This window comes from Chenggangzhangella methanolivorans (assembly GCF_042648545.1).
GTDB lineage: Bacteria > Pseudomonadota > Alphaproteobacteria > Rhizobiales > Methylopilaceae > Methylopila > Methylopila methanolivorans.
Genome location: NZ_JBHRXS010000006.1, coordinates 1,434,628 through 1,490,506, shown reverse-complemented (window position 1 = coordinate 1,490,506; position 55,879 = coordinate 1,434,628). Strand labels below are relative to the sequence as shown.

Genomic DNA, 55,879 nt, shown 5'->3' with positions numbered 1-55,879 from the left:
CCGCTCTATGCGATGCGCGAGTCGCTGCTCCATCTCGGCCACGCGCCGAGCGTGGAGGAGGTGATCGGCATCACCTCGCTGCTGATCTGGGCGCTGATCCTCATCGTGACCTTCAAATACGTGCTGATCCTGCTGAAGGCCGACAACCACGGCGAGGGCGGCACGCTCTCGCTCATGGCGCTCGCCCAGGAGGCGCTGGGCCGCCGCAGCCTGCCGCTGGTCGCGCTCGGCGTGGTGGGGGCGGCGCTCTTCTACGGCGACTCGATCATCACGCCGGCGGTGTCGGTGCTCTCGGCGACCGAAGGCCTCAAGGTCGCGAGCCCCGCCTTCGAGCATTACGTGCTGCCCCTGACGATCGCGATCATCGTCGGCCTCTACGCGATGCAGTCCTTCGGCACGGCCAAGGTCGCAACCTTCTTCGGTCCGGTCACGGTCATCTGGTTCCTGACGCTCGGCGCGCTCGGTCTGGTTCACATCTTCGACGCTCCGGTCGCGCTGTCGGCGCTCAATCCCTGGCATGCGCTCTGGTTCCTGATCGAGCACAAGTTCCTCGGCTTCGTGGTGCTCGGCGCGACCTTCCTCGCCGTCACCGGCGCCGAGGCGCTCTACGCCGACATGGGCCATTTCGGCCGCGGCCCGATCCGCACCGCGTGGCTCGGCCTCGTGCTGCCGGCGCTCGTGCTCAACTATCTCGGCCAGGCGGGCCTTGCGATCTCGAACCCTGCGGCGATCAAGGACCTGTTCTTCCTGATGGCTCCCGAATGGGGCCGGCTGGCGCTCGTGCTGTTCGCCTGCCTCGCCACCGTCATCGCCAGCCAGGCGGTGATTTCGGGGGCCTATTCGCTGACACGGCAGGCGATGCAGCTCGGCCTGCTGCCCCATCTCGAGGTGCAGCACACCTCCGAGACCCAGCACGGCCAGATCTACATGCCCAAGGTCAACTGGCTGATGCTCGCCGGCGTGCTGCTGCTGGTCATGACGTTCAAGACCTCGAGCAACCTCGCGGCCGCCTACGGCATCGCGGTCATGGGCACCATGATCGTCTCGACGCTCATGGCGACGCTCGTCATCGCCAAGCACTGGAAGTTCGGCTGGCCGCTCGCGATCGCGATGATGTCGCCGGTGCTGGTGGTGGACTTCACCTTCCTCGGCGCCAACCTGCTGAAGCTGCCGGACGGCGGCTACATCCCGCTGCTGTTCGGCGCCTGCATCGTCGTGCTGATGTGGACCTGGATCCGCGGCGTGAACTTCGTCGAGAGCCGCATCCAGCGCGAGGCGATCCCGCTCAAGGAGTTCGCCAAGTCGATGTCGACGAGCTCGGCGACCCGCGTGAAGGGCACGGCGATGTATCTCACCTCCTCGCCCGAGATCACGCCGCCGGCGCTGCTGCACAATCTCAAGCACAACAAGGTGCTGCACGAGCGCAACGTCATCCTGAGCGTCCACACCACCAACCAGCCGACGATCGACGACCGCGAGCGCATCCAGCTCAACCGCGTCTCGGAGGATTTCGCGACGCTCGAGGTGCGCTACGGCTTCATGGAGGATCCGAACCTTCCCCGCGCGCTCGCGCAGGCGAAGGAGCGGGGGCTGCCCTTCGACATGATGAAGACGTCGTTCTTCGTCGGGCGGCGCTCCTACCGGGCGTCGGCGAGCGTCGGCATGCCGCTCTGGCAGGACCACCTGTTCATCGGCCTCGTGCGCCAGTCCTTCGACGTGACCGAGTATTTCCGCATCCCCGCGGGCCGCGTGGTCGAGCTCGGCAACCAGATGGTGGTGTGAGGACAATGCCGGACAGTCCGCACGCCGGGCCGCTCATCACCGAGGCCTACCGCCAGGCCAACGCCGAGCTGCATGAGCGGACGCCGAACTACGGCGCCTACAGCGCGCGCTGGGCCGACGAGGTCCAGCGGCTGGTGGAGGAGTTCTCCGCGGCCGACGTGCTCGACTACGGCTGCGGCAAGGGCAAGCTCGCGGCGTCGCTGCCCGAAATCGCCTTCGTCGAATACGATCCCGCGGTGCCCGGCAAGGACGCGCCGCCGCCGGCCTGCGACCTCGTCGTCTGCACCGACGTTCTCGAGCACATCGAGCCGGAGCTTCTCGACAACGTCCTGGCGGACATCGCGCGGCTCGCCCGCAAGGCCGCGTTTCTCAACATCTCGACGCGCGCCGCCGGAAAGACGCTGCCGGACGGACGCAACGCCCATCTCATCGTCGAGCCGCCGGACTGGTGGCGGGCGCGGCTCGGGGCGCATTTCGAGATCAAGGCGTGGCGCGTCGAGCCGGAGCGGTCCTGGGTGAACTGCGTCGTCGTGGCGGCGCGCTGAAGGGCGCCTGGCTCACGCCTCGGGCTCAGGCTTAGGCTCGTCCGTCTGCGGCAGGCCGATCCGGTAGATGCCCTTGAAGTCCTCCGGGTCGACCGGCTTGCCCTTGCGGTAGATCGAGACGCTTCCGCGCCGCGCGAGCCGCACGGCCGCGGCTTTCACGCCGGGAAGCCGGGCCTGCCAGTCGTCTTCGCCGCGCTGCCCTGCGGCCGCCTTTGCGGCCTCGGTCGGGCAGATGGTCTTGCCTTCGCCCCGCTCCTTGGCGAGCCGCAGCACGAGGTCCTCGATGGTCTCGCTCATGCGGCGGCTTCCGCGGGGGCGGGGGTCTGCCCGAGCCATGCGGCGAGGTCGGCGCGGGCGCGGTCGGTCAGCATCCGCTTCTTGGCCTGCGCCTTCATCGCGCCGCGCACGCGCGCGCCGTCGGGCGCGCGGATCGGCCCGTCGACCGGCGGAAACAGGCCGAAATTGACGTTCATCGGCTGGTAGCTCTTCGGGCCTTCGCCCTCGACGGTCAGATGGCCGCCCGTGATGTGGTTCAGCACCGCGCCGAGCGCCGTGGTGGCGGGCGGCGGGGCCATGCGCGCGCCGAGCCGCTCGGCGGCCGCGAACCGCCCCGCCAGCAGCCCGACGGCCGCGCTCTCCACATAGCCCTCGCAGCCGGTGATCTGGCCGGCGAAACGCAGCCGCGGCTGCGCCTTCAGCCGAAGCGCGCCGTCGAGCAGCTTGGGGCCGTTCAGATAGGTGTTGCGATGGAGGCCTCCGAGGCGGGCGAACTCGGCCGTCGCCAGTCCCGGGATGGTGCGGAACAGGCGGACCTGCTCGGCGTGGCGAAGCTTGGTCTGGAAGCCCACCATGTTGAACAGCGTGCCGAGCGCGTTGTCCTGCCGGAGCTGGACGACCGCATAGGGCTTCACGTCCGGCTGGTGCGCGTTGGTGAGGCCCATGGGCTTCATCGGCCCGTAGCGCAGCGTCTCGGGCCCGCGCTCGGCCATCACCTCGACGGGCAGGCAGCCGTCGAAATAGGGGGTGTTGGCCTCCCACTGCTTGAACGAGACCTTATCGCCCGCCACGAGGCCCGCCACGAAGGCCTCGTACTGCTCGCGCGTCATCGGGCAGTTGACGTAATCCGCGCCCGTGCCGCCCGGCCCGACCTTGTCGTAGCGCGACTGCCTCCAGGCAATTCCAAAATCGATCGAGTCGGCATGGACGATCGGCGCGATCGCGTCGAAGAAAGCGAGCTCGCCTTCGCCCGTAAGCTCCTGCACGGCGGTCGCGAGAGCCGGCGAGGTGAGGGGGCCGGTGGCGACGATCACGCTGTCCCAATCCGCGGGCGGCAGCCCCGCGACCTCGCCGCGCTCGATCGCGACGAGCGGGTGGGCTTCGAGCGCCGCGGTGACCGCCTGCGAAAAGGCCTCGCGGTCGACCGCGAGCGCGCCGCCGGCCGGCACCTGATTCCGGTCGGCCGAACCCATGATCAGCGAGCCCAGGCTCCGCATCTCCTGATGCAGCAGGCCGACCGCGTTCTGCTCAGCGTCGTCGGAGCGGAAGGAGTTCGAGCACACGAGCTCGGCGAGGCCGTCGCTCTGGTGCGCGTCGGTGCCGCGGTCGGGGCGCATCTCGTGGAGGACGACGGGAACGCCGGCTTCGGCGATCTGCCATGCGGCTTCCGAGCCGGCGAGGCCGCCGCCGACGATATGGATGGGATCAGGGCGCGCTGTCATGGGCGCATAGGTAACGGCGCGCGCCGTCGCCGCAACAAAAAAGCCCCGGCGTGGCCGGGGCTTTTCGTTTGGTCCGAGGCGTGCGCCTCTCAGAAGTACCGCGAGCGCGACGCGAAGGCGGCGCGGTCAGGGTTCCAGGCGCGGACGCGCCGGACGAGGTAGATCACCAGTTTGACGACGGGCAGCATGACGGAAGGTCCAATGACTTCAGGAGGATCAGGGCGCGGCCGTCCCGAGGCCGCGCAACTGAAGTCAGGCTACGCCTAAAGTTGTAGATCGACCATCGGGTCGGCCGCCATGCTGCATTGCACACATCGCATGCCGGGGCGCCAAGCCGCTGCCGCCAGAAACAAAAAAGCCCCGGCGGGGCCGGGGCTTTTCAGATCAGCCGGAGGCCGCGCGTCACGCGGCGGCCTGGATCGCCGCGCGGCGGGCGACGGCGTCGATTTCGAGCCAGGTCACGCCGATGTCGGCGCGCGAGCGAACGTCGAGGTCAGCGAGAGCGTTGTAGGTTTCGCGGTAAACCTTCCACGCGCGGTAGCGCTTGAGGAGGAAAGCCCAGAACAACATTTTCTTGCGTCCAGTTCAGCCGGCGGCTTTTTGGCCGGCGCCCCATGCGCCGGAGGTTTCGGAGCCGCCGTGTTTCGATAGAGGCAATATAGGCGCGCCGACCGGATTCCGGTCGGGCTGTTTCGGGAGTGCTGCTTTGCGCGGCAGGCATGGCGGAGGTAACCGCCACTTCATATTTAGACCGCCGTCTGCGTTCTCTGAAAAAAGAACGGAAATGGCCGCCCGGCGGCCTGATTTATCTGCCTATCAAATAGGCGTGCCGCGCTTTCAGGCTGCGCAGACCTATTCCGCGGCGTCTTTCATCGGGGCCTTGAGCGGGCGGCGCTCCAGCACTTCCTGAAGGAAATGGCCGGTGTGGCTGCCCTTCGCGGCGGCCACCTGCTCGGGCGTTCCGGCGGCGACGATCCGGCCGCCGCCGTCGCCGCCCTCGGGGCCGAGATCCACGATCCAGTCCGCGGTCTTGATCACCTCGAGGTTGTGCTCGATCACCGCGACCGTGTTGCCCTGGTCGACGAGCTCGTGCAGCACCTCGAGCAGTTTCGCCACGTCATGGAAGTGCAGGCCCGTGGTGGGCTCGTCGAGAATGTAGAGCGTGCGTCCGGTGGCGCGCTTCGACAGCTCCTTCGACAGCTTCACGCGCTGCGCCTCGCCGCCCGACAGCGTGGTGGCCTGCTGGCCGACCTTGACGTATCCGAGCCCGACGCGCGCCAGCGTCTCCATCTTCTCGCGGATCGACGGCACCGCCTTGAAGAACGTCACCGCCTCCTCGACCGTCATGTCGAGCACGTCGGCGATCGACTTGCCGCGATAGAGCACCTCGAGCGTCTCGCGGTCGTAGCGCTTGCCCTTGCAGACGTCGCAGGTGACGTAGACGTCGGGCAGGAAGTGCATCTCGATCTTGATGACGCCGTCGCCCTGGCAGGCCTCGCAGCGGCCGCCCTTCACGTTGAACGAGAAGCGCCCCGGCATGTAGCCGCGCGCCTTGGCCTCGGGCAGGCCGGCGAACCACTCCCGAATCGGCGTGAAGGCGCCGATATAGGTCGCCGGGTTCGAGCGGGGCGTCCGTCCGATCGGCGACTGGTCGATGTCGATGACCTTGTCGAGATGCTCGAAGCCCTCGATGCGCTCGTGGACGCCGGGGTTTTCGTTGGCGCCGTTGAGCTTTCGGGCCGCGGCCTTGAACAGCGTGTCGATCAGCAGCGTGGACTTGCCGCCGCCCGAGACGCCGGTGACGCAGGTGAACACGCCGAGCGGGATCTCGGCGGTCACGTCCTTGAGGTTGTTGGACTTCGCGCCGATGACCTTGAGGGTCTTCTTGGCGTTCGGCTTCCGACGGGTGGCGCGCGGCTGCACCATCATCTCGCCGGTGAGATACTTGCCCGTCAGGCTGTCAGGGTTCGCCATGACCTCCGCGGGCGTGCCGTGCGCCACGATCTCGCCGCCATGGACGCCGGCCGCGGGGCCGACGTCGACCACATAGTCGGCGAGTCGGATCGCGTCCTCGTCATGCTCGACGACGATGACCGTGTTGCCGAGGTCGCGCAGGCGCTCGAGCGTCGTCAGCAGGCGGGCGTTGTCGCGCTGGTGCAGGCCGATCGACGGCTCGTCGAGCACATAGAGCACGCCCGTGAGGCCCGATCCGATCTGGGACGCGAGCCGGATGCGCTGGCTCTCGCCGCCCGAAAGCGAGCCGGAGCCGCGCGAGAGCGTGAGATAGTCGAGCCCGACGTCGACGAGGAACTTCAGGCGATCGCGGATCTCCTTGAGGATCCGGAACGCGATTTCGTTCTGCTTGGCCGTGAGGCGGTTGGGCAGGTCCTCGAACCAGCCATGCGCGGCCTTCACCGAGAGCGCCGAGGCGCGGCCGATGTGGCTGTCCGCCACCCGCACCGCCAACGCCTCGGGCTTCAGGCGAAAGCCCTCGCAGGCCAGGCACGCGACGTCCGACATGTAGCGGCCGATCTCCTCGCGCGCCCACTCGCTGTCGGTCTCCTTCCAGCGGCGCTCGAGGTTCACCACCACGCCCTCGAAGGTCTTGACCGTCTCGTAGGAGCGCAGGCCGTCGTCATAGACGAAGCGGACCTTGTCGTCGCCCGAGCCATAGAGAATGACGTTCTTCGCCTTCTCCGGAAGGTCCGCCCAGGGCTTCGTCAGCGAGAAGCCGTAGTGCTTGGCGAGCGCTTCGAGGGTCTGGAGATAATAGGGCGAGGTCGAGCGCGCCCAGGGCGCGATGGCGCCCTTGCGCAGCGTCAGCCCGCCGTCGGGAACCACGAGATTGGCGTCGACGCTCATCTCGGTGCCGAGGCCGTCGCAGGCCGGGCAGGCGCCGAAGGGATTGTTGAACGAGAACAGGCGCGGCTCGATCTCGGGAATCGTGAAGCCGGACACCGGGCAGGCGAATTTCTGGCTGAACGTCATCCGCCGCGGCTGGCCGTGCTCGTCCACGCCATCGGCGAACTCCGCGATCGCGATGCCGTCGGCGAGACCGAGCGCCTGCTCGAGGCTGTCGGCGAGGCGGCTGTTGATGTCGCCGCGGATGACCACGCGGTCCACCACCACGTCGATGTCGTGCTTCAGCTTCTTGTCGAGCGCGGGCGCGTCGGCGATCTCGTAGAAGGTCCCGTCGACCTTCAGGCGCTGAAAGCCTTTCTTCTGGAACTCGGCGATCTCCTTGCGGTACTCGCCCTTGCGGCCGCGCACCACGGGCGCGAGCAGATAGAGCCGCGAGCCCTCGGGCAGCGCCTTGAGGCGATCGACCATCTGGCTGACGGTCTGGCTTTCGATCGGCAGGCCGGTTGCCGGCGAATACGGGATGCCGACGCGCGCCCAGAGCAGGCGCATGTAGTCGTGGATCTCGGTGACGGTGCCGACCGTCGAGCGCGGGTTCTTGGACGTCGTCTTCTGCTCGATCGAGATGGCGGGCGACAGGCCGTCGATCTGGTCGACGTCCGGCTTCTGCATCATCTCGAGGAACTGGCGGGCGTAGGCCGAGAGGCTCTCGACATAGCGGCGCTGGCCTTCGGCGTAGATCGTGTCGAAGGCGAGCGAGGATTTTCCCGAGCCCGACAGGCCGGTGAACACGACGAGCCGGTCACGCGGGATGTCGAGGTCGACGTTCTTGAGATTGTGCTCGCGCGCGCCGCGGATCGAGATCATGCGCTGGTCGCGCGGGGCCGCAGGCGCGCGCCCGGCGGCCTTGTCGAAGGCGGCTTCGAGCGCGGCGGCCGACGACTTGCCGGCGCTTGCGCGCTTGGGCGGCGTCTTCGTCTCGCTTGGCGCAGCCTTGCTCTTGTTGGGAGGCGAGGGCGCGTCGGTCTTCGGCGCCGTTTTCTTTGCGCTCGAAGGCGAAGGCGCGCCGCTCTTCGGCGCGCGTGGCCCTGGGGTCCGCGATGCGGTCTTGCTCATGGTTCAGTCTTTCCCACCGGCGGTCGGGTGGCCGTTCGGCGTCAGGTCGTGCGGCGCCGCGCTCCGGTCAAGGCGCGCCCGTCGAAACGCCGAGGTCAAGCCGCGTATCGCCGCACGCGTGTCGAGTCGGAACGTAACAGGAACGATCGGCTGGGTCGAGCTGTTCAGAAGAACTGATGGCATCTGGCATACAAATGCGGCTGCCTTAATACAAAGTCGAATGCGACCAAGCTACGCCTTCCGCCGCACTGTGCGGTCGAGTCATTTCCGCCTATCGTGCGGCTTCAAGTTCAAGGCGCTTAAGCCGCATTCGTCGGCGAGGGACGCCGGCGCGGGTTGAGAGGCCCGCGTTCAGCCGGCGGCGACCGGCGGGACAACCATCAGGGAGATCGTCCATGTCCATGAGCGACGTTCAGGCGCAGGCCGCCGAAAGCCGCTTCTTCCAGGCCGGGGTCGCCGAGAGCGATCCGGAGCTCTACGACGCCATCAAGTCCGAGCTCGGCCGCCAGCGCGACGAGATCGAGCTGATCGCTTCGGAGAACATCGTCTCGCGCGCCGTGCTCGAGGCGCAGGGCTCGGTGCTGACCAACAAGTACGCGGAAGGCTATCCGGGCCGCCGCTACTATGGCGGCTGCCAGTTCGTCGACGTCGCCGAACAGCTCGCGATCGACCGCGCCAAGAAGCTCTTCAACTGCGAGTTCGCCAACGTGCAGCCCCATTCAGGCGCGCAGGCCAACACCGCGGTGTTCCTCGCGCTCATGCAGCCGGGCGACACCTTCCTCGGCCTCGACCTTGCGGCCGGCGGCCACCTCACCCACGGCGCCAAGGCGGCGCTCTCGGGCAAGTGGTTCAACGCGGTCAACTACAACGTCCGCAAGGAAGACCAGCGGATCGACATGGAGGAGGTCGAGCGCCTCGCCAAGGAGCACAAGCCGAAGGTGATCATCACCGGCGGCTCGGCCTATCCGCGCCAGATCGACTTCGCGGCGTTCCGCAAGATCGCCGACGAGGTGGGCGCGTTCTTCATGGTCGACATGGCGCATTTCGCGGGCCTCGTCGCCGGCGGCGCGCATCCGAACCCGCTCGACCACGCGCATGTCGCCACCACGACGACGCACAAGACGCTGCGCGGCCCGCGCGGCGGCATGATCCTCACCAATGACGAGGCGCTCGCCAAGAAGTTCAACTCGGCGGTGTTCCCCGGCATCCAGGGCGGCCCGCTGATGCACGTCATCGCGGCGAAGGCGGTCGCCTTCGGCGAGGCGCTGCGCCCGGACTACAAGGTCTACATCAAGAACGTGATCGCCAACGCCAAGGCGCTCGCCGAGAACCTCAAGGGCCACGGCTTCGACATCGTCTCGGGCGGCACCGACACGCATTTGATGCTTGTCGACCTGCGCCCGAAGAAGCTGACCGGCAAGGTCTCGGAGATCGCGCTCGGCCGCGCCCACATCACCTGCAACAAGAACGGCATCCCGTTCGACCCCGAGAAGCCGATGGTGACCTCGGGCATCCGCCTCGGGACGCCGGCCGGCACCACCCGCGGCTTCGGCGTGAGCGAGTTCCAGCAGGTCGGCGACATGATCGCCCAGGTGCTGGACGTGCTCTCGCAGAAGGGCGCGGACGAGGATTCGGAAGTCGAGGCGAAGGTCCGCAAGGAAGTCTCCGAGCTCGTCTCGCGCTTCCCGCTCTACGCGGACTGATCTCTCCCAAGGCTTCGGCCTATCGACGGCGGCGGCCCGTCTTCTCCGGAAGGCGGGCCGCTTCCTGTTCGGGCGGCGAGCGTCGGGCTCGTCATGCCCGGCGAAGCCGGGTATCCACGACTTGGGTCGTCGCAGGTCGTCCCGAAAAAGTCGTGGATGCCCGAGACAAGCTCGGGCAGGACGGCGGCGAACGTCGCCTTGGAGCTCCCCTCGCATGAAGTGTCCGCACTGCGGCGCGCCTGACAGCCAGGTCAAGGACTCCCGGCCCGCCGAGGATGGGGCCGTGATCCGCCGCCGCCGCGTCTGCGGGGCCTGCGGCCAGCGCTTCACGACCTTCGAGCGCATCCAGCTGCGCGAGCTGAACGTGGTGAAACGCTCCGGCCGCCGCGTTCCGTTCGACCGCGACAAGCTGCACCGTTCGATCGCGGTCGCGCTGCGCAAGCGCCCCGTGGAGCCCGAGCGGATCGAGACGCTGGTCTCGGACATCGTCCGGCAGCTCGAGAGCACAGGCGAGCCCGACGTGCCGGCCGAGACCCTCGGGCTGCTGGTGATGGAGGGGCTGAAAAGCCTCGACGACGTCGCCTATGTGCGCTTCGCTTCGGTCTACCGCAATTTCCGGGAAGCCAAGGACTTTGAGCAGCTTCTCGGCGAAATCTCATCCAGTGGATCAGGCGGCCGTTGACGTTCTGCGAAAGCTTCTCGTTAGAAGGGTGGCTTGGGACAGCGGCCACGATTGCTGGGCTGTTTCGTACCAGCTGTTTCTCCTGTATCTGGCAAACCGTCAGCTTTGGCCTCGGGCCAGCAAAACAGTGATCTCTGACAGGCGATCAACCCGTCAGTGAGAGTAAGTGTCTAGTTCGATCAATGGTTTAACGGCTCAAGACGCGAGCTTCATGAAGCTGGCGCTCGGCCTCGCGCGCCGCGGCCTTGGCCGCACCGCCCCCAACCCCGCCGTGGGCGCGGTGCTCGTCGCGCCAGACGGAACGATCATCGGCCGCGGCTGGACCCAGCCCGGCGGCCGTCCGCACGCCGAGACGGTCGCGTTGGCGCAGGCGGGCGACGCGGCCCGGGGCTCAACGCTCTACGTCACGCTCGAGCCCTGCAGCCATTTCGGCAAGACGCCCCCCTGCGCCGACGCGGTGATCGCCGCCGGCGTCACGCGGGTGATCGCGGCGACCGGCGATCCGGATGAGCGCGTGGCCGGAAGGGGCTTCGCGCGGCTGCGCGACGCCGGGATCTCCGTCGAGACCGGCGTGATGGAGGCGGAGGCGCGGCGGCTGAACGCCGGCCATGTCGCGCGCGTCACGCTCGGACGCCCGCTCGTGACGCTCAAACTCGCGCAGTCCGAGGACGGCAAGGTGGCGCTGCCCGGCGGAAAACCGGTCGCGATCACCGGCGAAGCCTCCCGCGCCCGCGTCCACCTGATGCGGGCGGAGAGCGACGCCATCCTCGTCGGGATCGGCACGGTTCTGGCGGACGATCCGGAGCTGACCTGCCGGCTGCCGGGCATGGAAGATCGTTCGCCGATCCGGATCGTGCTGGACGCAGGGCTGCGGACGCCGCTCGGCGCGAAACTCGTCCGGGGCGCGCGTGAGGTCTCGACATGGGTCTTCGCCGCCGTGGACGCGCCTGCGGACCAAGAGCGCGCGCTCCGCGACGCCGGCGTCGAGGTGTTGCGCGTCGAGCGCGGGGAGGGCGGCCTGCGGCTCGATCAGGCGCTTCAGCTTCTCGGGGCGCGCGGGATCACGCGGCTGATGGTCGAGGGCGGGCCGATGGCGGCCAAGGCGCTGCTTGCAGCCGGCCTCGTCGACGAGGCCGTGATGCTGATCGCGCCCAGGATGCTGGGGGCGGACGCCGTGGATGGCCTCCCGCTGGCGGCGCTCGTTCGCGCGGGTCTGCCCGAAGTCTCGCAGGAGCGGGTTGGCGACGACGTCTGGAGAACGTATCTGCGGGGCTGACAGGAACTGCGTGCTTCGAGACGCGCCTTCGGCGCTCCTCAGCATGAGGACCGTTGCGGGCGTGAGGAGCTATCCGGCGAAAGACATATCGCCTTCTCCGCCACCCTTCACGCACCTCATGCTGAGGAGCCGGCCGGCGGCTGGCGTCTCGAAGCACGCACTTCGCTTCCGCAAGGCTCAGCCATGTTCACCGGCATCGTCAGCGACATCGGAAAAATTCTCGAGCGGCGGGAGGAGGGCGAACTCGTCCGCTTCCGCGTCGCGAGCCGCTACGACCCGGCCGGGATCGCGCTCGGGGCCTCGATCGCTCATGACGGCGTCTGCCTCACGGTGACGGCCGTGGAGTCGCATGGGGACGGCGCGGCCTTCTCGGTCGACGCCGGCCCGGAGACGCTCAAGCTCACCACCGCCGGAACATGGCGCGAGGGAACGCGGCTCAACCTCGAGCGCGCCCTAAAGATGGGCGACGAGCTCGGCGGTCATCTCGTGCTCGGCCATGTGGACGGGCTGGGCGAGATCGTCGCGCGAGACGAGGGGCCGGATACGGTGCGCTTCGAGCTCGACGCGCCGCCGGCGCTCGCCAAGTTTATCGCCGCCAAGGGTTCCGTCGCGCTCGACGGAACCTCGCTCACCGTCAACACGGTCGAGGGCCTGCGCTTCTCCGTCCACCTCATTCCGCACACGCTGAAGGAGACCGCCTGGGGCGACCGGAGGGTCGGCGACCGCGTCAATCTCGAAGTCGACATGATGGCCCGCTACGCCGCGCGCCTTGCCGAGGCGGGCGCGCTCGGCTAGCAAGCGCCTCGTCCAATTTCGAAGGTCTCTAAATCCTATGGCCGAACCGCAACGGCGCAAAGGCGCCGTCGAGCCCATGCGCGCCCACATCCTCGTCGTCGAGGCGCGCTTCTATGACGAGATCGCCGACGAGCTGCTCAAGGGCGCCGTCGGCCATCTCGAAGCCGCCGGGACGACGTTCGACGTCGTGACCGTGCCGGGCGCTCTCGAGCTGCCGACCGGGATCGCGATCCTGCTCGAGACTGCGGCCGCGCGGGGAACGCCGTATGACGCGGCCGTCGCGCTCGGCTGCGTCATCCGCGGCGAGACCACACATTACGAGATCGTCTCCGAGCAGAGCGCCCGCGGCCTGATGGATCTGTCCGTCGCGCTGCGGCTGCCGCTCGGCAACGGCGTTCTCACCGTCGAGAACGAGGCCCAGGCGCTCGCCCGGGCCCGCGTCGCCGAGATGGACAAGGGCGGCGGGGCCGCCGAGGCCGCGCTGTCGCTGCTGCGGCTCAAGCGCCGCGTGGAGGCCTGAGATGGCGAAGGGCGAAACCCGTTCGGCGGCCCGGCTCGCGGCCGTCCAGGCGCTCTACCAGATGGACGTCGCAGGAGCCGGCCTTCCCGACACGCTCGCGCAGTTCGAGTCGCACTGGCTCGGAAAGGTGGTGGACGGCGACGAGTACAAGCCGGCCGACGCCGCGTTCTTCCGCGATCTCGTCGGCGGCGTGTTGAAGGAACAGCGCGCGCTCGATCCGCTGGTCGACCGCACGCTCGAGGGCGGCTGGCCGCTGAAGCGCGTCGAAGCGGTGATGCGAGCGATCTTCCGCGCCGGCGCCTATGAGCTCGGCAAGCGCCGCGACGTGCCCGCCAAGGTCGTGATCGTCGAATATGTCGACATCGCCCACGCCTTCTTCGAGCGGGAAGAGGCCGGCATGGTCAACGCCGTGCTCGATGCGATCGCACGCGACGTGCGGAAGGACGATTTCGCCAAAGGCGTGTAGTTTCGCTCTTTTTGCGTGCATTCGCTTGGATAACGCTTCCTTAGCGTGTCGCTGGCATCCTTGGCGCCACGCCCGATAGAGTCGGGCGGGCACGAAGGCTCCATCGCGGGCCGCTAGGATTCCCCATGTTCAAACTCAGCTCCTCCGACGCCCGAGCGAAACTCGCGGCGATCGAGCGCTCGCAAGCCGTGATCGAATTCTCGCCGGACGGCGTCATCCTCGGGGCGAATCCGAACTTTCTGGCCGTCGTCGGCTATCAACTCGACGAGGTGGTGGGTCGCCGCCACGCGCTCTTCGTCGATCCCGCCGAGCAGGCGAGCCCGGCCTATCGCGAGTTCTGGGAGAACCTGCGCGCCGGGTCGCTCCACGCCGGCGAGTTCCGGCGCGTGGCCAAGGGCGGGCGCGAGATCTGGCTGCAGGCGTCCTACAACCCGATCGTCGACCGCAGGGGCGTGGTGACGAAGGTCATGAAGGTCGCGGCCGACGTCACGGCGCAGAAGCGCCACACCGTCGATTGCGAGAACCAGATCGCGGCCTTCCACCGGTCGCAGGCCGTGGTCGAGTTCGACGTCGACGGCGTCATCCGCTCGGCGAACGAAAACTTCCTGCGCGCCATGGGCTACCGGCTCGAGGAGATCGTCGGACGGCACCACAGCATGTTCGTCGACGAGGCTTATCGCGCGAGCGGCGACTACGCCCAGTTCTGGGACAAGCTCCGTCGCGGCGAGTATGAGGCCGGCGAGTTCCGCCGCTTCGCGCGCGGCGGGCGCGAGATCTTCATCCAGGCGTCCTACAATCCCGTGCTCGGCGCCGACGGCAAGCCGCTCAAGATCGTCAAGCTCGTGAGCGACGACGTCACGGCCCAGGCGAAGGCCCGCGACCGGCGGGAGCAGGGCCAGGTCACGATCAGCGGCCAGCTCGACTCGATCCTGAGCGCCGTGACCCAGACGACCGAGCAGGCCGGCAGCGCAGCCCAGGAGGTCGGCGGCGTGACCGACAGCGTGCAGTCTGTCGCGGCGGCTTCCGAAGAGCTCGCGGTGTCGGTGTCGGAGATCAGCTCCAAGGTCTCGAACGCCTCCGTGATCTCCACAGAAGCCGTCAGCCAGGCGCGCGAGACCAACGCGATCGTCGCGGGCCTCTCGACCGCGGCGGACCGCATCGGCGAGGTCGTCCTCCTCATCCGCGGCATCGCCGAGCAGACGAACCTCCTGGCGCTGAACGCCACCATCGAGGCCGCGCGGGCGGGCGACGCCGGCCGAGGCTTCGCGATCGTCGCCTCCGAGGTGAAGAACCTCGCCGAGCAGACCGCCAAGGCCACCGAGCAGATCAGCTCCCAGATTTCGGAAAGCCAGAGCATGGCGGCGCAGGCGGTCTCGGCCATCGAAAACATCGCCGAGACGATCAAGCGCATCAACGAGATCTCGATCGCGATCGCGTCTGCGGTCGAGCAGCAGTCCGGCGTCACCCGGGAGATCTCGGTGAGCATGCAGTTCGCGTCGCAGGGCGTGTTCGCGATCAGCGGCCGCATGAAGGAGATCGCGGCCGCGACCCAGCAGGTCGACTCCGCCACCCGCGAAGTCCGTGAGGCGTCGCGCGCGCTGCTGTAGGCTGCGCCGGGCTCAGGCGGTCTCAGTGCGGCCGGCCGCCTCCGCGAGCAGCTCCAGCGCGACGAGCACCGACAAGCGGCGGATCTCGGCCCGCCCGAGGTCGCCGAACCGGCGCTCGCGCGTGATCGTCGGCTGGCCGCGCCGGACGGCGGCGAAATGCACGAGGCCGACGGGTTTGGCCGGGGTGCCGCCGCCCGGGCCCGCGACGCCGGTGATCGCGACAGCCACGCCGGCCTTGGCGGCGGCGAGCGCGCCTTCCGCCATAGCGCGCGCCACGTCCTCGCTCACCGCGCCGCAGCGCTCGATCAGATCCGCGGGCACGCCGAGCAACTCGGTCTTCGCCGCGTTGGAGTAGGTCACGAAGCCGCGGTCCATCGCGTCCGAGGAGCCCGGCACCTCGGTGAGCGCGCCCGACACCAGCCCGCCGGTGCAGGACTCGGCGGTCGCGATCGTGAGCCCGGCGCCGCGCGCCAGCCGAAGCGCCTCCTCGGCGAGGTCGTAGGCGGATCTCGTCATCGCAGAAGATCCCGGAACGGCAGGCGGATGGTGGCGGAGGCCAGCGCCGCCAGTCCCTCGCGGCGGCCGGCGAAGCCGAGCCTTTCGGTCGTCGTCGCCTTCACGCCGACCCTGCCGACGGCCACGCCCGCGATCTCGGCGAGCCTGACGCGCATGGCCTCGCGATGCGGGCCGACCTTCGGCGCTTCGCCGATGATGGTGACGTCGAGATGCGCGACCACGCCGCCCGCCGCCCGCACGCGCGCGACCGCGTCTTCGAGGAAGAGGGCGGAGTCTTGCCCCTTCCAGCGCTGGTCGGAGGGCGGGAAATGCGCGCCGATGTCGCCGTCGCCGAGCGCGCCGAGGATCGCGTCGGTGACGGCGTGGAGCGCGACGTCGGCGTCGGAATGGCCCGACAGGCCGAAGTCGTGCGGCACCTTCACGCCGCAGAGCGTGACATGGTCGCCGTCGGCGAAGGCGTGGACGTCGAAGCCCGAGCCGGTTCGCACGTCGCCGAGCGCGAGATGGTCGAGCCCGGCGCGCCGCAGCGCCTCCTCGTCGAACTGGTCCGGTGTGGTGAGCTTCACGTTGCGGGCCTCGCCCTCGAACAGCGCGACGCGCCCACCCGCCCAGGAAATCAGCGCCCCGTCGTCGGTGAAGTCGTCGCGGTTCTCGCGCGCCGCCCTCTCATGCGCGGAGACGAGATCGGCGTAGCGGAACGATTGCGGGGTCTGAAGCGCCGCGAGCTTCGAACGATCGAGCGTCGCGCCGCGGGCGCCGTCGGCCTCGACGGCGCAGATCGTGTCGGTGACCGGGCGGCCGGGGACCGCCGCGCCATGCTCGGCCGCAGCCGCGATCGCGCGGGTGATTAGGTCAGGCCCTGCGAAGGGGCGGGCGGCGTCGTGGACCAGGACGATATCGGGCGCCTCGCCGCCAAGCGCGGCGAGCCCCGCCCGCACCGAGGCCTGCCTGCTCGCTCCGCCAATGGCGGGTTCGGCGAGCTTCGGATGGCCGGCGAAAGCCGCCATGGCGTGGCCATAGGCGTCGCGTTGATCCGCGCCGATGACGATCTTCAGTCGCGAGACGCCCGGATGATCGATGAAAGCCGAGGCGGCGGTCGCGAGAATCGGGCGTCCGCCAAGCGCGAAGAACTGTTTGGGCGCGCCGAAACCGGCGCGCGTTCCAGAGCCCGCCGCGCAGATGAGGGCGGCCGTCCGCAGCGGCGCGTCGTGACGGGGCGTGCTCATGCGACGCAGGGCGGGAGAGGGGACATGGGCGGCTTCTCGGGTTCCGTCGGCAGGCCTGCGGTTTTATCGGAGCCGGTCCGCGCTGTCCCGGCGAGATTGAATCTTGTGCAGCGGTCCGGATTGGCTAAGATGTGTGCACAAGGTCAGACGACTAAATTATGAGCAGCCCCTCTGGTCCCATTCCCGTTCGTCCGTCCCTGCGCGTCGGGGATGTCGAATTGCGCAATCCGGTCGCGCTCGCGCCGATGTCCGGCGTGACCGACGTTGTGTTCCGCCGCATTGCGGCGCGGCTCGGCGCGGGCGTCGTCGTGTCCGAGATGGTCGCGTCTGGCGAACTCGCGCGCGCCGATTCGGAAGCGCGGCTGCGCGCCGAGGGCGGCGGGCTCGACCTTCATGTGGTGCAGCTCGCGGGCCGAAATCCCGCGTGGATGGCCGAAGCCGCGAAGGTCGCGGTCGGCTCGGGCGCCGCGATCGTCGACATCAACATGGGCTGCCCGGCCAAGAAGGTGGTGGGCGGCCATGGCGGCTCGGCGCTCCTGAAGGAGCTCGACCTCGCGGTCCGGCTGATCGACGCCACGGTCGCGGCGGTGGAGGTTCCGGTGACGGTCAAGATGCGGCTCGGCTGGGACGAGACCTCGATCGTCGCGCCGGAGCTCGCGGTCCGGGCCGAGGCCGCGGGCGCGAAGATGCTCACGGTGCACGGCCGCACCCGCGCCCAGTTCTATGAGGGGCGCGCCGACTGGAGCGCGATCGCCGCGGTGACATCCGCGGTCCAGATCCCCGTGATCGCGAACGGCGACCTCACGACCTTCGAGGACGCGCCGGCCATGCTGACGGCCTCCGGCGCGGCCGGCGTCATGATCGGCCGCGGCGCGCAGGGGCGGCCGTGGTTCCCGGGCCAGGTCGCGGAGTTTCTCGCGACCGGACTCGCGCCCGATGCGCCGTCGGTCGACGACCAGCGCGCGCTCGCGCTCGAACATTACGACGGCCTTCTCGGCCTCTACGGCCGCGACGTCGGCGTGCGGCACGCGCGAAAGCATCTCGGCTGGACGCTCGACGCCGTCGCGGCGAGCGTCGGAACGCCGATCCCGCCCGCCGCGAAAGCCGCGGCCATGACCGCGCCCACCCCCGAGGCCGCCCTTGCGGCCTTCGACCGCGCGCTCGACGAACTTCAGTGGAGGGCCGCCGCGTGAGCGCCGCCGCGACGGAACACAAGCCCCGCACCGGCGCGGGCGCCCCCGAGGCCGTGCTGAACGCGCTGCCGCACCCTGTTCTGTGCGTTGGGGCCGATGGTCGGATCGTGGACGTGAACGTGTCGGCCGAAGCCTTTTTCGAGGTCTCAGCCAACGTCCTGCGGCGTCACGACATCCGTGAATTCGTTCCCTTCGGATCGCCGCTCGTGGCGCTGATCGAGCAGGCGCGCGAGCGCAACGCGCCGGTCAACGAATATCGCGTCGACCTCGGCACGCCGAGGAACGGCGGCGAGCGCATCGTCGACATTCATGTCGCGCCCTTGTCCGAAAAGCCCGGCGTCCATGTGGTGGTGCTGCAGGAGCGCACCATCGCGGACAAGATGGACCGCCAGCTCACCCACCGCGGCGCCGCCCGATCGGTGACGGCGCTCGCCGCGATGCTGGCGCACGAGATCAAGAACCCGCTTTCCGGCATCCGCGGCGCCGCGCAGCTTCTAGAGCAGTCGGCGAGCGACGAGGACCGCGCGCTCACCCGCCTCATCTGCGACGAGGCCGACCGCATCGTGAAGTTGGTCGACCGGATGGAGGTGTTCTCCGACGAGCGCCCGATCGAGCGCGAGGCGGTCAACATCCATTCGGTGCTCGAGCACGTGAAGCGGCTCGCCATGACGGGTTTCGGCCGCAACGTCCGGATCGTCGAGGAGTACGACCCCTCGCTGCCGCCGGTGCTCGCCAACCGCGACCAGCTCATCCAGGTGTTCCTGAACCTCGTGAAGAACGCCGCCGAGTCGATCGGCGACGCCGAGGACGGGGAGATCCATCTCTCGACCGCCTTCAAGCCGGGCGTGCGCCTCTCCGTGCCGGGCTCCTCGGCCAAGGTCAGCCTGCCGCTGCAGTTCATCGTGCGCGACAACGGCCCCGGCGTGCCGGAAGACCTCGTGCCCCACCTGTTCGATCCGTTCGTGACCACCAAGCCCACGGGCTCGGGCCTTGGTCTCGCGCTCGTCGCGAAGATCATCGGCAATCACGGCGGCATCGTCGAATGCGAATCCCAGCCGCGGCGGACGCTCTTCCGCGTGCTCATGCCGATGTACGTGGCCGGCGACGGCCGCGCCCAAAGGAGCTGACGTCGATGCCGCAAGGCTCCATCCTGGTCGCGGACGACGACGCCGCGATCCGCACCGTGCTCAACCAGGCGCTCTCCCGCGCGGGCTACGAGGTCCGCTCGACCGGCAACGCCGCGACGCTGTGGCGCTGGGTCTCCCAGGGCGACGGCGACCTCGTGATCACCGACGTGGTGATGCCGGACGAGAACGCCTTCGACATGCTGCCCCGGATCAAGAAGGCGCGGCCGGAGCTGCCGGTCGTCGTCATGAGCGCGCAGAACACCTTCATGACGGCGATCCGCGCCTCGGAGAAAGGCGCCTACGAATATCTGCCGAAGCCCTTCGACCTGAAGGAGCTGATCGCGATCGTGGGGCGCGCGCTCACCGAGCCCAAGGGCAAGGCGCGCCGCAACGACGAGGTGGAGACCGACGAGATCCCGCTCGTCGGACGCTCGCCTGCGATGCAGGACATCTACCGCGTGCTCGCCCGTCTCATGCAGACGGACCTCACGGTGATGATCTCGGGCGAGAGCGGCACCGGCAAGGAGCTGGTCGCGCGCGCGCTCCACGACTACGGCAAGCGCCGGTCCGGGCCCTTCGTCGCGATCAACATGGCGGCGATCCCGCGCGACCTCATTGAGGCCGAGCTGTTCGGCCACGAGAAGGGCGCGTTCACGGGCGCGCAGGCGCGGTCGTCGGGCCGGTTCGAGCAGGCCGAGGGCGGCACGCTGTTCCTCGACGAGATCGGCGACATGCCGATGGAGGCGCAGACGCGGCTTCTGCGCGTGCTCCAGCAGGGCGAATACACCACCGTCGGCGGCCGCACCGCCATCAAGACGGACGTGCGCATCGTCGCGGCGACCAACAAGGATCTGCGTCTCGCGATCCAGCAGGGCCTGTTCCGCGAAGACCTGTTCTTCCGCCTGAACGTCGTGCCGATCCGCTTGCCCCCGCTGCGCGAGCGCTCCGAGGACGTGCCCGATCTCGTGCGCCACTTCTTCACGCTCGCCGAGCGCGAGGGCCTGCCGCCCAAGCAGATCGACGTCGCGGCGCTCGACCGTCTGAAGCGCTACCGCTGGCCGGGCAACATCCGCGAGCTCGAGAACCTCATCCGGCGCCTGGCCGCGCTCTATCCGCAGGAGATGATCGGAGCCTCGATCATCGACGCGGAGCTGTCGCAGCCCGAGACCACCAGCCTCGGCGAGGACGCCGCTGTCTCGGAGACGCTCGGCGGTTCGATGGAGCGGCACCTCACCGCTTATTTCTCGGAGTTCGGCGACGGCCTCCCGCCGCCCGGCCTCTACCACCGCATCCTGCGGGAGGTGGAGTATCCGCTGATCTCGGCGGCGCTCGCGGCGACGCGCGGCAACCAGATCAAGGCCGCGGAGCTGCTCGGCGTGAACCGCAACACGCTGCGCAAGAAGATCCGCGACCTCGACGTCCAGGTGCTGCGCCTGACGCGGTGAGGGCGCGGCGCGCCTTCGCCGAACAGCGCGGTCAGGATCGCCGCGCCGGCGTCGTCACCGCGACGCCGTGCCTCGACAGCCATTCTCCGATATCGGCGGCGGAGGCGGCGTCGGTTACGACCGTCTTCACCTCCGAAGCGTCGCATACGGCGACCGGAGCCCGACGGCCGAACTTCGAGCTGTCGCCGGCGACGATCGTCTGCTCGCAGCTTTCGATCATCGACCGGGCGATCCGCGCCTCGTCGAGGTCGAAGTCGGTGAAGCCGGCGCGGGCGTCGACGCCGCCGATCGACAGGATCGCGACGTCGGCGCGGAACCTGCGGATGAAGCTTTCGGCGTCGGCTCCGACCGCGGCGCCGAGCTCGGCGCGCATCTCTCCGCCCGCGAGATAGACGCGGGCCTCGCCGCGCTCGAGCAGATGGCGGCCGATCTCCAGCGAATTGGTGATGACGGTGAGCCCCCGCCGGAGCTCGAGCGCCTGCGCCACATAGGCCGTGGTCGAGCCGGCGTCGATCATCACGGTCTGGCCGTCCTCGACCAGCCCGGCGACCACGGCCGCGAGCGCCTTCTTGGCGGCGGCGTTCACCCGCATGCGGCTTCGGAACGGCGGTTCGACCGCGGCGCCGGCGAGTTCGACCGCGCCATGGCTTCGCGTCAGCAGCCCATGCTCGACCAGCGCCTTGATGTTGCGCCGGATGGTTTCGTCCGAGACGCCGAGCCGGTCCGCGAGATCCACGACGCGCGTGACGTCCTCGTCGCGGACGAGGTCGAAGATCGCGCGCTGTCTCGGGCTTTGTCTCATTCGCAGGCTCGGCGGGATTATTCCGTGGGCATTTTGTGGGAAGGCTGGGGTCAACTCAACGTCATTCCCACATCAAACGTGGACATCAGCAAAACTGGCGCCCAAACTGCATTGGAGCCGTGCGGCGGGAGCGACCTGCGAACCTCTGAGGAGAGACGGGCATGCTGCATCAGTTGACGCGCGCAATGACGGCGGGGCTCGTCGCGCTCGCCATGGCCGGGACGACAGGCGCCGCCACGGCCGCGCCGGAGTCCAAGGACCCGATCAAGGTCACCCTGCACGACTGGACCGGCCAGCTGATCACCGCCCGCATCATGGGCGAGACGCTGAAGAAGGCCGGTTACAACGTCGACTACGTCCAGGCCGACTATCTCGCGCAGTTCGCCGGCATGCGGACCGGCGACCTTCACGTCGCCATGGAGGTCTGGGCCACCACCGCCAAGGAGGCGATGGACGAGGCGATCGCGGCCGGCGGCGTCGAGAATGTCGGCGAGACCGGCATGCAGGCGATCGAGGACTGGTGGTTCCCGGAATACATGAAGGAGAAGTGCCCGGGCCTGCCGGACTGGAAGGCGCTGAAGGAATGCGCCGAGGTGTTTTCCACCCCGGAGACCGCGCCGAAGGGCCGGTATCTCGGCGGCCCAGTGACCTGGGGCGGCTATGACGAAGAGCGCGTCGCGGCGCTCGACCTGCCGTTCGAGGTGGTGCACGCGGGCACGGACGCGGCGATGTTCGCCGAGCTGCAGTCGGCCTACGATCGTAAGGCCCCGATCCTGCTCTGGATCTATGCGCCGCACTGGGCGCCGATCAAGTTCAAGGGCGAGTGGATCAAGTTCCCGCCCTACGAGAAGGCTTGCTACGAGGATCCGGCCTGGGGCGTGAACAAGGACGCCAAGTACGACTGCGCCAAGCCCCGCGGGCCGATCTACAAGGCCGTCTGGCAGGGCATGAAGGACAAGTGGCCGGGGGCCTACAAGGCCGTGAAGGCCTACACGTTCGACAACAAGGAGATCGGCGAGCTCGCCGCCAAGGTCGATCTTGAGGGCCAGAAGGTCGAGGCGGTGGTCGACGACTGGATGGCCAAGAACGAGGACCGCTGGAAGAAGTGGATCCAGTGACCGATCGGCGTTGATGCTTTTCTCGCGCCGCCCGTTCCGCTGTCATGCCCGCGCCTTTGCGCGGGCATCCACGACTTCGTCGCAGCGCTCTGCGATCTTAGAAATTCGTGGACGCCCGGCCGCCGCCGGGCATGACGGCGGTAGGTTTCGATCTCGCGGCATGTGAGCCGATCCGATGCCTGACTCCATCCTCGCCGCGCGCGGCGTCGCAAAACTCTTCGGCGCGCGGCCCGAGCGCTTCGTGACCGACGGCAGGCTTTCCGCCGACGCCGCGGCTCTCTCGGCGGCCGGGATCGTCCCGGCCGTCATCGACGTCGACCTCGACATCGCCCGCGGCGAGACCTTCGTGATCATGGGCCTGTCGGGCTCCGGCAAGTCGACGCTGGTGCGGTGCCTGTCGGGCCTCACGCCCACGACCGCGGGCGAGATCCTGTTCGAGGGGCGGGATCTCGCGAAGATGCCCGAGCACGAGCTCATCCGCATCCGCCGCCACCAGATGGGCATGGTGTTCCAGAACTTCGCGCTGCTGCCGCACCTCACCGTGCTCGGCAACGTGGCGTTCCCGCTCGACGTGCAGGGGCGGCCGCGCGCCGAACGCGAGGCGCGTGCGCTCGAGATGATCAAGCTGGTGGGTCTCGGGGGCCGCGAGGACCGGTTCCCGCGCGAGCTTTCGGGCGGCCAGCAGCAGCGCGTCGGCATCGCGCGCTCGCTCGCGGTCGGGCCGGACCTCTGGTTCCTGGACGAGCCGTTTTCCGCGCTCGACCCGCTGATCCGCCGCGAGATGCAGGACGAGGTGCTGCGGCTTCAGGGTCTTCTGAAGAAGACCATCGTGTTCATCACCCACGACTTCGACGAGGCGGTCCGGATCGCCGACCGCATCGCGATCATGAAGGACGGCCGCGTGGCGCAGATCGGCTCGGCCGAGGAGCTCGTGCTGAACCCCGCCACCGACTACGTCCGCGCCTTCACCCGCGACGCCCCGCGCGCCAAGATCCTGACCGCCCGCTCGGTGATGGCCCCGGTCGCGGGCGCGAGCGACTTCGCCGGCCGGATCGACGCCGGAAGCCGCATCGCGAGCTTCGCCCATGACGTCGAGAGCTCCGAAAAGCCGTTCGCCGTGGTCGAGCGCGGCGAGGTCATCGGGGTGGTGGACCGGCTCGCGATGATCGACGTGCTGGTCGGCCGAGAGCGGAAGGTCGCGGCGTGAGGGCGAGGGCAGGGCAGGGCGCGCTCTTCCCCCCTCCCCCTTGCGGGGAGGGGTCGGGGGTGGGGGTGGTTCCGAATAGAAAGAAACCCTCGACGCCGCTCGACGCCGAACGATCGCGCCCTGTCCTGAGCCACCCCCACCCTTACCCTCCCCGCAAGGGGGAGGGGGGACGGCGACGTTGCGGGCGTTCCGCAAGAGCTCTGTCTAAAACCTCGGCGCTGACGTCCCTCACCCTTACCCTCTCCCGCAAACGGGAGAGGGTATCTGGAGGCGTCGCGCCATGACCGACGCGGCCCTGTCCGCCCCGGCCGTCCGACGCTCCTTTCCGCTTGGCCGGCTGCTCTGGCCGGCGCTCCTCGTCGTCACCATCGTGCTGGTCAACCTGCCGAACGGCGCGCTGCCGGCGTGGATGACCAAATATCCGGCCGCCTGGCAGATCCCGACGGCGGCGTGGATCTCGACCTTCATGCGCTGGCTGATGGAGGTGGCGAGCTTCGGGCTGTTCACCGTGCGCGACCTGTTCCGCGCGGTCGCCTGGGTTTTGGACCTGCCGCTCGCCGCCGCCAAGGCCGTCTTGGCCGAGGGGATCGGCTGGGGCCGGGGCGCCGACGCGGTGACGATCGCGCCCGCGATCCCGTGGTTCTCGGCGCTGATCGCGGGCGTCGCCGCCGCCTACAAGGTCGGCGGCGCGCGGCTCGCGGCGCTGATCGGCGCCGGGCTGCTTTACCTCGCGGTGTTCGGCCAGTGGGCCGGGGCCATGGTGACGCTGTCCTCGGTGCTGGTGTCGAGCGCGCTCGGCGCCGTCGGCGGGCTTCTGATCGGTCTCGCCTGCGTGCGCTGGAGATGGGCGGAGAGGGCGGTCTCGCCGATGCTCGACCTCGCCCAGACCATGCCGGTCTTCGCCTATCTGCTGCCGATGCTGATCCTGTTCGGCTTCGGGCCGGTGTCGGCGATGATCGCCACGATCGTCTACGCCATGCCGCCGATGGTGCGCGTCACGATCATTGCGATCCGGGCCGTGCCGGACGAGATCCGCGAGCTCGGCGCGATGACCGGCTGCACGCGCCGGCAGCTCACCTGGAAGATGCTGGTTCCCTCCGCGCTGCCGGCCCTCATGGTCGGGGTCAACCAGGTCATCATGCTCTCGCTCAACGTCGTGATCATCGCCTCGATGATCGGCGCGGGCGGGCTCGGCTTCGACGTGCTGTCGGCGCTGCGCGCGCTCAAGATCGGCGAAGGCCTCGAGGCCGGGCTCGCCATCACGGTGCTCGCCATCCTGCTCGACCGCTTCGCCCAGGCGCTCGCAGTCAAGACCGGCCGTCCGCCGGAGCGCGACGAGCAGACGGCGCGCCGCAAGCGCTCAGCCCTGCAGGCCGCCTTCATGCTCGCGGGCGCGCTCTGGATCCTGGCCGCGATCGTCCCCGACATCGCGCGCTATCCGGACGCTCTCAAGCTGTCCACCGCGCCGTACTGGAGCGATCTCGTCCGCTGGATCAACGTCACGTTCAACGCGACGCTCGACGCCATCCGGACCTTCGCGTTCCTCAACCTGCTGGCGCCGGCGAAACGCTTCGCGCTCGCGCTGCCCTGGGCCTGGGTCGTCGCGCTGGTCGTCATCGCGGGGCTTCGGCTCGGCGGCTGGCGGCTCGGCCTGGGGCTCGGCGCGCTCGCGCTCGCGATCGCCACGACCGGCCTCTGGCAGGTGGCGATGCTGACCGTCTATCTCTGCGGCGTCGCCGTGGTGGTCGCGTGCCTCATCGGCGTGCCGGTCGGCGTCGCGGCGGCGACGAGGCCGAGGCTGTGGCGCGCGGTCGAGACCGTGATCGACCTGCTGCAGACGCTGCCGTCCTTCGTCTATCTCATCCCGATCGTCATGCTGTTCCGCGTCGGCGACTTCACGGCGCTGATCGCGATCGTGCTCTACGCGGTGGCTCCTGCGATCCGCTACGCGGCCCATGGCGTCGCGCGCGTGCCGCCGACGCTGATCGAGGCCGCGACCATGACCGGATGCACGCGCCGCCAGATCCTGACGCGCGTGCGCGTGCCGCTCGCGCTCCCCGAGATCCTGCTCGGGATCAACCAGACCATCATGCTGGCGCTCTCGATGCTCGTGATCACCGCGCTCGTCGGCACCCGCGACCTCGGCCAGGAGACTTACTCCGCGCTTGCGAAAGCCGACGTCGGCAAGGGGCTGGTGGCGGGACTGTGCGTCGCCTTCATCGCGATCATCGCGGACCGTCTGGTCTCGGCCGCCGCCGCCAAGATGAAGCGCCGCCGGGGGCTAGGCGCATGACCGACGCCGCTCTCGAACGCGTGCGGTCGCTCGCCTTCTGGACGGGGAAGGTGGACCCGCGGCCGCTCACGGGCGGCATCACCAACCGCAACTACCTCGTCACGGACGACGGGCGGAAGTTCGTGGTGCGGCTCGGCGACGACATCCCGCTGCACAATTGCCTGCGGTTCAACGAGCGCGCCGCGGCGCTCGCCGCGGAAGCCGCCGGCGTCTCGCCCGCCGTCCGGCATATCGAGCACGGGCTGATGGTCATCGACCACGTCGAGGGCCGCACCTTTTCGGAGGCCGACGTCCGCGCCGAACTGCCGCGCGTGGCGGAGCTGATCCGGACGTCCCATCGCGAGGTGACGGCGCGCCTGCGCGGGCCGGCGCTCGCCTTCTGGACCTTCCACATCCTGCGCAGCTACCTCGCGGAGCTCGCCGAGGCCGGCCACCGCCTCTCGGCCGACTTGCCCCGCCTCGCGGCCGTCGCCGAACGCATCGAGGCGACTGTCGGTCCGACCGAGATCGTGTTCGGCCACAACGACCTGCTGCCCGGCAACTTCATCGACGACGGCCAGAAGATCTGGCTGATCGACTGGGACTACGGCGGCTTCAACAGCCCGCTGTTCGACCTCGCCAACCTCGCGTCGAACAACGGGTTTTCGGACGCCGAGCGCGAACGGCTGCTCGCGATCTATTACGGCCGCGCGCCCGACGACGCGCTCCGTCTGAAACTCGCCGCCATGGAGGTGGCCTCGCTCTTGCGCGAGAGCCTCTGGAGCATGGTCTCCGAGATCCACTCGACGCTCGATTTCGACTACCGCGCCTACACGGCGGAAAACCTCGCGCGTTTCGAGCGCGCGCTCGCCCGCTTCGAAGACATGGGTTCCGCATGACCGAACTGCCCTCATCCGCCAAGGTCGTCGTCGTGGGCGGCGGCATCGTCGGCTGCTCGACCGCCTATCACCTCGGCAAGCTTGGCGTTGAGACGCTGCTGATCGAGCGCGACCGGCTGACCTCAGGCTCGACATGGCACGCCGCCGGGCTCGTCGGGCAGCTGCGGACAAGCGCCAACATCACCCAGCTGCTCGGCGAATCCGTCCGGATCTACAAGGAGCTGGAGGCCGAGACGGGTCTTGCGACCGGCTGGAAGATGAACGGCGGCCTGCGCCTCGCCTGCAACAAGGACCGCTGGACCGAGGTGAAGCGGCAGGCCACTACCGCGCGCTCGTTCGGGCTCGAGATGCAGCTCCTCACGCCAAAGGAAGCGCAGGACCTCTGGCCGTTGATGAGCGTCGACGACGTCGTCGGCGCGGCGTTCCTGCCGACCGACGGGCAGGCGAACCCCTCCGACATCACCCAGGCGCTCGCCAAGGGCGCGCGGATGGCGGGCGTCACGATCCGCGAGCAGGTCTCGGTCGAGGGCGTCGAGATCGAGAGCGGGCGCGTGGTCGCGGTCGTCACCAATCACGGTCGGGTGGCTTGCGAGAAGCTGGTGATCTGCGCCGGCCTCTGGTCGCGCGAGCTTGGCCGGATGGCGGGCGTCAACATCCCGCTGACCGCCGTGAAGCACCAGTACATCGTGACGGAGCAGATCGAGGGCGTCACCCGCGGGTTGCCGACGCTGCGCGATCCCGACCGGCTCACTTATTACAAGGAAGAGGTCGGCGGCCTCGTGATGGGCGGCTACGAGCCGAATCCGCTGCCCTGGGAGACGCCCGGCGGGCCGCCCAAGGACTTTTCGTTCTCGCTGCTCGACGAGGACTGGGACCACTTCTCGCCCATCATGGAGCTCGCGCTCGGACGCGTGCCGGCGCTCGAGACCGCGGGCGTCAAGCAGCTGATCAACGGCCCGGAGAGCTTTACGCCCGACGGCAACTTCATCCTCGGGGCGGCGCCCGAGACCAAGGGCGTCTATGTCGGCTGCGGCTTCAACGCCTTCGGCATCGCGTCCGGCGGCGGCGCCGGCATGGCGCTCGCCGAATGGGTCGCCAAGGGCGAAGCGCCCTACGACCTCTGGCCCGTCGACATCCGTCGCTTCGGCTTGAACCATCGCGACGAGACCTGGGTGAAGACCCGCACGCTCGAGGCCTACGCCAAGCACTACACGATGGCCTGGCCCTCCGAAGAGCACGACAGCGGCCGCCCATTGCGCCGCTCGCCGCTCTACGACCGGCTGAAGGCGGCGGGCGCCGTGTTCGGCGAGAAGCTCGGCTGGGAACGGCCGAACTGGTTCGCGGGCGAGGGCGAGGACGCCCACGACCGATACTCCTACGGCCGCCCGAACTGGTGGGGGGCGGTCAAGCGCGAGCACGAGGCGTGCCGCGAGCGCGCGGCCCTCTTCGACCAGTCGTCCTTCGCGAAATTCCTGATGGTCGGGCGCGACGCCGAGAAGGCGCTCAGCTGGATCGCGGCCGCCGACGTCGCCAAGCCCGTCGGCGCGCTCACCTACACCCAGATGCTGAACGCCCGTGGCGGCGTCGAATGCGACCTCACGGTCGGACGCCTCGCCGAGGACCGGTTCTACATCGTCACCGGCACGGGCTTCGCGACCCGCGACTTCGACTGGATATCAAAGAACATCCCGGAGGATTGCGACGCCCATCTCGTCGACGTCACCGCCTCGCGCGCCGTGCTCAGCCTGTTCGGCCCGCGCGCCCGCGACGTGCTGTCGGCCATCTCGCCCGACGACCTGTCGAACGCCGCTTTTCCGTTCGGGACGGTGCGCGAAATCTCGGTCGCGGGCGCGCCGACGCTCGCGCTGCGCGTCACCTATGTGGGCGAGCTCGGCTGGGAGCTTCACGTCCCGACCGAGTTCGCGGCGACCGTCTACGAGGCGCTGACGGAGGCCGGCCGGCCCCATGGGCTCGCGCTCGCCGGCTACCGGGCGATCGAGACGCTGCGGCTCGAAAAGGGCTACCGCGCCTGGGGCGCCGAGATCGGCCCCGACCACACGCCGCGGATGGCGGGGCTCGGCTGGGCGGTGAAGCTGAAGTCCGAAACTCCGTTCCTCGGCCGCGCCGCGCTGGTCGAGCAGGCCGGCGAGCCGCTGCCGCGCCTGCTCGCCGGCTTCACAGTCGACGACCCGGACGTGATCCTTCTGGGCCGCGAGACCATCCTGCGCGACGGCAAGCGCGTCGGCTGGCTGGCGAGCGGCGGCTTCGGGCACACGATCGGACGGCCGATCGGCTATGGCTACGTCCGCGACCCGGGCGGCGTCGACGCGCAGTTCGTGATGAGCGGAGACTATCAGCTCGACGTCGCCGGCGCGCTCGTCCCGGCGAGCGTCTCCCTGAAGCCGTTCGTCGATCCGCAGGCGACCCGTCCGAAGCTTTGATCCTGACTGATCGGCGGGATGAGGCCTATTCCATAAGATCGACGTTTCATTGGAAAAAAGGTAATTGAATCAATGAGCCTTAGCCAATTGCGTCCGCGCGGTTTCGCCTAAAAGAACGTTGAAGCGGCCCAGTTTAGCCCAATTGACCGTCGCTAAGCTTACGACGGCCAATTGGGCTAAACTCTATGCTGCAGGCATGTGGCTGAAGTGGGCAAAAGCTATCGGTAGCCGCTGGGTGAAAATTTTGCCTCGATCGCCCACTGGCAAATACAATTCGACGCAACCTCCATCTCTGCTAGCCTTCTTCGTCGAACGGTAGTGAGGGCGAGAGGTGGTTGCACCCATCGTCGACAGGCGCGCGATCCTGATGGGGACGCTGACGCTGTTGCCATGCGTGGCCGCAGGCTCGCCGAGCGCCGCGGCGCCGATACGCGTCGGCCTCACCCCGGTTTTCCTGTCGTCCGATCTCGAGCTCACTGGACGTCTGGCGGCCTACCTCGAAAAGGCCACCACCCGTCCGGTCGAGCTCGTCACGCGGCGCACCTACCAAGAGGTGACCGCGATGCTGGTGGCGGGCCAGCTCGACGCAGCCTGGATCTGCGGCTTCCCGTTCGTCGCCCACCGATCCGAGCTCCAGCTCGTCGCGACGCCCGTCTGGAGGGGGCAACCCCTATACCGCGCCTACGTGATCGTCGACCGGGACCGGAAGGCCGGCGGCATCGCCGCGCTGCGTGGGGACATCCACGCCTACTCCGACCCGGACTCGAACTCCGGCTTCCTCTGCACGCGCGCGGCCCTCGCCGAACTCGGCGAGCGGTCGGAGACCTTCTTCTCACGCTCGTTCTTCACCTACGGGCATCGCAACGTGATCGAGGCGGTGTCCTCGGGCCTCGCCGCCTCCGGGTCGGTCGACGGCTATGTCTACGACGTCGTCTCGGAGCTGGAGCCGAAGTTCGTCGCCCGCACCAGGGTCCTGCGCACGTCGGAATGGCTCGGCTTCCCGCCTATCGCCGCGCCGGCGTCACCGCCGGACGCAGGCCGCCTCAACGCCCTGAAGGCAGCCTTACTCGGCATGGACGGCGACGCCGACGGCCGAGCAGTGCTTGCACTGCTGAAGCTCGATCGCTTCGCGAGCGAGCCACTGGGTCTCTATGACGCGATCGCCGCCAAGGCGGCGATGGTCGCGGCTGCGGGATAGCGACATGAGGGTCGACCCGAGACGCTGGCCGATCACGTTCAAGGTACCGGTCGCGGTCGCCATCCTCATGCTAGTAGCGGGGGCAGTGCTGTCGGAGCGGGTGCTCGACCGCCTTGGCGACATCCAGCAACGCCATCTTCGTGAACTCGCCCAAGGCTATCTCGACGGCCTGTCCTCGGCGGTCGGGCCGTCCGTACTAAGGGACGACGTCTGGGAGGTCTACGACGCGATCGCGCGCGCCCGGGACCAGTACAAAGGCCTCCGGCCCTCCGAGGCAGTCGTCACCGATCCGCGTGGCGCGGTGATCGCCGCCTCCGACCCGCGGTCCCACGCGGTCGGGTCCGCCTTCGTGCCAAGCGAGTCTCGTCCATTCGCATATGAGAGCGGATCGGCCACCGCCCGGGCCCACCGCGAGCTGTCCTATCCCGGCCGCACCATCGGGCACCTCTACGCGACATTCGACACGAGCCACCTCGCCGCCGAGAGACGCGATGTGATAGCGACCCTGCTGGTCACTAACGGCATCCTGGTGGCATTCTTCGCCGCCGCCGGCTGGCTGGTGGTCGCGCGGATGATGCGACCCGTCCGCGTTCTCACCGAGCACCTCGGGGCGTCGTCGGACGGCGTCGCCGTCCCGATCGCGGACTGGGAAGTCGAGCGAAGCCGGGGTGAGTTCCGGCGGATGTTCCGGGCCTACAACGGCCTGTCCACCTCGATCACGGAGCGCGACGAGCTGCGCAAGCGCCTCGCCGAGGAGGAGAGGCTCGGCAGCCTCGGACGGCTGGCTACCTCGATCGCGCACGAGATCAACAACCCGCTCGGCGGCCTGTTCAACGCGCTCTCGACGCTCCGATCGCACGGTCACGTTCCCGCGGCCCGCGACGGCGCGATCGGCCTGCTCGAACGCGGGCTTGCAGGGATACGCGACGTCGTCCGAACAACACTTGCGGTCCACCGTCCCCGGGAGGGGGCGCGGAACCTAAGGCCAGACGACGTCGACGACCTGCTCGTGCTCGTGGCGGCGGAGGCGCGACGGGAGTCCGTTCGGGTTACGGTCACCGCCAGACTGGCCGCTGAGGTCCCGATCCCGAGCGGTCCCGTCCGGCAAGCATTGCTCAACATCTTGCTGAACGCGATCGCGGCCGCGCCGCACGTGTCCGTCGTGGAGCTCGCCGTTGTCGGCACGCGGGAGTCGGTCACGTTCGAGGTGCGGGACCGCGGCGAGGGTCTGCCCGTCGAGGCCGCCGCGATGCTGACAGAACCGGACCGGCTCCCCACCGCGGGCGCTGGGCTCGGGCTTTGGACAACCCGGGGTCTGGTGGCCGAGATCGGGGGCGTGCTCGAGACCGAGACGTTGCCCGGAGGCGGGACGCTCGTCCGCATGGTCGTGCCACTTGCCCGAGACGAGGTGCTCGCCGATGTCGCTTGAACGCCGATCCATCGGGATCGTCGAGGACGATCCAATCATGGGCGAGAGCCTCGTCCAGCGGCTGACGCTCGAGGGCGCTAAGGTGACTTGGTGGAAGGACGGCGCCTCGGCGGTGGCGGGCATGGGCCAGGAGCGCCGCCACGCCGTCATCTGCGACATCCGGTTGCCGGACCTGAACGGCGAGGACGTGTTCAAGGCAACTTCAGGATCCTCGGCGCCGCCGTTCCTGTTCATCACGGGCCACGCGGACATCGACCAAGCGGTGAGGCTGATGAGGTCGGGCGCGGGCGATTACGTCACCAAGCCGTTCGAGATGGAGGACTTCCTCGACCGCCTGTCCGGCATCGTGAGCGAGGCGCCCACGGCCGAAGGCTCACTCGGGGTGTCGACCGCCATGCGAGAGGTCGAGGCCCTGCTCCGCCGTGTGGCGAAGGTGGGAAGCACGGTGCTGATCGGCGGCGAGACCGGGACGGGCAAGGACGTGGCCGCCCGGTTCCTGCACTCGGCCGCTTCGCTCAAACCTGCCTCGTTCATGGCGGTCAACTGCGCGGCGATCCCGGCGGACCTCCTAGAGAGCGAGCTGTTCGGCCACGAACGGGGCGCCTTCAGCGGCGCCACGCGCAGGCACATGGGGTACGCGGAACGCGCATCAGGAGGCACGCTGTTCCTCGACGAGATCGCCGACCTAAGGCTCGACCTCCAAGCCAAGCTGCTTCGGCTGATCGAAGACCGCTTCTTCTCGCGCGTCGGCGGCGAGAAGCCGTTGAAGTTCGACGGAAGGCTTGTCGCTGCGACGAACGCCGACCTCGGCGCGCGGGTGAAGGAGGGGCGCTTCCGCGAGGATCTCTTCTACCGCATCAACGTCGTGTCGGTACGAATGCCATCGCTTCGAGATCGAGCCGACGACATCCCTTGGCTGCTGGACCGGGCGTTCACGGAGTTCTCCGCTTCGCTTCCCGAAGCGCCCAGGGGGCTCAGCGCGCTGGCCGAGGAAGCGGCGCTGGCGCACGACTGGCCGGGCAACGTTCGCGAGCTCCGCAACCGCGTGGAGCGCGCTGCCGCTCTCGCACTCGGGCCGTGGATCATGCCCGCAGACCTGTTCCCGGAGAAGGGTGAGACTTCCGAGGCCGGTCGGGATATCCCCTCCCTCGAGCAGGCTCGCCAGGACACTGAGCGACGTCACATCCTGCGAGCCCTCGCGGCATCGAACGGAGAGACCGGAGCGGCCGCTCGCCTTCTCGACGTCGGCCGGACGACCCTTTGGGAGAAGATGAAGAAGCTCGGGATACCGACTCCCTGAGAAGTTAGGCGTTGAGCTCTTCTCCGCAGGTGTGGCAGTGCCCCACCCAGTCGTCCCCGTTGTCCGCGATCACGTCACCCGGGCAGCTTGTGCACTTTCGCCGCTCGACCTTCGACGTCTGCCCGCACATGACGCAGGTGAGCACCGTGCCCGACTCATCGAGGTAGGCGGTCCCGCATCCTGGCTTCTCAAGCCCGGCATACCGGGTGTCGCCTTCGTAGACGCAGTCGTGGCAGAGATAGCGTCGACGCGATTTTTCCTGTCCGAACAGAGCCTTGAACTCGCCTTTCTTCAGCAAGCTGACGACGGCCGGCCACTCGTGGAGCACGACCATGTGGGTCGAAGTGTACTTCCCGTCGTGCAGCCATGCCGCCCTCGGGTCGGCGAAATCCAGTCGGTCGGCGAGCCACTGCCTGCCGGGCCACACGGCGACGTAGAGCGACACCGCAAGGCGCATGAGTTCGTCAGGCGTCATCGTCACGCCCGCCTCACCCAGATGCGTGATCTTGTTCCGTCGCGACCGGAGCTGCGTGTAAGCGGTTATGAATTCGTCCGAGACGGGCTGGTCCGTCAGCGTGTTGACCGCCCCCGGCAGGTCGACGGCGTCGAGCGTCCTCAACTCCGAGAAGTCGATCGACTTGGGCGAGGCGGAGAGGTTCATGGCGCTGTCGAGCAACAGCAGGTAGGGGCTGACCGCGCAGACCCTCGCCTTCAGCGCCAGCTCCACGGACTGCTGCAGCAATGAAGAGATCGACTGAAGGTCGGTCTGGGCTGCGACTAGGTAGTCCTCCCATTCGGTCGGCCAGTCCTTGACGGCCGTCCCGACGTCGAACGTCTGTTCGAACATGAGCGCGAAGTCCGTCCAGACGTCGAGGAGGTCGCTCCACGCGCGGAAGTAGATCCGCAGTGCGACGTTGTTCAGGCTCTCCCGGGTGGGAAGGTTCGTGATCATGGCTGCGTCAGCGGGCTCGGGGGGCGTGCAGCCTACCGACGAATCCTTCTGTTCGGAAACCCGGATCGGGCAGCCCAAAGACGTTCGGGTTGCCGGACGGCAGCTTTCAGATTTTCAGCTCCATACCGTTCGATTTCGAACAGTTCTAAGCGTTGGCCCGCGGCCTGCAATTCCTCGTCGCCCGCTCGATGGAACGGGCTCAGAGACGGGGAGAAGCTCATGGCGAGCTGCGAACGACTGATTGACGTTGGGAGGCGCCGTTTCCTTGCAGGCGCGGGACTCGCGGCCGCGGGGGGAGCCGCCGCGACCGTCATGCCGGCCGGGCCGGCCCGGGCGGCGCCGACCGCCGCGCTGGTGAAGTACCCGTCCAACCGGCTGGGCAACGTCAGCGAGCTCAAGGTCAACGAGGCTCTCGACGTCGCCTATCCCGACCAGGACGCGCCCGGCGTGCTGCTCAAACTTGGCAAGCCCGTCGAGGGCGGCGTCGGTCCCGACAGCGACATCGTCGGCTTCGCCGCCCTCTGCCCGCACAAGGGCTTCTACATGAACTACCGCCCGGACGACCGGACGCTGAACTGCCCCGGGCACTTCTCGCGCTTCGACTGCGAGAAGGGCGGACAGCAGGTCTGGGGCCACGCGACCCAGAACCTTCCCCAGTACGCGCTGCGGGTCGACGAGAAGGGCGACATCTACGCCGAGGGCGTGGACGAGCTTCTCTACGGCCGCCTGTCGAACACGCTCTGAGGAGGATCCGATGGTCTACAAGCGCCAGATCGGGCGGCTGCCCATCGTCCCCGCGGACGCCAAACAGCACAACGTCACCTGCCACTACTGCATCGTCGGCTGCGGCTACAAGGCCTACACCTGGGACGCCCGCTACGAGGGCTGGACCGACCCGAAGGCGAACGCCTTCGGCGTCGACCTCGGCAAGCAGCAGGTCCAGGACACGGAAGCCTGGTACGCCCCCTCGATGTACAACGTCGTCCGCCAGGACGGCCGCGACGTCCACATCGTCATCAAGCCCGACAAGGGCTGCGTGGTGAACTCGGGCCTCGGCTCCGTGCGCGGCGCACGCATGGCGGAGATGAGCCACTCGAAGACGCGCGGGACCCAGCTTCAGCGCCTGACCGACCCGCTCGTCTGGCGCTACGGCCAGATCCAGCCGACAAGCTGGGACGACGCGCTCGACCTCGTCGCCCGCGTGACCGCGGCGGTGATCGCCGAGCAGGGCGAGGACGGCCTCTTCGTCTCGGCCTTCGATCACGGCGGGGCCGGCGGCGGCTACGAGAACACGTGGGGCACGGGAAAGCTCTACTTCGAGGCCATGAAGGTGCGGAACATCCGCATCCACAACAGGCCCGCCTACAACTCCGAAGTCCACGGCTCCCGCGACATGGGCGTCGGCGAGCTAAACAACTGCTACGAGGACGCCGAACTCGCCGACACGATCGTCTGCGTCGGCAACAACCCGCTCGAAGCCCAGACCAACTACTTCCTAAACCACTGGATGCCGAACCTGAACGGCATGTCGGCGGCCAAGAAGAAGGCGACGTTCGGGGACGAGCCGAACGAGCGCGGCCGCATCGTGTTCGTCGACCCACGCCGGACGGTATCGGTCAACGCCTGCGAGACCGCGGGCAAGGACAACGTCCTCCACCTCGCGATCGAGTCCGGAACTGACCTCATCCTGTTCAACGCCTGGCTGACCTACGCGGCTGAGAAGGGCTGGATCGACAGGCCGTTCATCGAGGCCTCCACCAAGGACTTCTACAAGGCGCTCGCGGCCAACAAGGTCTCGGTCGTGGAAGCCGCGAAGGCGACGGGCCTTTCCGAGGCGGACATCGTCAAGGCGATCACCTGGATCGCGGAGCCAAAGGCCGGAAGCCACAGGCGACGGACCATGTTCGCCTACGAGAAGGGCCTGATCTGGGGCAACGACAACTACCGAACCAACCAGGCGCTGGTGAACCTCGCGCTCGCCACCGGGAACGTCGGCCGACCGGGCGGCGGCTGCGTCCGCATGGGCGGCCACCAGGAGGGCTACTCGCGCCCCTCCGACGCCCATGTCGGCCGTCCGGGTCCCTACGTCGACAAGCTGCTGATCGAGGGCAAGGGCGGCGTCCACCACGTGTGGGGCTGCGACCACTACAAGACCACGCTGAACGCCATGGAGTTCAAGCGGGTCTACAAGCAGCGGACCGACCTCGTGAAGGACGCAATGAATTCGGTCCCCTACGGCGACCGAGATGCAATGGTCGAGGCGATAATGGGCGCGATCCGCAAGGGCGGTCTCTTCTCGGTCGACGTCGACATCGTGACGACCAAGATCGGCGCCGCCGCGCACGTGATCCTGCCCGCTGCGACCTCCGGCGAGATGAACCTCACCTCCATGAACGGCGAGCGGCGCATGCGGCTCACCGAGCGCTACATGGACCCGCCCGGACAGGCGATGCCGGACTGCCTGATCGCCGCGCGGCTCGCCAACAACCTCGAGCGCGTGTTTCGGGCGGCGGGAAAGAACGACGTCGCCGACAAGTTCAAGGGCTTCGACTGGAAGACCGAGGAGGACGCCTTCATGGACGGCTACCACGCCCACGAGGGCGGCGGAGAACACGTCAACTACGAGCGCCTGCGCGCGATGGGCAACAACGGCTTCCAGGAACCCGCGACCGGGTTCCAGGACGGCAAGATCGTCGGCACCAAGCGCCTCTTCGCCGACGGCAAGTTCAAGTCGAAGGACGGCAAGGCGACGTTCGCCGAGACCCCTTGGCGCGGGCTGCAGGCCGCGGGCAAGCAGGCCGAGAAGGACAAGTTCCCGTTCCTGATCAACAACGGGCGCGCGAACCTCGTCTGGCAGAGCGCCTACCTCGACCAGGCGGACGAGTTCGTGCAGGACCGCTGGCCGTACCCGTTCGTCGAGATGAACCCTGACGACATGGCGGAGCTGAAGCTCGGCGAGGGCGACCTCGTCGAGATCCACAACGACAACGGCGCGACGCAGGCCATGGCCTACCCGACGCCGTCGGCCAGGCGTGGCCAAGTCTTCATGCTGTTCGGCTACCCGACGGGCGTGCAGGGCAACGTGGTGTCGGCGGGCGTGAACGAGTTCGTCATCCCGAACTACAAGCAGACCTGGGGCGCGATCCGGAAGATTTCCGACGCGCCCGAGAGCGTCAGGAACGCGAGCTACAAGTCCAAGGAGTACCGGGCCTGAGGCGTCGGGCGCCGGGACGGCGAACGTCCCGGCGCCCGATCGTCGCTCACGCGGCGCTCCTCGCGAGCAGCACGTAGCCGACGAGGACGACTGCGGCGCCGAAACTCGCGATCCGGTAGGCGTTGCGGGAGGGCCCGCCGACGCACGCCACGGCGTATGCGACGAGGGTCGCGGCCGCCAGCATCGCGACGGGCACTGCAGCCAACAGGTCGTGGCCGGCGGCGTTGTGTTCGGCGCCCCAGCGGCCGAGGTCCATCGCCGTCGCGGCCAGCGCGAACGCCGCCATTACGCCCCACAGGGCCTGTCCGGGGATTCTCGACATCTCGCTCCTGCGGCTCGGTGGCCGATCCGGCGACCATCGCCATTGACCCCGCTTCCTCGCTCATATAGCGATACATCGAGTTTTCTCGATATCTAGTCAAACGTCGAAGGCTGCGTATGAACGCCATGACCAAGCCGGGGGCCGGCCCCGCCGACTCCGGACCGATGACCGAGGAGGACGTCTCCGCGGTCGAGGCCCTGTCGGCGCTCGGTCAGGTCACCAGGCTGCGCATCTTCCGCATGCTGGTCTCGCGCGCCCCGGAGGGCTTGCCCGCGGGCGTGATCGCCGACGCCGTCGGTTGCCTGCAGAACACGCTCTCGACGCACCTCGCGATCCTGTCCCGTGCGGGCCTGGTCCAAGGCGTCAGGGATGGCCGCTCGATCCTCTACAGCGCTGACCTCGAGGGGATGCGCGGCCTTGTCGGCTACCTGCTGACCGACTGCTGCAACGGTCGCCCCGAGGTCTGCGCGCCGATCTTCGAAACCCTCCAGGGGAGCTGCGGATGCGGCCCCCGTCCATCCGACCGGGAGAAGAACGATGGATGCGACTGAAGCCCAGCGCCCCTACAACGTCCTGTTCCTATGCACGGGCAACTCCGCGCGCTCGATCATCGCCGAGTGCGTGATGAACCGTGAGGGCCAGGGACGCTTCAAGGCGTTCTCGGCCGGGAGCCACCCGCGCGGCGAGGTAAACCCCTTCGCGCTCGACCTGCTGAAGCGGACGAACTTCGACGTCTCGGGCCTCCGCTCGAAGTCCTGGCACGAGTTCGCCGAACCCGGCGCGCCCGAGCTCGATTTCGTGTTCACGGTCTGCGACGACGCCGCCGGGGAGGAATGCCCCTACTGGACGGGACAGCCCATGTCGGCGCACTGGGGCATGCCGGATCCGGCTGCCTTCGAAGGCTCGGACACCGAAAAGGCGCTCGCCTTCGCGGACACGATGCGCGGCCTGACGAACCGGATCTCGATCTTCGTCAGCCTGCCGCTCAAGACCATCGACAAGCTCTCGCTGCAGCGCCGCCTCGACGAGATCGGCAAGACCCACCCGTCCGCGGCCTGATCCACCGAGAAGAACGAGCCGATGTCCCTGTTCGAACGCTACCTGACCGTCTGGGTCTTCCTCTGCATCGTCGTCGGCGTCGCCCTCGGCTACGTCGCGCCCGGCCTGTTCCAGGCGATCGGCGCGCTCGAGGTCGCCAGCGTGAACCTGCCTGTCGCCGTGCTGATCTGGCTGATGATCATCCCGATGCTGGTCAAGGTCGACTTCGCGGCGCTCCGCGAGGTCAGCTCGCACTGGCGGGGCATCTCGGTGACGCTGTTCATCAACTGGGCGGTCAAGCCGTTCTCGATGGCGCTGCTCGGTTGGCTGTTCATCGGCTGGCTGTTCCGGCACTACCTGCCCGCCGACCAGATCGACAGCTACATCGCCGGGCTGATCCTGCTGGCTGCCGCCCCGTGCACCGCGATGGTCTTCGTCTGGTCGAACCTGACGAAAGGCGACCCGCTCTTCACGCTGAGCCAGGTCGCCGTCAACGACGCGATCATGATCGTGGCCTTCGCGCCGATCGTCGCGCTGCTGCTCGGCCTGTCGTCGATCACCGTGCCGTGGAACACGCTGATCCTCTCGGTCGGCCTCTACATCGTCGTGCCCGTCATCGCGGCCCAGGTCCTGCGTTCCCGGATCCTCGCTTCCGGCGGCGAAGCGGCGCTCGGCAAGCTGCTGTCGGCGCTCCAGCCGCTGTCCCTCGTCGCCCTTCTCGCGACGCTGGTCCTGCTGTTCGCCTTCCAGGGAGAGCAGATCATCGCGCAGCCGGCCGTAATCGCGCTGCTCGCCGTGCCGATCCTGATCCAGGTCTACTTCAACTCCGGCCTCGCCTACCTGCTTAACCGGGCTTCCGGCGAGGCGCACTGCGTCGCCGGGCCATCCGCGCTGATCGGGGCGTCGAACTTCTTCGAGCTCGCGGTCGCCGCGGCCATCAGCCTGTTTGGGTTCAAGTCCGGGGCGGCGCTGGCGACCGTCGTCGGCGTGCTGATCGAGGTGCCCGTGATGCTCTCGGTCGTCTGGATCGTGAACCGCTCGAAGCCCTGGTACGAGGCCCGCGGCGTCCGCGCGGTCGCCTCGCAGCAGAAGACCTGAGGAGGTCGTCATGACCGAGTCCGTCACCATCTGGCACAACCCCGACTGCGGCACGTCCCGCAACACGCTCGCGATGATCCGCGCCGCGGGGATCGAGCCTACCGTCGTCGAGTACTTGAAGGCGCCGCGAACGCGCGAAGAGCTGGCTAAGGCCATCGCAGCCGCGGGGCTGAGCCCACGCGAGGCCGCGCGGGAGAAGGGCACGCCCTTTGCGGAGCTCGGCCTGGGCGAGGCGTCCGTCACCGACGACGCGATCCTCGACGCGATGCTGGCCCATCCGATCCTGATCAACCGCCCATTCGTGTTCACCTCGCGCGGCGTGCGGCTCTGCCGTCCGTCCGAGGTCGTGATCCAGATCCTGCCCGCGCCTCTGGCCGAGGACTTCACCAAGGAGGACGGTGAGGTTGTCCGGGCGGGCTGAGTCCGATTTGAACTTTGAGCAGCCACAAGCCTCGGACGCCGCTCAATACTACGACCTGACGATCAGGCAGGTGCCACCCGCCGATCGCGATGCAGCCTTGGCACCAGCCGGATGTAGACCAGCTCGCTCACCAGCTCGACGATCGTCTGCGTGACGATCACGGCGGGCAGCAGCGGCGCGCCGCCCGGCACCGCGAAGGCGAGTGGCAGGACCACGAGGGAGTTCCGCGTCGCCGCGCTGAACGACACCGCGCGCCCTGCAGCGGCCTCGAGGCCGAAGAGGCGAGCAGCCCCGAGACCGAGCAGCGGGGCGAGCACGGCGAAGGCGACGTAGACCGGGGCCGCGGCCATGGCGGCGGGAAGCGCTTCGCCGATCCTGGGAGCGACGGCCGCCAGCACGAGGACCAGCACCAGCGCGGTCGCGGGCACGGGCAGCAGTCCAAGCGCTTTCGACGCCGAGGCTCCGGCGCGGGACCGGCCCGCCCAGAACTGCACCGCCGCGGCGAGCAGCAAGGGGAGCGCGATCAGCCAGACGAAGGCGTGAACGAACGGGCCGGGCTGTACGAGGCCGGACGCCGCGTCGCCCAGCATCACACCGAGCTGGACGGGCAAAAGGAGCATCTGAGCGATCAGCAGGATCGGGGTCGAGGCGAGCAGCAGGCGCGCGTCGCTGCGGCCGAGATGCGCGAACGTCACCACGTAATCGATGCAGGGCGTCAGCAGCACCATGAGCACGCCGAGCCGCAGCATCGGGTCTTCGGGTAGGAACTGGACAAGGCCGAACGACAGGAGCGGCACCGCGACGAAGTTCACGGCGAGGAGCGCGGCGAGGAAGCGCCCGTTCTTCAGCGCGGCGCCCAGCTCGACGAGCGGCACCTGCAAGAAGGTGACGAACAGCATCAGGGCGAGTGCGGGGTTGATCGCGGCCTCGAGCGCCTCGGCGCCGCCGATCGCCATCCCGGCGAGGCCGCCCACGACGATAGCCGCGAAGTAGATAGCGACCTGTCGCGCCTCGAGCGTCTCCCGAACCTGCTCCATCCCAAAGCTCCCCATGTCAATGTCCGCAGCCGCAGTCGGGCCGTGCAAGGTCTTCGAGGATCACGCAGTCGGATCCCGGCCCTCCGGCGCATGACTCGTCGCAGCGCGTGACGAAGTCGGCGATGCTCCGCTCGAGCGCCCGCAGCTCCTTCAGCTTCTTCCGCACCTCGGCGAGCTGGGCCGCGGCGAGGTCGCGCGCCTCGACGCAGGGGCGCTCCGGGCTCTCCAGCAGGCCGACGAGGTCGCGCACGCGCTCGATCGGGAAGCCGAACTCGCGGCACCGCCGGATGAAGGTCAGGCGGCTCACGTCGCCGTCCCCGTAGGACCGCTGGCCGCCGTCGCGCCGGGCCGGCTTCGGGAGCAGACCGATCTCCTCGTAATAGCGGACCGTCGGGGCGTTGGTGCCCGTCAGGCTCGCCAGCTCGCCGATCTTGAGCTCCATCCCGAGCCCTCCGTTTTCCCTCTTGAACCTCAAGTTACTTGAAGTGGCACATCAGGGCGAGCCGACGCCGCGGGACGGTCCTGCGGCATGACGGCCCAGAGGTTTTCGCCCGTGTCCGCTGCTGCCACCGCCGTCGCCTGCTCTCTCGCTCCCGGCGCCATCAAGGAGCGCATCGACCTCATCGGGGACCTGAACCGCGAGACCTTGAGGACTTGGCGCCGGACCGGGCCGCGGCTCGAGCTGGGCTATGCCTCCGACGCGGAGGCCCGCACCCGCCTGCTGGTCGAGAGCGAGCGCCAGTGCTGCGGCTTCCTCCGGTTCGACGTCCGCCGCGAGGGCGAGGTGGTGGTCCTCGCGATCACGGCGCCCGACGACGAAATGGCCGACGCGGTGCTGTCGCCGTTTGAAAGCGGAATCCCGGAAACGGTGGTGAAGGAGGGATTCGTGACCGCAAGGACAGAAATGGCCGTCGTGACGGCCGCGGCGACCAGCGCGACGGCCGCCGTCGCCTGTGGTGCGTGCGGCGTGCTTCCGCTGGCGCTCCCGGCCGTGGCGCTCGGGACGTTCGGGGGCGTCCTGTCGTGGTTCGCGGGCGCACGGATCTGGATGGTCGCCATCGCCGCCGTCGCCGTGCTCGGCGCCTGGATCTGGGTCTGGCTTGAAAGCCGACGGACGGCGCGCCGACCCGCTCGATCGACCATGGCGATCATGATCGCGGCTTCGATTATGCTGGCGCTCGCGGTCTTGTGGCCCATGATCGAGGGGCTGATCGTAAACGCAGTCAAAGTGCAAGCATGAGGCGACCTCCGGCAGGCCACGCAGAGGTGGGTTGACGTGCGTCCATATGTCGATATTTATCGACATATGGACAAGTTAGAAGTCATCGACGCCTTCGGGGCGCTTGCCCAGCCGACGCGCCTCGACGCGTTCCGCCTGCTCGTGATGCACGAGTCCGACGGGCTTCCCGTCGGCGAGATCGCGCGCGGCCTCGACGTCCCCCACAACACCCTCTCGACCCATCTGGCGATCCTGGCGAGGGCCGGCCTCGTGAAGTCGGAGCGCCGAAGCCGCCTTGTCGTCTACCGCGCGGACCTGGACGCGGTGCAAGGCCTCGCCTCCTTCCTGCTGAAGGACTGCTGCGCCGGGCATCCGGAGGTCGCCGCGGCCTTCGCCGCCACGGCCTCGTCCTACGGCGCAGCGCCGAAGAAAGGCGACCGCTCGTGACCGACCTCCCGAACCTCGACGAGGCCTCGTTCCGGGCGACGGACCTCTCCCGGCTTCATGGACCGCGGTCGACCCATCCGCCGCGCGTGCTGCTGCTCTACGGTTCGCTCCGGCCCGTCTCCTACAGCCGCCTGCTGACGCTCGAGGCCGAACGCCTGCTGAAGCGGCTCGGCTGCGAGACGCGCGTCTACGACCCTGCAGGCTTGCCGCTGCCCGACGACGGCCCGGCCGACCACCCAAAGGTCGCCGAGCTGCGCGAGCTCTCGCTCTGGTCCGAGGCGCAGGTCTGGACCAGTCCCGAGCGCCACGGCGCCATGACGGGCGTGATGAAGTCGCTGATCGACTGGATCCCGCTCTCCGTCGGCTCTGTCCGCCCGACGCAGGGGCGCACGCTCGCGGTGATGCAGGTCTCTGGCGGCTCGCAGTCGTTCAACGCCGTGAACCAGATGCGCGTGCTCGGCCGCTGGATGCGGATGGTCACCATCCCGAACCAGTCGTCGGTGGCCAAGGCCTTCCAGGAGTTCGGCGAGGACGGGCGGATGAAGCCGTCCGCCTACTACGACCGCGTGGTCGACGTGATGGAGGAGCTGGTGAAATTCACGCTGCTCACCCGCGACGTGTCCGACCACCTGACCGACCGCTACAGCGAGCGGAAGGAGACCGCCGCGGCGCTCGAGGCGCGGGTCGACTTGAAACGGGCCGTCTGAGGCGTGGAGACGACGGCGCCGTCGCCGCCCGGCGTCAGGATCGCAGTCCCGCTGCTCGGCATTGCCCAGATCGTATCGTGGGGCTCGAGCTTCTACCTGCTCGCAGTCCTCGCGACGCCGATCTCGGCCGACACCGGATGGCCGTTCGCCTGGGTGGTCGGCGGCGGTTCGGTCGGGCTGCTCTGCTCCGGGATCGCCGCGCCCTTCGTCGGCCGCATGATCGACGGCTTCGGCGGGCGGCAGACCATGGCGGCCGGCTCACTGCTGATGGGAGCGGGTCTCGCCGCGGTCGGGTCGTCGACCGGGCTCGCGACCTACCTGCTAGGCTGGGCCGTGCTCGGCTTTGGCATGGGCGCCGGGCTCTACGACGCGGCGTTCTCGACGCTCGGCCGGATCTTCGGGGCGTCGGCGCGGCGCGCCATCACCAACCTCACCCTGTTCGGGGGCTTCGCAAGCACGGTCTGCTGGCCGCTGTCGGCGCTCGCGGTCGAGCATGTCGGCTGGCGCGGCGCCTGCTTCGCCTACGCCGTCGTCCAGGTGCTCGTCATGGCGCCGACGCTGTTCCTCCTGCTGCCGCGCGAGGCCCGAAAGGTCCCGACCGCCCCTGACCGTTCTGGCGCCGGCGCGATGACCTCGCGTGAGCGCCGGACCTTCTGGCTGCTGGCCGGGATCCTGATGGCGAACGGGGCGGTCCAGACGACGGTGTCGGTGCACCTGCTGACGATCCTGCAGGCCCAGGGCATGGCGCTCGCAGCCGCGGTCGCGGTCGGCGCGCTGATCGGTCCGTCGCAGGTCGGAGCGCGCGTGGTCGAGATGCTGGTCGGCGAGCGGCTTCACCCGACCTCGACCCTCGCTTGGGCCGGGGCGCTGGTCGCGGTGGGCGTGGTGTTGCTCGCGCTCGGCGCCGGGCCCGCCGCGGCCGCTGTCGTGCTCTACGCCGCCGGGAACGGTGTCTGGTCGATCGCGCGCGGTACGGTCCCGCTCTCGCTTTTCGGGCCGGAGCGCTACGCGGTCGTCATGGGACGGCTCGCGGCTCCGAACCTCGTCGTTCAGGCGCTCGCCCCTTTCGTGGCCGGCCTGGCGATCTCACGTGCCGGGAGCGTTGCAATGTTAAGTACGCTGGCTGTTCTGGCGACATTGAACCTAGGCGCGACAGCTGTGCTACTGGGCGCTCGAAGAGAGCTCTCTAGAGACTGAATGCTGCAGCAAATTCCAGGCATCAGAGAGGAGATACGATGTTGTTTCTCAAGATTGGCCTATGCTAAATAGTTAACGCTGGCGTCTCTACTACATCTAAGAAATCGGACAAGCGGACAAGCAAAGCACTTAAGCCTGTCTGTCCGCGCCTTAATGCTACTACCGGGAGGACGCCCTGACGAATCGCCAAGATTAGGCTTCCGAGTGATGATCCGTGTTCGCAAGCAAGCGAGACCACCGAGTCAACGTTCGACTGTGGCTGCGGAGATATACGAGCTTCAGATTTCAGATCTTTTAGAAGCTGCTCGACTTCTGCCCTCACATATGGGCGTTTCTGAACCTGAGGCCCGCCCTCCCTAGGCGTGAGAAGATCTGTTTCTAGCACTTCATCGAGCTGAGCCAAGTTAACCCCGAGAAGGTCAGCTAGCTCCTGTATAGAAATAAACGGTCTAATACGATGCATTGAGCGTATGCCGTCGACATCGAGACCAACCGTCCACGAAGCAGCCTGATGAGAAGCCCGATCAACAGCGTCCCGATCACTCTGCGGCTGAGCGCTTGCCGGATCGATATGAGCAAGGTCGCTTATCCGTCGCGTGATGTGTGACGCTCCATAGTGTTGACCGGTAGACAGGTTGAATATCTTCGACGAATGCTCTTGCACGATGACGGCAAGTGGACTGCAAAACCTCTCGCCTCCCTTTCGAGTGAGCCATCCCCAAAACGGTCCATAGGCTGTAGAGATGTCCGGATGCGGGTGGTCAGGCTGCTTGGACAGCCGGTAGGCTTCTTCAAGAGCGTCCGCTACTTGCCCAGCGGCTACGCATTGAAACCCTCTCACCCAGACCGCCCGACGAGACAGGCCGAGACTGCCAAAACTTGTTCCATGACGGCCTAGTGGGAGAGCGGCGATCCGTTCAATCGTCTCTAGAGCGCTTGTTATCGGCAAATCCATCAGCACTTCGGGCTCGGATTGGCTCTTCGTGAGCTCGAAGCGTCCCAGGATCCATCGGTCGAGTTCAACTTCGTTGGGGTTTGCCGCCTTCGGCACGGTTTTACGCACGTCGCCGTCGACGCAATGCGAGCATTTTGTCAGCGATCCGTCCCCCCACCCCAGAGCGTGACCGCAACTGCAAGCAACTGTCAGAACGGTCTGGTGCTTGGGGCATGTCGCGACCATCGAGAGGTCCCACCAAAAGCGATGGTAACAAGCCTCGTCCAGACAGGCCGTGCAAAGGCGTCTTCCGCTGATGAGGATATCCGATGGGTATCGCAGCACTTCACCGCGAATCTCGACTGTTCGCCCAGGCAACTTCTTGAGATGAAGAGACGATAGGTCGTCCGCGTCACATCCGGCCATACCAGCCAGGGCGTCTAGCTGCTGACCCGTCCTCACGCGCCGCAACTCAAGCCCAGTCAGCGCCTGCATCATCGACATGCGCTGGATGCCATTTCGATGACTAAGCCTTAGTAAGACGCCGTGGGCCGGCTCGTCGGGCCTGACGTCGGGTGTCCGGAGTGGGGGGAGCCACTTATCGAGAGGGCTCATCTCAAGATGCCTGAGAAAGCTTCGCCCCTTCGAGAAGCTTTGCCTAGACGAGCCGCAACCGCCGCAACCTCTGCGTTCTTTGCGTCCTTCAGTCGATTTGGCAGATCCGTAAGATCTTCCGCCGAAAGCAAGAATGGGTTCAATGCGTCGGGCACGCCGCGCATCTCTCTAAGAAAATCTATCAGACAATGTTTGTCTAGGCAGTGACGGTTGCTTCTTATCGCATGACGAGCGGCCAATCGGACGATCGTTGCGATCCGACCTTCATAACCCCCACAATGGATGGCCAGCGGGACGAAAACTTCTGGCTCGGAGAGATGGGAGGCCACTTCAAACGGAAGTTCTTTGTTCAAAGTGGCACAGAGGATTGCCAAATCCGAGGCAGGATTGGCGTCAATCGCGAGCGGCTCGATCGTCCTTTCGACTCCTCCGATCCATTTGACCTGCGGGTTAGCCGTCTTTACGTCTAAAGTGTGCGGTAAGCCAACGCATAATATCTGTACACCCGATACTTTAGCGATCAGTTTGAACACATCGGCAGCCGCATAAACTTCATGATTTTTTCCGCTTTCGCAGACGTGCTGGGCATCATCAAAGATCAGCAACTTGGTCCGCTGGCCAACCAATTGCGCACAAAGCAAAGACTGCTGTTCTCCGAAGGTGATTTTTCCCTTTATGGCAACTCCAAGTGCGGCCAGTACGTCTGCGAGCAAACCCTTAAAGGTCGGCGCTTTCGGTACTTCGATTGCAAACACTGGTCTTTCGATACCGTCGCGCGTCATTTTGTCGACCGACATCAGAGCCGCAGCGTGACGATCAGAACGAAAGCGCTGAGAGATGAACTCACCCTGTACTTTGTCCGCAAGATCGCGCATAGCCGTTTCAACAGCAGTGGTCTTTCCTGCACGGGTCTCACCAAGCAGAAATGAAATCTCACCTTCCGGCGAGCAGCCGTGGCTTTCGATACATTCCTGAATAAAGGAGACAGAATCGAGAAGCGTGGGCGTGTCCGCGATAAAGTTTCCGATGTTCGATAGGCGCGCCGATAAAGACATCGATGACCACGCGGACGCGTCTGCTTTGATTGGGGTGCTCGAAATGGTCATACGCGCCTCCTGCCAGTAAAAGTTCTCTCCTCTCGGGGTTGCTCTGTCGCCGCTGCTTCCACGAGAGGAGGGATGGTCGCCGGTGGCCGCCACGAGCCGACCGGCTCACCGTCTGATCTTTTGGTCGGGTACGGATCCACCGGCATCAGGACCTTCTCCCTGTAGGGTCCGGCCGGGTCCGGAGCGGGAGAAAGAACAGGACCGTCAAAATCGTGACTTCCCATCCGGCTCTCGCTTTCCGTGGGATCGGTTCGATTTCTATGGATGTGTTCCGACGGACGCGTGCCCTGTGTCACGAGCGCTACGATTTGTTTTGGTGGCACTCCGCTACGGCGGTGAGCGCCATTGATAGCGTCGCGGACCTTTTGCTCGCCTCGAGCTAGTTTTAGCTCGTAGTCTTCATCGACTATCTTCTGTTCAGCGCTCGCCTTTCGTACGAAGTTGTACTGCGCCAGTGTCAGTTTAGATGCTGAGTCTTCGGATACGCAGTGCCCGACCACCCAATCAAGCGTATCGGGATCAAGAATATATGCTTGAGTAAGATCAAGCGGGTCGATTCTCACTTCGACTCGGCTATTTTTCGGAAGTCGTGCGCGAAGCGCCTGGAACTCAATAGAGTTAAACCGCAGTCGGTTGTAGGAAACCCCGCTCTGAAGCAGTCTGCGCTGGACGACCAACCCCACTAGCGGTGAGAGCAGCTCCATTGGAGGCGGCGGCTTCGGGCCAACTTTTCGCATCCCTTCCTGCCATGCCTTGATAGGGCATTGGCCCGTCGAGGAATGCTCTTGAGCGTTATGAACGTCGACGACCCAACGCAAGACGACTGTCTTGAATTCATCAAACCCTATAATTGCAAATGTTTTTGGATCAGCATTCTTTCTCTTCTGGGGGTTAGAAAATGTCGTTCCCGGTATTCTGTGCGTAATTTGTTGGTTCTTGCTGTGAAACCAGCTTTCAATCTTACCCTTCAAATCTCCTCTTGCTTTTGAAAGCTGAACAAGCTTCATGTTCAACGCAGCCTCTGCGGCCGCCATTGAGATGCTTAAAAACTCCGCCCCTTGATCTACAAAAAGCTGGTCTGGCGCACCCCAGCATGGCCAGTCGAATTCAAACGAAACCCCCGTCGCCTCGTAGACATCGTTAAGGAGTGCATCCTTGGGCATGACAGCCTGACGGAGCGCCTCCATAACGGAGACCCAAGAAGGCGGCACGAAGCTAATCGTGAACCCAAGGATCATTCGCGAATATCTATCAATGAGTGCCGTAATGTACGGCCGTCCAAGCACTATGTCGTTGTGCCGGACCATCAAATCAATGACCGTATGATCGATCTCAACTTCTGCGAGAGGATACTTGCCGTCGGGGCCTGCTCCTATCATCCGCAGCTGACGCCGAGCCTCCTTTTCATCCCATTGTCTGGCCACGAGCTCATAATGGCCCATTTTGGCGATACGGTCTTCGACAACGCCGCGGCCGAGGATATGTTTGCTTTTACCTGGAAGCTTACGTCCTTCTTTATCTACCTTTAGGCGAACAAGCTGTCTGGCGCGCTTGAGCGTCTGGCTAATACTTCCTCTGGTGCAATTGGCGTGCACCTCAAGTATTGCTTTGTCGATCTCGGCGTAGACCCAGTCGTCATACCGGGCTTCTTTGTTGCCGCGTTTTGAAGTGCTGGGAATGAGTGCTCGAATATCAAACGCGCATCCGACCCAGCGATTGTACCACTCGCGCGCTAGCCGAAATGACGGCTGGGCTATCGTCTTTCCGATTTCGGTCTCTGCGACACGAGCAAGGGCTGGCCCGACGTGAGCGGACTTATCTCGATGGGCCCAAGGCAGTTCGTGGATTGCCCGACAGTAGGCGAAGCGAGCGGTCGCCTCCATTCGTGCGACGTCACCGAACACGCTCAGATCGCGTGTGAGGTTGATCCTCACGCTGTCGGGTATCGTCTGGTAGGAGATGTCCGACGTGAGTTTTAGCTGTCGGATAAGCTCGATCTGGCGATCGAACGTGATTTCGACCGGCTCAGCCTCAGAATCGTCAGCTGGCAGAAAGGATCGTCCGGTTCGCGTGAAACCCTGGACGGTATGCCGGCGTCCGTAAATCAACACGGTCGAGCCGGGAGCCATTCTGGGGGGAGCGAGACGGACCGTCATTGCGGTTCGCGCTCTGCCTGGGAATTCGTGAAGGTGCTCGCCGAGGAGAAAACCGTCGATCGGTCAAGCCGAATATAACCCTGACGATCAAGCCTTATCGCGCATTCAATGGCGCGGAGAGGATTGTCGATCGCGCTGCCAAGATCGGCGACAGTCGCCTGCGCCATCAACGAAGGCAGCGCCATCACGGCCTTCATCAGCAGGCCCTCATCGACGAAAGGCCCGAGGTGGCGATGCGTGAGATAGGCGTTGGAGAGACGCGGCTCGACTCGGATTTCCTGTTCAGTGAGCAATCTGAAAGCAAAGCCTTGGGAGCGGGCCGCTACCGCGCATGCGTCGACCCATGCGCGCCGGTAGGCGGCAAGGGATGGGTCTGAAGGGCGAAGCCATGAGAGGTTTTTCACCTCGACGAGTTCAGCGGTAAAACCGACTCGACGGATGAGATAATCGGGCGTCCATTTCAGCTCGTGGCCTTCGACATAAATCGCGAGCGGCGCTGGCTGGGACTGGACATCGATCAGGTCGTCTTCGGTCGCGTCTGTGACGATGACGAAGTCGCACTCGAGAAGACTATCACCCGCCACAAGCTTGTAGCGGAGCCGCGTCATAGGAACGTCTCCGCAGTAGGTTTCACGACCGCGATAGCGTACCTTCTTCGTCTCAGATCCCCGGAGACGCGGGCTTTTCTTCTCCTGGATTTCCGTCCGCGATCGACGCGGCTGTCGCGCCGCGCGTTTCTCGGGCATGAGCGGTGTGCAGATGTTCGGAACGAGGTCGTCCGTTTCGTCGACTGACGACGTCTCGATCCGCCGAACATGATAGGTCGTAACGCTACCGGAGGCGTGTGCTGACAATCCGTTTGCGACAACGGAGACGTCGATCACAGGGGCGGACTTACCTTTAGGCACGCAGCTTTCCTTTCACCCGCGATTTTTTCAATCGGGGCGTTGAAGCTTGCGAAGCAGCGTGCGAATCTGGCGATAGCGGTGCACAGGGGCTTGTGACGCTTCGCACGTCACGACGCTTCGCACGCCGTTTCTGCAACTGAGACTGATTTCCTGAGGCTGGCCGGTAAGCGTGACCTCGGGACCGAAAACAGAAGGCGCGCAGCTACATGCTGCGCGCCTTTTTTATGCTTGATACGTTAGCCATGATTTTCTCCGACGCTGCTCCGCGCTGCCCGGTCGGACCTCGCATTTTTAGGAAAACCGATTTTCTGGAAAGTATCTTCTCCCGCTGAGATTTTTTTTTGAGTCTCCGCCCCGCTGATTGCGGGCGGCTCTGTTTTATCAGAGTCTAGCGAGGTCGTTGTCTATAGTAATGTTCGAGATTAAGCCGATATTATTCACGGTCCAGCGCAATCCGGAGGGTGTGGGGACTCGGTAGCGACTCTGCTGAATGAAAAAGCTGGATCAGTACACATCTCGTGCACTATGGTGTAGTTTGCTTCCCACTTCGTATCGATGGCCCGGTCAAGTTGGCAAAATCCAGATCCAAGCCCCAGTTACTGCCAGGCTCCGCGAGAAAAGCCTACGCAACCTCAGTCGAGGATCGAGGGGTGCGGGTCCTGCAGAACGTAAAAGCGACTTAAAGTTCTCGCCCAACCGGGTCCTTCAGCGACAATGGCCGACGTTCTGATCGGACCCGGACCGACGAGCGGGTGGCGCCGAACGCAGCCAATCAGGGCATGGTTCGCCACGACCGCCCTGCGCCAATCGGACAGAACCGGAGCCATCGCCAGCTGGTCGATCGTAGGGCGATCCGAATTTGCGGAAATCAGCCTGAGATCGAGCGACAATCGGTCGAGACGTTCCGCCTCCATTAGCCAGTTCATGGTGTCGCCTCGAGTTTGCCGGACATGAAGGCCGCGATATCGTCGGCATGCATGAACCTCCGATGCAGGAGTTCGTCCGCGAGGGCCGCTAGCGCCACTTTATGGCGAGCAAGCAGGCTCAAAGCGGCGGCATAGGCGTCCTGAAGGTCTTTTTCGACCTTGGTTCGAAGGTCCTGATCTGCTCGGACCAGCCTTAAAACCTCGTCAGCAGGACCGACGAAGGCCAGCGTTTCACCAAGGCCAAAGCTTCCGTGCCGAGCCGCCGACAAGGCTGTAGCCTGTCCTAGATCGGAGTGCGGCGCGCCGCCGGCGCCTCCGTTGGCTTTGCCGCTCAGAAGCACATCAGCCGCTCGGCCCGCCAGGAGCGCTACAAGCACATCATCGATCGTAAATTTGTCCAGCACCCGAGGCGGCGGCATGAGATGCGTGACGCCGCGCTCGACATCGACACTGAGGAGACGGTCCCCCAGCAAGAGATTGGCGAGTGCGTGACCGGCTTCGTGACGGGCCGCCGTGACGAGCACGTCACCTGAAAGGGCATCGCTCGGCTTCATCGCTTGAAGCAGGTCATCGACCGTCAGACGGCGATCCAGATCACGGGCTGCCTGCTTCGCTTCGCGGACGACGCGCTGGAGGTCGGCGCCGCTCATTCCGGCCGCTCTGGCCGCGCAGGGTCGAAGTGCGTCCGTAGATAAGGCGCTCTTTACATAAAACTCGAGTATTAATAGTCTGTCAGCCTCATTTGGCAGTCCAATGCTTACGATTGTCTCCAGACGTCCTGAACGTTTGAGAGCCTTGTCGACGCGATTAAGGTTATTGCAGGCTCCGACAACGATTAGTCCAGGAGATTTAACGGCGCCATCAATTGCTGTGAGCACTGCATTTACGAAATTGAGCCACCATGAAGCACTGTCTCCATTTTCAAAATCTCGATCGACGATGGAGTCGACTTCATCGATAAAGAGAAACCCGGGCTGGTACGATGTCGCCTTATCAATTGCGCTTCTTGCGGCCTTTATAACAGTGCCGAGATGCGTGTCTCCCGACCCCATCCAATCGGAAACCGAAGTAATTACCGAAGGAATTTTCAAGCTTTTCGCGAATGATCGTGCGAATATTGATTTTCCGACGCCCGGAGGCCCGACGAGCAATGCGCCTCGGGGAAGATCCGCCAGAGTGACGTCGGGATCACCTGAACGTAAGCGCTCAAGGGTTCGCAGCGCCGCAAGTGCCCAAACTTTAGCGGCTCCGTAACCCGCCAGCTGCTCAAGGTGAGGGACCGCTTCATCGTCCTGATTTTGGCCAGCCGACAGCGACTGGAGCCTGACGAGCGTCCGCTCGATCGGAGCGCGAGGTCGGATCGCAATACAGAGCGCATCGAGATCGAGGGTGTTGAGGATCGGTACGCTTTCCGGAACGACCACAGCGCCGGTCGCCTCCGAAAGGGCCTCCGCGATAGCGCGACGATCGGGACGAGTGATCTCCAACCGCAGGTCAGGATTATCCTGGAGCGCAGGCAGAGGAGCGCTGCCAGGACTGAACACTCCAATCGCAGACGTGCCCGACAGAAGCTTGACGATCAGCGTGTCGTGGTCGGGATCGTCTTTCGGCGAGCCCGCTTTTCGCGGCGGCGATCTTTTAAAAATGAAGGGCTTCGTTGATCCTCGTCGGTTCTCGAACAGCCCGGCGATCGGCCCCATCACTGCGTTCGCCCAGACTTCCGTCGGCGTGTTGAACAGGATTATGATCTGATCGTCGAGGCATGAAGCGACCACCGCGGGGGTCAGCGCTTTTTTCACGGCGTTCTGGACCAAGATCTGCCGAAATGAGCCCGCAGTTTCCCGTTCGCCAACATCGCTGTCGGCGTCGTCAAAGATCGTCATCTAGAGAAAATTCCTTTCGCGGGTCTCGACTGCTGTCGGCCAATGGCGAGGTCAGGAGACGGAGACAGAAACGCAGATATCCGGGCTCATGGGGGTTCTAAGGTCCATCCGTAGAAGACCTTCCCCGACCATTTTGAGGACAGCCCCGACGGGGTCGTCGTGGCTTGCGATTTCAAGCGCGCAGTCTTCGAGCGAAACGCCCGGCGTTTCCCGGACGCGAGCGATAATGGCCATTCGATCTGTCGCCGTGATCCGAAGGCTTCTGCTCGTTCCGATCAGAGCACAGTTGTCGAGAAAGGCCGGCCGCCTAACCCAGCCGGCCGGCGTCAGGAGGACATGCCTCCGCGCTCGGCGGGCGTCGTGTTTTGTCGAAAGCAGGGCAGGACGCTTCTGCTCCCATGCGCGCGTTGTGGCCGCGATCAGGGTGAAGCTTCTTGTGTTCGAGCGAAGCTTCACCACGAAAGCTTCGGACGGCTGCAGCCCATGAAAGCCAGCAAGCTCCTGGACGTATTCATCGGCGCCGTCGACTTCGACTGGCAAGGCCGAAACGGCAGTGAACACCTGACGAACCAATCGCAGTAGGTCGCTGGCGTCGCGCTGCTCGCACGCGAACATGTCGCAGTCGGTCAGCTTTGGAGATACGCCTTCCATAAATCTTCGTCCCCCGGTATGGCTTGACGAGAGGAAGCGCAGCCGAGCTCAATCCCTCAAAACGACGGATCGTTTGAGGAATTCGGTTTCTTCCCGACCGCGCAGCACGGCGCCCTGCGCCACGATCACTGTGCGAGGCAGAATGGGTTCAAATCTGAGTGGATCGCCCGTAGGGAGAGAGACGACACGCATACGCCGGGCAGACAGATTGGTGCATGTTCGGTACCAGTCCTGCAATCCTAACATTCTGCATTATGCGGAAAGTATTGGGCGTGGTTAAGGCTTGCCAAATTCGTGCCGGCAGAGCGATGCTGTCTTGGTCGCAACAACAGCTTGCCGACAAAGCTGACTTGAGTAGGGATACGATCAAAGCGTTGGAAACGCCGGGTGTTCGCACTTACACGGCTACGGTGGAAGCAGTCGTAAGAGTTCTTGAAAACGAAGGCCTGCGTTTTCTTCAGGATGATCATTCCCTTGGCGTAGCGTTGGACGCCAACAATAGCCACGCCGGTTAAACGTTTTGATTGAGATGCTTAAGACATCTTGAAGCGCAGCAGGCGGAGCGCGTTCGCTGTCACCAGCACGGTCGCTCCGGTGTCGGCGAGGATCGCCATCCAGAGCGGCGTGAAGCCAAAGAGGGTCGCGACCAGGAACGCGCCCTTCAGGCCGAGCGCGAGCGTGACGTTGCTCCAGATGTTCGACAGGGTCGCCCGGGACAGGACCACGAGCTCGGCCACCCCGCCGACGCGGTCCTTGAGCAGCGCCGCGTCCGCGGTCTCGAGCGCGACGTCCGTCCCACCGCCCATCGCGACGCCGACCGAGGCCGCGGCAAGGGCGGGAGCGTCGTTCACGCCGTCGCCGACCATCGCGATCGGACCATCCTGGCGATGGTCGGCGATCGCCTCGAGCTTGGCCGCGGGCAGCAGCTCCGCGCGATGCTCGACGCCGAGCTCGGCCGCGATCGCGGCGGCGGCCCTCGCGTTGTCGCCCGTCAGCATTACGGTGCGCAGGCCGAGTTTGCGCAGCCGCTCCAGCCCCGCGGCCGCGTCCGGACGGAGCGTGTCCCTGAGCGCGACGAGGCCGAGCAGCCGAGCGCCCTCGCTGACCGCCACGACGGTGTTTCCGGCGCCCTCGAGCTCTGCCACCCGCCCAGTGGCTTCCGGCGACAGCAGGCCCTTCTCGACGGCCTGACGCGGCGATCCAACGGTGACGAAGCCAGACATCAGGCGCGCGGTCACGCCCTTGCCGGGCGTAGCCGTACCGCCGAAGGCGTTCGGGACAGTCAACATCCTCGACTGGGCCTCCTCGACGATGGCGAGACCGAGCGGATGGCTGGAGCCGCGCTCGACGGCGGCAGCCTTCGAGAGCGTCTCGTCGACGGTCCCGTCAAGCGCAACGACATCGACGACGCGCGGCCGTCCCTCCGTCAGCGTGCCCGTCTTGTCGAACGCGACCGTCTTCACGCGGCCGAGCGTTTCCAGCGCCGCGCCGCCCTTGATGAGGAGGCCACGTCGCGCTCCGCCCGCGAGCGCCGATGCGACGGCCGCCGGGGTCGAGATCACGAGCGCGCAGGGGCAGGCGATCAGCAGAACGGCGAGCCCGCGATAGATCCATGTCTGCCAGTCGCCGCCCACTAACAGTGGGGGCGCGACGATCACCAGCAGCGCGAACGCCATGGCGGCGGGCGTGTACCAGCGGCTGAAGCGCTCGATGAAGCGCGCGGTCGGCGCCTTGGTCGCCTGCGCCTCCTCGACCATGTGGACGATGCGGGCGATGGTGTTGTCCGCGGCCGCCTTCGTGATCGAC

The 55,879-nt window shown here is 66.6% G+C and carries 50 protein-coding genes (2 of these 50 running past the window's edge); 31 read left to right on the top strand and 19 right to left on the bottom strand.

Annotation, left to right across the window (positions count from 1 at the left end; genetic code table 11):
- Both ACFOWB_RS18555 and ACFOWB_RS18550 read left to right on the top strand, forming a co-directional pair.
- On the top strand, positions 1-1,782 hold the 3' portion of the coding sequence (locus ACFOWB_RS18555; protein WP_378148766.1) for a potassium transporter Kup. Its footprint begins 198 nt before the window's first position; 1,782 of the gene's 1,980 nt are visible here — the last part of the coding sequence; its start codon lies off the left edge, out of view; it ends in the stop codon at positions 1,780-1,782.
- A 5-nt stretch (positions 1,783-1,787) separates the two neighbouring features.
- Positions 1,788-2,327: a methyltransferase domain-containing protein gene (locus ACFOWB_RS18550; protein ID WP_378148764.1), complete on the top strand. Its 540-nt coding sequence runs from the start codon at positions 1,788-1,790 to the stop codon at positions 2,325-2,327.
- Positions 2,328-2,339: 12 nt separating this feature from the next.
- Here the strand turns inward: ACFOWB_RS18550 and ACFOWB_RS18545 are convergent, their stop codons facing one another.
- From ACFOWB_RS18545 to uvrA, 4 genes are all read right to left on the bottom strand, one after another.
- Positions 2,340-2,624, bottom strand: coding sequence for a DUF3253 domain-containing protein (locus ACFOWB_RS18545; RefSeq protein ID WP_378148762.1), 285 nt, complete (start codon positions 2,622-2,624; stop codon positions 2,340-2,342).
- Entirely contained in the window at positions 2,621-4,045 is a 1,425-nt protein-coding gene (trmFO, locus tag ACFOWB_RS18540) for a methylenetetrahydrofolate--tRNA-(uracil(54)-C(5))-methyltransferase (FADH(2)-oxidizing) TrmFO (protein ID WP_378148760.1), read from the bottom strand. Before trmFO ends, ACFOWB_RS18545 begins: the two co-directional genes overlap by 4 nt.
- A gap of 402 nt (positions 4,046-4,447) precedes the next feature.
- Positions 4,448-4,615 carry a DUF1127 domain-containing protein gene (locus tag ACFOWB_RS18535; RefSeq protein WP_261403579.1) on the bottom strand — a complete coding sequence of 56 codons (168 nt, stop codon included), beginning with the start codon at positions 4,613-4,615 and terminating at the stop codon, positions 4,448-4,450.
- A 282-nt stretch (positions 4,616-4,897) separates the two neighbouring features.
- Positions 4,898-8,020 (bottom strand): excinuclease ABC subunit UvrA, encoded by a 3,123-nt coding sequence (uvrA, locus tag ACFOWB_RS18530; RefSeq protein WP_378148758.1) that lies wholly within the window; start codon positions 8,018-8,020, stop codon positions 4,898-4,900.
- Between the two features lie 395 nt (positions 8,021-8,415).
- Between uvrA and glyA the strand changes: the two genes are divergently transcribed.
- From glyA to ACFOWB_RS18495, 7 genes are all read left to right on the top strand, one after another.
- Entirely contained in the window at positions 8,416-9,723 is a 1,308-nt protein-coding gene (glyA, locus tag ACFOWB_RS18525) for a serine hydroxymethyltransferase (protein WP_315855122.1), read from the top strand.
- Positions 9,724-9,937: 214 nt separating this feature from the next.
- Entirely contained in the window at positions 9,938-10,405 is a 468-nt protein-coding gene (nrdR, locus tag ACFOWB_RS18520) for a transcriptional regulator NrdR (RefSeq protein ID WP_378148756.1), read from the top strand.
- Positions 10,406-10,571: 166 nt separating this feature from the next.
- Entirely contained in the window at positions 10,572-11,681 is a 1,110-nt protein-coding gene (gene ribD / locus ACFOWB_RS18515; RefSeq protein WP_378148754.1) for a bifunctional diaminohydroxyphosphoribosylaminopyrimidine deaminase/5-amino-6-(5-phosphoribosylamino)uracil reductase RibD, read from the top strand.
- Positions 11,682-11,864: 183 nt separating this feature from the next.
- Positions 11,865-12,476, top strand: a complete 612-nt coding sequence (locus ACFOWB_RS18510) for a riboflavin synthase (RefSeq protein ID WP_261403578.1) — start codon at positions 11,865-11,867, stop codon at positions 12,474-12,476.
- A 37-nt stretch (positions 12,477-12,513) separates the two neighbouring features.
- Positions 12,514-12,996 carry a 6,7-dimethyl-8-ribityllumazine synthase gene (gene ribH, locus ACFOWB_RS18505; protein WP_261403577.1) on the top strand — a complete coding sequence of 161 codons (483 nt, stop codon included), beginning with the start codon at positions 12,514-12,516 and terminating at the stop codon, positions 12,994-12,996.
- Position 12,997: 1 nt separating this feature from the next.
- Positions 12,998-13,462, top strand: coding sequence for a transcription antitermination factor NusB (gene nusB / locus ACFOWB_RS18500; RefSeq protein WP_261403576.1), 465 nt, complete (start codon positions 12,998-13,000; stop codon positions 13,460-13,462).
- A 125-nt stretch (positions 13,463-13,587) separates the two neighbouring features.
- Positions 13,588-15,069 (top strand): methyl-accepting chemotaxis protein, encoded by a 1,482-nt coding sequence (locus ACFOWB_RS18495; protein WP_378148751.1) that lies wholly within the window; start codon positions 13,588-13,590, stop codon positions 15,067-15,069.
- A 12-nt stretch (positions 15,070-15,081) separates the two neighbouring features.
- Here ACFOWB_RS18495 and ACFOWB_RS18490 read toward each other — a convergent pair whose 3' ends face one another.
- Both ACFOWB_RS18490 and ACFOWB_RS18485 read right to left on the bottom strand, forming a co-directional pair.
- Positions 15,082-15,585, bottom strand: a complete 504-nt coding sequence (locus tag ACFOWB_RS18490; RefSeq protein ID WP_261403574.1) for a CinA family protein — start codon at positions 15,583-15,585, stop codon at positions 15,082-15,084.
- On the bottom strand, positions 15,582-16,811 hold the full coding sequence (locus ACFOWB_RS18485) for a bifunctional 2-C-methyl-D-erythritol 4-phosphate cytidylyltransferase/2-C-methyl-D-erythritol 2,4-cyclodiphosphate synthase (protein WP_378148748.1): 1,230 nt from the start codon (positions 16,809-16,811) through the stop codon (positions 15,582-15,584). Before ACFOWB_RS18485 ends, ACFOWB_RS18490 begins: the two co-directional genes overlap by 4 nt.
- A gap of 158 nt (positions 16,812-16,969) precedes the next feature.
- Here ACFOWB_RS18485 and dusB point away from each other — a divergent pair, with 158 nt between their 5' ends.
- Genes dusB through ntrC form a run of 3 tightly spaced genes read left to right on the top strand, consistent with a single transcriptional unit; the run spans position 16,970 to position 20,576 of the window.
- Complete coding sequence (dusB, locus tag ACFOWB_RS18480) at positions 16,970-18,004, top strand: tRNA dihydrouridine synthase DusB (protein ID WP_378148746.1); 1,035 nt, start codon at positions 16,970-16,972, stop codon at positions 18,002-18,004.
- Entirely contained in the window at positions 18,001-19,131 is a 1,131-nt protein-coding gene (locus tag ACFOWB_RS18475) for a two-component system sensor histidine kinase NtrB (protein ID WP_378148744.1), read from the top strand. Before dusB ends, ACFOWB_RS18475 begins: the two co-directional genes overlap by 4 nt.
- Positions 19,132-19,136: 5 nt before the next feature.
- Entirely contained in the window at positions 19,137-20,576 is a 1,440-nt protein-coding gene (ntrC, locus tag ACFOWB_RS18470) for a nitrogen regulation protein NR(I) (protein ID WP_261403573.1), read from the top strand.
- Between the two features lie 31 nt (positions 20,577-20,607).
- On the opposite strand, the gene ACFOWB_RS18465 is transcribed toward ntrC, so the two are convergent.
- Complete coding sequence (locus tag ACFOWB_RS18465; RefSeq protein ID WP_261403572.1) at positions 20,608-21,378, bottom strand: DeoR/GlpR family DNA-binding transcription regulator; 771 nt, start codon at positions 21,376-21,378, stop codon at positions 20,608-20,610.
- A gap of 161 nt (positions 21,379-21,539) precedes the next feature.
- Between ACFOWB_RS18465 and ACFOWB_RS18460 the strand changes: the two genes are divergently transcribed.
- The 8 genes from ACFOWB_RS18460 (at position 21,540) to ACFOWB_RS18425 (ending at position 33,242) form a co-directional block, all read left to right on the top strand.
- A complete protein-coding gene (locus ACFOWB_RS18460) occupies positions 21,540-22,496 on the top strand; it encodes an ABC transporter substrate-binding protein (RefSeq protein ID WP_261403571.1) in 957 nt (318 codons plus the stop codon).
- 175 nt (positions 22,497-22,671) lie between these two features.
- A complete protein-coding gene (locus ACFOWB_RS18455; RefSeq protein WP_261403570.1) occupies positions 22,672-23,703 on the top strand; it encodes a quaternary amine ABC transporter ATP-binding protein in 1,032 nt (343 codons plus the stop codon).
- 280 nt (positions 23,704-23,983) lie between these two features.
- Complete coding sequence (locus ACFOWB_RS18450; RefSeq protein WP_261403569.1) at positions 23,984-25,996, top strand: ABC transporter permease; 2,013 nt, start codon at positions 23,984-23,986, stop codon at positions 25,994-25,996.
- The gene (locus ACFOWB_RS18445; protein WP_378148739.1) at positions 25,993-26,874 is read left to right on the top strand and encodes a phosphotransferase; all 882 of its coding nucleotides are present in this window, start codon (positions 25,993-25,995) and stop codon (positions 26,872-26,874) included. Before ACFOWB_RS18450 ends, ACFOWB_RS18445 begins: the two co-directional genes overlap by 4 nt.
- Positions 26,871-29,315, top strand: a complete 2,445-nt coding sequence (locus ACFOWB_RS18440; protein WP_378148737.1) for a GcvT family protein — start codon at positions 26,871-26,873, stop codon at positions 29,313-29,315. The genes ACFOWB_RS18445 and ACFOWB_RS18440 overlap by 4 nt, the downstream gene beginning before the upstream one ends.
- A 331-nt stretch (positions 29,316-29,646) precedes the next feature.
- A complete protein-coding gene (locus ACFOWB_RS18435; protein WP_315855121.1) occupies positions 29,647-30,513 on the top strand; it encodes a substrate-binding domain-containing protein in 867 nt (288 codons plus the stop codon).
- A gap of 4 nt (positions 30,514-30,517) precedes the next feature.
- Positions 30,518-31,942, top strand: a complete 1,425-nt coding sequence (locus ACFOWB_RS18430; protein WP_378148735.1) for a sensor histidine kinase — start codon at positions 30,518-30,520, stop codon at positions 31,940-31,942.
- Positions 31,932-33,242 (top strand): sigma-54-dependent transcriptional regulator, encoded by a 1,311-nt coding sequence (locus ACFOWB_RS18425; protein ID WP_378148733.1) that lies wholly within the window; start codon positions 31,932-31,934, stop codon positions 33,240-33,242. Before ACFOWB_RS18430 ends, ACFOWB_RS18425 begins: the two co-directional genes overlap by 11 nt.
- A gap of 4 nt (positions 33,243-33,246) precedes the next feature.
- Here ACFOWB_RS18425 and ACFOWB_RS18420 read toward each other — a convergent pair whose 3' ends face one another.
- The gene (locus ACFOWB_RS18420; protein WP_261403567.1) at positions 33,247-34,194 is read right to left on the bottom strand and encodes a hypothetical protein; all 948 of its coding nucleotides are present in this window, start codon (positions 34,192-34,194) and stop codon (positions 33,247-33,249) included.
- A 219-nt stretch (positions 34,195-34,413) separates the two neighbouring features.
- On the opposite strand from ACFOWB_RS18420, the gene ACFOWB_RS18415 reads away from it, so the two are divergent.
- A complete protein-coding gene (locus tag ACFOWB_RS18415; protein ID WP_378148731.1) occupies positions 34,414-34,938 on the top strand; it encodes an arsenate reductase (azurin) small subunit in 525 nt (174 codons plus the stop codon).
- Between the two features lie 10 nt (positions 34,939-34,948).
- Positions 34,949-37,408: an arsenate reductase (azurin) large subunit gene (locus ACFOWB_RS18410; RefSeq protein ID WP_378148729.1), complete on the top strand. Its 2,460-nt coding sequence runs from the start codon at positions 34,949-34,951 to the stop codon at positions 37,406-37,408.
- Between the two features lie 46 nt (positions 37,409-37,454).
- Here the strand turns inward: ACFOWB_RS18410 and ACFOWB_RS18405 are convergent, their stop codons facing one another.
- Positions 37,455-37,730, bottom strand: coding sequence for a hypothetical protein (locus ACFOWB_RS18405; protein WP_261403566.1), 276 nt, complete (start codon positions 37,728-37,730; stop codon positions 37,455-37,457).
- A 116-nt stretch (positions 37,731-37,846) separates the two neighbouring features.
- Between ACFOWB_RS18405 and ACFOWB_RS18400 the strand changes: the two genes are divergently transcribed.
- From ACFOWB_RS18400 to arsC, 4 genes are read left to right on the top strand one after another with little or no spacing between them, the layout of a single operon-like run.
- Entirely contained in the window at positions 37,847-38,281 is a 435-nt protein-coding gene (locus ACFOWB_RS18400) for an ArsR/SmtB family transcription factor (RefSeq protein WP_378148726.1), read from the top strand.
- Positions 38,268-38,789 carry an arsenate reductase ArsC gene (locus ACFOWB_RS18395; protein WP_261403565.1) on the top strand — a complete coding sequence of 174 codons (522 nt, stop codon included), beginning with the start codon at positions 38,268-38,270 and terminating at the stop codon, positions 38,787-38,789. The genes ACFOWB_RS18400 and ACFOWB_RS18395 overlap by 14 nt, the downstream gene beginning before the upstream one ends.
- 21 nt (positions 38,790-38,810) lie before the next feature.
- Positions 38,811-39,866: an ACR3 family arsenite efflux transporter gene (gene arsB / locus ACFOWB_RS18390; protein ID WP_261403564.1), complete on the top strand. Its 1,056-nt coding sequence runs from the start codon at positions 38,811-38,813 to the stop codon at positions 39,864-39,866.
- Positions 39,867-39,876: 10 nt separating this feature from the next.
- Entirely contained in the window at positions 39,877-40,287 is a 411-nt protein-coding gene (gene arsC / locus ACFOWB_RS18385) for an arsenate reductase (glutaredoxin) (RefSeq protein WP_261403563.1), read from the top strand.
- 62 nt (positions 40,288-40,349) lie between these two features.
- Here the strand turns inward: arsC and ACFOWB_RS18380 are convergent, their stop codons facing one another.
- Positions 40,350-41,324, bottom strand: coding sequence for an arsenic resistance protein (locus ACFOWB_RS18380; protein ID WP_261403562.1), 975 nt, complete (start codon positions 41,322-41,324; stop codon positions 40,350-40,352).
- A 16-nt stretch (positions 41,325-41,340) separates the two neighbouring features.
- The gene (locus tag ACFOWB_RS18375; RefSeq protein ID WP_261403561.1) at positions 41,341-41,766 is read right to left on the bottom strand and encodes a MerR family transcriptional regulator; all 426 of its coding nucleotides are present in this window, start codon (positions 41,764-41,766) and stop codon (positions 41,341-41,343) included.
- Between the two features lie 87 nt (positions 41,767-41,853).
- On the opposite strand from ACFOWB_RS18375, the gene ACFOWB_RS18370 reads away from it, so the two are divergent.
- The 4 genes from ACFOWB_RS18370 (at position 41,854) to ACFOWB_RS18355 (ending at position 44,894) form a co-directional block, all read left to right on the top strand.
- Entirely contained in the window at positions 41,854-42,564 is a 711-nt protein-coding gene (locus ACFOWB_RS18370; RefSeq protein ID WP_378148723.1) for a hypothetical protein, read from the top strand.
- A 66-nt stretch (positions 42,565-42,630) separates the two neighbouring features.
- Entirely contained in the window at positions 42,631-42,990 is a 360-nt protein-coding gene (locus ACFOWB_RS18365) for an ArsR/SmtB family transcription factor (RefSeq protein WP_261403559.1), read from the top strand.
- Complete coding sequence (gene arsH, locus ACFOWB_RS18360; RefSeq protein WP_261403558.1) at positions 42,987-43,697, top strand: arsenical resistance protein ArsH; 711 nt, start codon at positions 42,987-42,989, stop codon at positions 43,695-43,697. The genes ACFOWB_RS18365 and arsH overlap by 4 nt, the downstream gene beginning before the upstream one ends.
- 3 nt (positions 43,698-43,700) lie before the next feature.
- Positions 43,701-44,894 carry an MFS transporter gene (locus ACFOWB_RS18355; RefSeq protein WP_261403557.1) on the top strand — a complete coding sequence of 398 codons (1,194 nt, stop codon included), beginning with the start codon at positions 43,701-43,703 and terminating at the stop codon, positions 44,892-44,894.
- A gap of 64 nt (positions 44,895-44,958) precedes the next feature.
- On the opposite strand, the gene ACFOWB_RS18350 is transcribed toward ACFOWB_RS18355, so the two are convergent.
- The 7 genes from ACFOWB_RS18350 to ACFOWB_RS18320 form a co-directional block, all read right to left on the bottom strand.
- Positions 44,959-46,443 carry a TniQ family protein gene (locus ACFOWB_RS18350; protein ID WP_378148720.1) on the bottom strand — a complete coding sequence of 495 codons (1,485 nt, stop codon included), beginning with the start codon at positions 46,441-46,443 and terminating at the stop codon, positions 44,959-44,961.
- The gene (locus tag ACFOWB_RS18345) at positions 46,440-47,549 is read right to left on the bottom strand and encodes a TniB family NTP-binding protein (protein ID WP_261403556.1); all 1,110 of its coding nucleotides are present in this window, start codon (positions 47,547-47,549) and stop codon (positions 46,440-46,442) included. The genes ACFOWB_RS18350 and ACFOWB_RS18345 overlap by 4 nt, the downstream gene beginning before the upstream one ends.
- A complete protein-coding gene (locus tag ACFOWB_RS18340) occupies positions 47,546-49,705 on the bottom strand; it encodes a hypothetical protein (RefSeq protein WP_378148717.1) in 2,160 nt (719 codons plus the stop codon). The genes ACFOWB_RS18345 and ACFOWB_RS18340 overlap by 4 nt, the downstream gene beginning before the upstream one ends.
- Positions 49,702-50,613, bottom strand: coding sequence for a hypothetical protein (locus ACFOWB_RS18335; protein WP_378148715.1), 912 nt, complete (start codon positions 50,611-50,613; stop codon positions 49,702-49,704). The genes ACFOWB_RS18340 and ACFOWB_RS18335 overlap by 4 nt, the downstream gene beginning before the upstream one ends.
- A gap of 632 nt (positions 50,614-51,245) precedes the next feature.
- Complete coding sequence (locus ACFOWB_RS18330; RefSeq protein WP_378148830.1) at positions 51,246-51,527, bottom strand: DUF6634 family protein; 282 nt, start codon at positions 51,525-51,527, stop codon at positions 51,246-51,248.
- A gap of 8 nt (positions 51,528-51,535) precedes the next feature.
- The gene (locus ACFOWB_RS18325) at positions 51,536-53,422 is read right to left on the bottom strand and encodes an AAA family ATPase (RefSeq protein ID WP_378148713.1); all 1,887 of its coding nucleotides are present in this window, start codon (positions 53,420-53,422) and stop codon (positions 51,536-51,538) included.
- 51 nt (positions 53,423-53,473) lie between these two features.
- Positions 53,474-54,073 (bottom strand): hypothetical protein, encoded by a 600-nt coding sequence (locus tag ACFOWB_RS18320; RefSeq protein WP_378148711.1) that lies wholly within the window; start codon positions 54,071-54,073, stop codon positions 53,474-53,476.
- 215 nt (positions 54,074-54,288) lie between these two features.
- On the opposite strand from ACFOWB_RS18320, the gene ACFOWB_RS18315 reads away from it, so the two are divergent.
- Positions 54,289-54,588: a hypothetical protein gene (locus ACFOWB_RS18315; RefSeq protein ID WP_261403548.1), complete on the top strand. Its 300-nt coding sequence runs from the start codon at positions 54,289-54,291 to the stop codon at positions 54,586-54,588.
- 18 nt (positions 54,589-54,606) lie between these two features.
- Here the strand turns inward: ACFOWB_RS18315 and ACFOWB_RS18310 are convergent, their stop codons facing one another.
- A protein-coding gene (locus ACFOWB_RS18310) for a heavy metal translocating P-type ATPase (RefSeq protein WP_378148709.1) crosses the window boundary here: on the bottom strand, positions 54,607-55,879 show its 3' portion. It continues 848 nt past the right edge of the window; 1,273 of the gene's 2,121 nt are visible here — the last part of the coding sequence; its start codon lies beyond the right edge, outside the window; the stop codon is at positions 54,607-54,609.

Coding starts and splice junctions, on each gene's coding strand:
- ACFOWB_RS18550 (WP_378148764.1), top strand. CDS start 1,788: ATGCCGGACAGTCCGCACGCCGGGCCGCTCATCACCGAGGCCTACCGC.
- ACFOWB_RS18545 (WP_378148762.1), bottom strand. CDS start 2,624: ATGAGCGAGACCATCGAGGACCTCGTGCTGCGGCTCGCCAAGGAGCGG.
- trmFO (WP_378148760.1), bottom strand. CDS start 4,045: ATGACAGCGCGCCCTGATCCCATCCATATCGTCGGCGGCGGCCTCGCC.
- ACFOWB_RS18535 (WP_261403579.1), bottom strand. CDS start 4,615: ATGTTGTTCTGGGCTTTCCTCCTCAAGCGCTACCGCGCGTGGAAGGTT.
- uvrA (WP_378148758.1), bottom strand. CDS start 8,020: ATGAGCAAGACCGCATCGCGGACCCCAGGGCCACGCGCGCCGAAGAGC.
- glyA (WP_315855122.1), top strand. CDS start 8,416: ATGTCCATGAGCGACGTTCAGGCGCAGGCCGCCGAAAGCCGCTTCTTC.
- nrdR (WP_378148756.1), top strand. CDS start 9,938: ATGAAGTGTCCGCACTGCGGCGCGCCTGACAGCCAGGTCAAGGACTCC.
- ACFOWB_RS18510 (WP_261403578.1), top strand. CDS start 11,865: ATGTTCACCGGCATCGTCAGCGACATCGGAAAAATTCTCGAGCGGCGG.
- ribH (WP_261403577.1), top strand. CDS start 12,514: ATGGCCGAACCGCAACGGCGCAAAGGCGCCGTCGAGCCCATGCGCGCC.
- nusB (WP_261403576.1), top strand. CDS start 12,998: ATGGCGAAGGGCGAAACCCGTTCGGCGGCCCGGCTCGCGGCCGTCCAG.
- ACFOWB_RS18495 (WP_378148751.1), top strand. CDS start 13,588: ATGTTCAAACTCAGCTCCTCCGACGCCCGAGCGAAACTCGCGGCGATC.
- ACFOWB_RS18490 (WP_261403574.1), bottom strand. CDS start 15,585: ATGACGAGATCCGCCTACGACCTCGCCGAGGAGGCGCTTCGGCTGGCG.
- ACFOWB_RS18485 (WP_378148748.1), bottom strand. CDS start 16,811: ATGAGCACGCCCCGTCACGACGCGCCGCTGCGGACGGCCGCCCTCATC.
- dusB (WP_378148746.1), top strand. CDS start 16,970: ATGAGCAGCCCCTCTGGTCCCATTCCCGTTCGTCCGTCCCTGCGCGTC.
- ntrC (WP_261403573.1), top strand. CDS start 19,137: ATGCCGCAAGGCTCCATCCTGGTCGCGGACGACGACGCCGCGATCCGC.
- ACFOWB_RS18465 (WP_261403572.1), bottom strand. CDS start 21,378: ATGAGACAAAGCCCGAGACAGCGCGCGATCTTCGACCTCGTCCGCGAC.
- ACFOWB_RS18460 (WP_261403571.1), top strand. CDS start 21,540: ATGCTGCATCAGTTGACGCGCGCAATGACGGCGGGGCTCGTCGCGCTC.
- ACFOWB_RS18455 (WP_261403570.1), top strand. CDS start 22,672: ATGCCTGACTCCATCCTCGCCGCGCGCGGCGTCGCAAAACTCTTCGGC.
- ACFOWB_RS18450 (WP_261403569.1), top strand. CDS start 23,984: ATGACCGACGCGGCCCTGTCCGCCCCGGCCGTCCGACGCTCCTTTCCG.
- ACFOWB_RS18445 (WP_378148739.1), top strand. CDS start 25,993: ATGACCGACGCCGCTCTCGAACGCGTGCGGTCGCTCGCCTTCTGGACG.
- ACFOWB_RS18440 (WP_378148737.1), top strand. CDS start 26,871: ATGACCGAACTGCCCTCATCCGCCAAGGTCGTCGTCGTGGGCGGCGGC.
- ACFOWB_RS18430 (WP_378148735.1), top strand. CDS start 30,518: ATGAGGGTCGACCCGAGACGCTGGCCGATCACGTTCAAGGTACCGGTC.
- ACFOWB_RS18425 (WP_378148733.1), top strand. CDS start 31,932: ATGTCGCTTGAACGCCGATCCATCGGGATCGTCGAGGACGATCCAATC.
- ACFOWB_RS18420 (WP_261403567.1), bottom strand. CDS start 34,194: ATGATCACGAACCTTCCCACCCGGGAGAGCCTGAACAACGTCGCACTG.
- ACFOWB_RS18415 (WP_378148731.1), top strand. CDS start 34,414: ATGGCGAGCTGCGAACGACTGATTGACGTTGGGAGGCGCCGTTTCCTT.
- ACFOWB_RS18410 (WP_378148729.1), top strand. CDS start 34,949: ATGGTCTACAAGCGCCAGATCGGGCGGCTGCCCATCGTCCCCGCGGAC.
- ACFOWB_RS18405 (WP_261403566.1), bottom strand. CDS start 37,730: ATGTCGAGAATCCCCGGACAGGCCCTGTGGGGCGTAATGGCGGCGTTC.
- ACFOWB_RS18400 (WP_378148726.1), top strand. CDS start 37,847: ATGAACGCCATGACCAAGCCGGGGGCCGGCCCCGCCGACTCCGGACCG.
- ACFOWB_RS18395 (WP_261403565.1), top strand. CDS start 38,268: ATGGATGCGACTGAAGCCCAGCGCCCCTACAACGTCCTGTTCCTATGC.
- arsB (WP_261403564.1), top strand. CDS start 38,811: ATGTCCCTGTTCGAACGCTACCTGACCGTCTGGGTCTTCCTCTGCATC.
- arsC (WP_261403563.1), top strand. CDS start 39,877: ATGACCGAGTCCGTCACCATCTGGCACAACCCCGACTGCGGCACGTCC.
- ACFOWB_RS18380 (WP_261403562.1), bottom strand. CDS start 41,324: ATGGAGCAGGTTCGGGAGACGCTCGAGGCGCGACAGGTCGCTATCTAC.
- ACFOWB_RS18375 (WP_261403561.1), bottom strand. CDS start 41,766: ATGGAGCTCAAGATCGGCGAGCTGGCGAGCCTGACGGGCACCAACGCC.
- ACFOWB_RS18370 (WP_378148723.1), top strand. CDS start 41,854: ATGACGGCCCAGAGGTTTTCGCCCGTGTCCGCTGCTGCCACCGCCGTC.
- ACFOWB_RS18365 (WP_261403559.1), top strand. CDS start 42,631: ATGGACAAGTTAGAAGTCATCGACGCCTTCGGGGCGCTTGCCCAGCCG.
- ACFOWB_RS18350 (WP_378148720.1), bottom strand. CDS start 46,443: ATGAGCCCTCTCGATAAGTGGCTCCCCCCACTCCGGACACCCGACGTC.
- ACFOWB_RS18345 (WP_261403556.1), bottom strand. CDS start 47,549: ATGACCATTTCGAGCACCCCAATCAAAGCAGACGCGTCCGCGTGGTCA.
- ACFOWB_RS18340 (WP_378148717.1), bottom strand. CDS start 49,705: ATGACGGTCCGTCTCGCTCCCCCCAGAATGGCTCCCGGCTCGACCGTG.
- ACFOWB_RS18330 (WP_378148830.1), bottom strand. CDS start 51,527: ATGGAGGCGGAACGTCTCGACCGATTGTCGCTCGATCTCAGGCTGATT.
- ACFOWB_RS18325 (WP_378148713.1), bottom strand. CDS start 53,422: ATGACGATCTTTGACGACGCCGACAGCGATGTTGGCGAACGGGAAACT.
- ACFOWB_RS18320 (WP_378148711.1), bottom strand. CDS start 54,073: ATGGAAGGCGTATCTCCAAAGCTGACCGACTGCGACATGTTCGCGTGC.
- ACFOWB_RS18315 (WP_261403548.1), top strand. CDS start 54,289: ATGTTCGGTACCAGTCCTGCAATCCTAACATTCTGCATTATGCGGAAA.